At 57.5% G+C, this 57671-nt stretch carries 44 protein-coding genes and 8 pseudogenes (1 of these 52 running past the window's edge); 33 read left to right on the top strand and 19 right to left on the bottom strand.

From position 1 onward, the window contains the following. The 3 genes and pseudogenes from bhcR to FHT77_RS32260 form a co-directional block, all read right to left on the bottom strand. On the bottom strand, positions 1-791 hold the 5' portion of the coding sequence (gene bhcR, locus FHT77_RS16440) for an HTH-type transcriptional regulator BhcR (RefSeq protein ID WP_183756018.1). Its footprint begins 64 nt before the window's first position; the window shows 791 of its 855 coding nt (coding positions 1-791); the start codon lies at positions 789-791; its stop codon lies beyond the left edge, outside the window. 271 nt (positions 792-1062) lie between these two features. Then, positions 1063-1278, bottom strand: a complete 216-nt coding sequence (locus FHT77_RS16435) for a hypothetical protein (protein WP_183756017.1) — start codon at positions 1276-1278, stop codon at positions 1063-1065. Between the two features lie 194 nt (positions 1279-1472). Further along, positions 1473-2513: pseudogene (locus FHT77_RS32260) on the bottom strand (DUF4105 domain-containing protein). Between the two features lie 230 nt (positions 2514-2743). Between FHT77_RS32260 and FHT77_RS16425 the strand changes: the two are divergent. Then, a complete protein-coding gene (locus FHT77_RS16425; protein ID WP_183756016.1) occupies positions 2744-3406 on the top strand; it encodes a hypothetical protein in 663 nt (220 codons plus the stop codon). Between the two features lie 105 nt (positions 3407-3511). Here the strand turns inward: FHT77_RS16425 and FHT77_RS16420 are convergent, their stop codons facing one another. From FHT77_RS16420 to FHT77_RS16395, 6 genes are all read right to left on the bottom strand, one after another. Continuing rightward, a complete protein-coding gene (locus tag FHT77_RS16420; protein WP_183756015.1) occupies positions 3512-5269 on the bottom strand; it encodes an adenylate/guanylate cyclase domain-containing protein in 1758 nt (585 codons plus the stop codon). Between the two features lie 247 nt (positions 5270-5516). Further along, complete coding sequence (locus tag FHT77_RS16415; RefSeq protein ID WP_183756014.1) at positions 5517-5828, bottom strand: hypothetical protein; 312 nt, start codon at positions 5826-5828, stop codon at positions 5517-5519. 164 nt (positions 5829-5992) lie between these two features. Next, positions 5993-6238, bottom strand: a complete 246-nt coding sequence (locus tag FHT77_RS16410; RefSeq protein ID WP_183756202.1) for a hypothetical protein — start codon at positions 6236-6238, stop codon at positions 5993-5995. Then, positions 6163-6348 (bottom strand): hypothetical protein, encoded by a 186-nt coding sequence (locus FHT77_RS32255; protein ID WP_409527461.1) that lies wholly within the window; start codon positions 6346-6348, stop codon positions 6163-6165. The genes FHT77_RS16410 and FHT77_RS32255 overlap by 76 nt, the downstream gene beginning before the upstream one ends. Positions 6349-6653: 305 nt before the next feature. Continuing rightward, positions 6654-7880 carry an HlyD family secretion protein gene (locus tag FHT77_RS16400; RefSeq protein ID WP_183756012.1) on the bottom strand — a complete coding sequence of 409 codons (1227 nt, stop codon included), beginning with the start codon at positions 7878-7880 and terminating at the stop codon, positions 6654-6656. Further along, positions 7873-8346 carry a hypothetical protein gene (locus tag FHT77_RS16395; RefSeq protein WP_183756011.1) on the bottom strand — a complete coding sequence of 158 codons (474 nt, stop codon included), beginning with the start codon at positions 8344-8346 and terminating at the stop codon, positions 7873-7875. Before FHT77_RS16395 ends, FHT77_RS16400 begins: the two co-directional genes overlap by 8 nt. A 224-nt stretch (positions 8347-8570) precedes the next feature. On the opposite strand from FHT77_RS16395, the gene FHT77_RS16390 reads away from it, so the two are divergent. After that, positions 8571-8888, top strand: coding sequence for a hypothetical protein (locus FHT77_RS16390; RefSeq protein ID WP_183756010.1), 318 nt, complete (start codon positions 8571-8573; stop codon positions 8886-8888). Positions 8889-9568: 680 nt separating this feature from the next. After that, positions 9569-9823 carry a hypothetical protein gene (locus tag FHT77_RS16385; protein ID WP_183756009.1) on the top strand — a complete coding sequence of 85 codons (255 nt, stop codon included), beginning with the start codon at positions 9569-9571 and terminating at the stop codon, positions 9821-9823. A 342-nt stretch (positions 9824-10165) separates the two neighbouring features. Here the strand turns inward: FHT77_RS16385 and FHT77_RS16380 are convergent, their stop codons facing one another. Then, the gene (locus tag FHT77_RS16380; RefSeq protein WP_183756008.1) at positions 10166-10546 is read right to left on the bottom strand and encodes a hypothetical protein; all 381 of its coding nucleotides are present in this window, start codon (positions 10544-10546) and stop codon (positions 10166-10168) included. Between the two features lie 213 nt (positions 10547-10759). Between FHT77_RS16380 and FHT77_RS16375 the strand changes: the two genes are divergently transcribed. The 3 genes from FHT77_RS16375 (at position 10760) to FHT77_RS16365 (ending at position 14240) form a co-directional block, all read left to right on the top strand. Then, positions 10760-11254 carry a ferritin-like domain-containing protein gene (locus tag FHT77_RS16375; protein ID WP_183756007.1) on the top strand — a complete coding sequence of 165 codons (495 nt, stop codon included), beginning with the start codon at positions 10760-10762 and terminating at the stop codon, positions 11252-11254. Between the two features lie 734 nt (positions 11255-11988). Continuing rightward, on the top strand, positions 11989-12465 hold the full coding sequence (locus FHT77_RS16370; RefSeq protein WP_183756006.1) for a Crp/Fnr family transcriptional regulator: 477 nt from the start codon (positions 11989-11991) through the stop codon (positions 12463-12465). Between the two features lie 587 nt (positions 12466-13052). Continuing rightward, positions 13053-14240: an ATP-binding protein gene (locus tag FHT77_RS16365; protein WP_183756005.1), complete on the top strand. Its 1188-nt coding sequence runs from the start codon at positions 13053-13055 to the stop codon at positions 14238-14240. 617 nt (positions 14241-14857) lie between these two features. Here the strand turns inward: FHT77_RS16365 and FHT77_RS16360 are convergent. Next, the gene (locus tag FHT77_RS16360) at positions 14858-17179 is read right to left on the bottom strand and encodes a multicopper oxidase family protein (RefSeq protein ID WP_183756004.1); all 2322 of its coding nucleotides are present in this window, start codon (positions 17177-17179) and stop codon (positions 14858-14860) included. 613 nt (positions 17180-17792) lie between these two features. Here FHT77_RS16360 and FHT77_RS16355 point away from each other — a divergent pair. Continuing rightward, positions 17793-18434 (top strand): response regulator transcription factor, encoded by a 642-nt coding sequence (locus FHT77_RS16355; protein WP_183756003.1) that lies wholly within the window; start codon positions 17793-17795, stop codon positions 18432-18434. A 140-nt stretch (positions 18435-18574) separates the two neighbouring features. On the opposite strand, the gene FHT77_RS16350 is transcribed toward FHT77_RS16355, so the two are convergent. Beyond that, the gene (locus FHT77_RS16350) at positions 18575-19966 is read right to left on the bottom strand and encodes a sensor histidine kinase (protein WP_183756002.1); all 1392 of its coding nucleotides are present in this window, start codon (positions 19964-19966) and stop codon (positions 18575-18577) included. Between the two features lie 237 nt (positions 19967-20203). Between FHT77_RS16350 and FHT77_RS16345 the strand changes: the two genes are divergently transcribed. The 3 genes from FHT77_RS16345 to FHT77_RS16335 all read left to right on the top strand — a co-directional run bounded on the left by FHT77_RS16345 (position 20204) and on the right by FHT77_RS16335 (position 29412). Then, complete coding sequence (locus tag FHT77_RS16345; RefSeq protein WP_183756001.1) at positions 20204-26233, top strand: peroxidase family protein; 6030 nt, start codon at positions 20204-20206, stop codon at positions 26231-26233. 94 nt (positions 26234-26327) lie between these two features. After that, positions 26328-28103 carry a type I secretion system permease/ATPase gene (locus FHT77_RS16340; protein WP_183756000.1) on the top strand — a complete coding sequence of 592 codons (1776 nt, stop codon included), beginning with the start codon at positions 26328-26330 and terminating at the stop codon, positions 28101-28103. Beyond that, positions 28096-29412: an HlyD family type I secretion periplasmic adaptor subunit gene (locus FHT77_RS16335; protein ID WP_183755999.1), complete on the top strand. Its 1317-nt coding sequence runs from the start codon at positions 28096-28098 to the stop codon at positions 29410-29412. The genes FHT77_RS16340 and FHT77_RS16335 overlap by 8 nt, the downstream gene beginning before the upstream one ends. A gap of 100 nt (positions 29413-29512) precedes the next feature. Here the strand turns inward: FHT77_RS16335 and FHT77_RS16330 are convergent, their stop codons facing one another. The 3 genes from FHT77_RS16330 to FHT77_RS16320 form a co-directional block, all read right to left on the bottom strand. Beyond that, the gene (locus tag FHT77_RS16330; RefSeq protein WP_312859753.1) at positions 29513-30490 is read right to left on the bottom strand and encodes an alpha/beta hydrolase; all 978 of its coding nucleotides are present in this window, start codon (positions 30488-30490) and stop codon (positions 29513-29515) included. A 41-nt stretch (positions 30491-30531) separates the two neighbouring features. After that, positions 30532-31236 (bottom strand): alpha/beta fold hydrolase, encoded by a 705-nt coding sequence (locus FHT77_RS16325; protein WP_210296741.1) that lies wholly within the window; start codon positions 31234-31236, stop codon positions 30532-30534. 1164 nt (positions 31237-32400) lie between these two features. Then, positions 32401-32679 carry an HU family DNA-binding protein gene (locus tag FHT77_RS16320; protein ID WP_183755998.1) on the bottom strand — a complete coding sequence of 93 codons (279 nt, stop codon included), beginning with the start codon at positions 32677-32679 and terminating at the stop codon, positions 32401-32403. A 120-nt stretch (positions 32680-32799) separates the two neighbouring features. On the opposite strand from FHT77_RS16320, the pseudogene FHT77_RS16315 reads away from it, so the two are divergent. Continuing rightward, positions 32800-33322 (top strand): annotated as a pseudogene (locus FHT77_RS16315) (type II toxin-antitoxin system HipA family toxin); the annotation flags it as partial. Between the two features lie 81 nt (positions 33323-33403). Here FHT77_RS16315 and serA read toward each other — a convergent pair. The 3 genes from serA to FHT77_RS16300 all read right to left on the bottom strand — a co-directional run bounded on the left by serA (position 33404) and on the right by FHT77_RS16300 (position 35602). Further along, positions 33404-34642 (bottom strand): phosphoglycerate dehydrogenase, encoded by a 1239-nt coding sequence (gene serA / locus FHT77_RS16310; protein WP_183755997.1) that lies wholly within the window; start codon positions 34640-34642, stop codon positions 33404-33406. Positions 34643-34712: 70 nt separating this feature from the next. Next, the gene (locus tag FHT77_RS16305; RefSeq protein ID WP_183755996.1) at positions 34713-35057 is read right to left on the bottom strand and encodes a hypothetical protein; all 345 of its coding nucleotides are present in this window, start codon (positions 35055-35057) and stop codon (positions 34713-34715) included. Positions 35058-35125: 68 nt separating this feature from the next. Continuing rightward, on the bottom strand, positions 35126-35602 hold the full coding sequence (locus tag FHT77_RS16300; RefSeq protein ID WP_183755995.1) for a DUF995 domain-containing protein: 477 nt from the start codon (positions 35600-35602) through the stop codon (positions 35126-35128). 712 nt (positions 35603-36314) lie between these two features. Between FHT77_RS16300 and FHT77_RS31315 the strand changes: the two are divergent. Continuing rightward, positions 36315-36575 (top strand): annotated as a pseudogene (locus FHT77_RS31315) (hypothetical protein); the annotation flags it as partial. 399 nt (positions 36576-36974) lie between these two features. On the opposite strand, the gene FHT77_RS16295 reads toward FHT77_RS31315, so the two are convergent. Further along, entirely contained in the window at positions 36975-37874 is a 900-nt protein-coding gene (locus FHT77_RS16295) for a LysR family transcriptional regulator (protein ID WP_183755994.1), read from the bottom strand. Between the two features lie 109 nt (positions 37875-37983). Here FHT77_RS16295 and FHT77_RS16290 point away from each other — a divergent pair, with 109 nt between their 5' ends. The 21 genes and pseudogenes from FHT77_RS16290 (at position 37984) to FHT77_RS16200 (ending at position 57485) form a co-directional block, all read left to right on the top strand. Next, complete coding sequence (locus FHT77_RS16290) at positions 37984-38616, top strand: HD domain-containing protein (protein WP_183755993.1); 633 nt, start codon at positions 37984-37986, stop codon at positions 38614-38616. Between the two features lie 36 nt (positions 38617-38652). Continuing rightward, complete coding sequence (locus FHT77_RS16285; RefSeq protein ID WP_183755992.1) at positions 38653-39339, top strand: amino acid ABC transporter permease; 687 nt, start codon at positions 38653-38655, stop codon at positions 39337-39339. 1 nt (position 39340) lies between these two features. Continuing rightward, complete coding sequence (locus FHT77_RS16280; RefSeq protein ID WP_183755991.1) at positions 39341-39997, top strand: amino acid ABC transporter permease; 657 nt, start codon at positions 39341-39343, stop codon at positions 39995-39997. A gap of 64 nt (positions 39998-40061) precedes the next feature. Next, positions 40062-40847: a transporter substrate-binding domain-containing protein gene (locus tag FHT77_RS16275; RefSeq protein WP_183755990.1), complete on the top strand. Its 786-nt coding sequence runs from the start codon at positions 40062-40064 to the stop codon at positions 40845-40847. A 58-nt stretch (positions 40848-40905) separates the two neighbouring features. Continuing rightward, positions 40906-41637, top strand: a complete 732-nt coding sequence (locus FHT77_RS16270) for an amino acid ABC transporter ATP-binding protein (RefSeq protein WP_183755989.1) — start codon at positions 40906-40908, stop codon at positions 41635-41637. Positions 41638-41695: 58 nt separating this feature from the next. Then, positions 41696-42577, top strand: a complete 882-nt coding sequence (locus FHT77_RS16265) for an NAD(P)-dependent oxidoreductase (protein WP_183755988.1) — start codon at positions 41696-41698, stop codon at positions 42575-42577. Positions 42578-42589: 12 nt separating this feature from the next. Next, positions 42590-42928: a hypothetical protein gene (locus FHT77_RS16260; protein ID WP_183755987.1), complete on the top strand. Its 339-nt coding sequence runs from the start codon at positions 42590-42592 to the stop codon at positions 42926-42928. Positions 42929-42930: 2 nt separating this feature from the next. Continuing rightward, complete coding sequence (locus FHT77_RS16255; RefSeq protein ID WP_183755986.1) at positions 42931-43695, top strand: SDR family oxidoreductase; 765 nt, start codon at positions 42931-42933, stop codon at positions 43693-43695. Continuing rightward, on the top strand, positions 43664-44242 hold the full coding sequence (locus tag FHT77_RS16250) for a gluconokinase (RefSeq protein ID WP_183755985.1): 579 nt from the start codon (positions 43664-43666) through the stop codon (positions 44240-44242). The genes FHT77_RS16255 and FHT77_RS16250 overlap by 32 nt, the downstream gene beginning before the upstream one ends. Further along, positions 44239-45180 (top strand): 2-hydroxyacid dehydrogenase, encoded by a 942-nt coding sequence (locus FHT77_RS16245; RefSeq protein ID WP_183755984.1) that lies wholly within the window; start codon positions 44239-44241, stop codon positions 45178-45180. Before FHT77_RS16250 ends, FHT77_RS16245 begins: the two co-directional genes overlap by 4 nt. Positions 45181-45195: 15 nt before the next feature. After that, on the top strand, positions 45196-46227 hold the full coding sequence (locus tag FHT77_RS16240; protein WP_183755983.1) for an L-idonate 5-dehydrogenase: 1032 nt from the start codon (positions 45196-45198) through the stop codon (positions 46225-46227). Between the two features lie 84 nt (positions 46228-46311). Then, a complete protein-coding gene (gndA, locus tag FHT77_RS16235) occupies positions 46312-47742 on the top strand; it encodes an NADP-dependent phosphogluconate dehydrogenase (RefSeq protein ID WP_183755982.1) in 1431 nt (476 codons plus the stop codon). Between the two features lie 935 nt (positions 47743-48677). Beyond that, positions 48678-50420: a putative bifunctional diguanylate cyclase/phosphodiesterase gene (locus FHT77_RS16230; RefSeq protein WP_183755981.1), complete on the top strand. Its 1743-nt coding sequence runs from the start codon at positions 48678-48680 to the stop codon at positions 50418-50420. Positions 50421-50782: 362 nt separating this feature from the next. Then, positions 50783-51019, top strand: a complete 237-nt coding sequence (locus tag FHT77_RS32250) for a LacI family DNA-binding transcriptional regulator (RefSeq protein WP_409527459.1) — start codon at positions 50783-50785, stop codon at positions 51017-51019. Between the two features lie 588 nt (positions 51020-51607). After that, positions 51608-54169: an FAD-dependent oxidoreductase gene (locus FHT77_RS16220; protein WP_183755979.1), complete on the top strand. Its 2562-nt coding sequence runs from the start codon at positions 51608-51610 to the stop codon at positions 54167-54169. A 109-nt stretch (positions 54170-54278) separates the two neighbouring features. Beyond that, positions 54279-54401 (top strand): annotated as a pseudogene (locus FHT77_RS32055) (VapC toxin family PIN domain ribonuclease); the annotation flags it as partial. A gap of 3 nt (positions 54402-54404) precedes the next feature. After that, a pseudogene (locus FHT77_RS31310) lies at positions 54405-54554 on the top strand (IS5/IS1182 family transposase); the annotation flags it as partial. Between the two features lie 1199 nt (positions 54555-55753). Beyond that, positions 55754-55885 (top strand): annotated as a pseudogene (locus tag FHT77_RS16210) (cupin); the annotation flags it as partial. Positions 55886-55892: 7 nt separating this feature from the next. Then, positions 55893-56195, top strand: a pseudogene (locus tag FHT77_RS31305) (SDR family NAD(P)-dependent oxidoreductase); the annotation flags it as partial. A 232-nt stretch (positions 56196-56427) separates the two neighbouring features. Then, positions 56428-56957, top strand: a pseudogene (locus FHT77_RS16205) (hypothetical protein). Positions 56958-57302: 345 nt separating this feature from the next. Then, positions 57303-57485: a hypothetical protein gene (locus FHT77_RS16200; RefSeq protein ID WP_183755977.1), complete on the top strand. Its 183-nt coding sequence runs from the start codon at positions 57303-57305 to the stop codon at positions 57483-57485. Positions 57486-57671: the final 186 nt, after the last annotated feature.

The following is a 57671-nucleotide window of genomic DNA, read 5'->3' as shown; positions in this document are numbered from 1 at the left end:
AGGCCCTTGGCCGCCGCAAGAACGAGTGGGCCGACCGCCTCGAGCTTGTTGTCAGGCATACGGACGGCCGGCCCCGAAACGGAAATGCCTGCGACGGCTTCGCCGTATTCGTCGAAAATCGGCGCCGCTACACAGCGCATGCCAAGTGTGTGCTCTTCGTCATCGATCGACCAGCCACGCAATCGAATCCCGGAAATATCCTGCAGCAGCAAGGCCAAGCTGTCGCGGGTCTTGTCAGTGAACCGTTCGAGCGAGCGGCCGGAAAGCAGGGCTTCGATCTGCTTGTCCGGCCACGTCGATAGGATGGCCTTGCCAATCCCGGATGCGTGGATTGGCCCGCGTCGGCCGGGGCGAAAAAAGGCGCGCATTGGTGCGTGGCTTTCCACCTGCGAGATGAAGACGACGTCGCCATCCTCTTCGATGGCGATATTTGCCGTCTCGCCGCACGCGCCCATCAATTGCTTCAGAAACGGCCGGCTGATCGTGCCGAGCTTGCGAAAGCGCATGTAGGCCGTCCCGATCTCGAAGGCTTTTACGCCGACCGTCCACGCACCGGTCTCACCGTCATGGGCGACCATGCCATGCTGGGCGAGGGAATTGAGAAGTCGGTGCACAGTGGAGGTTGCCATCCCGGACTGCTCGGCGAGTTCGCTCAGAACAGCCCCATCACCCTCAGCCACGAGTTCCAGAAGTCTAAGGCTGCGGTCGAGCACCTGGACGGATGATGAGGCCGCGTCTTTCAAAGGCTTCCGGCCGGGCCTTCCTCTCGTCTTTTCTCTGTCGCCAACCATAACGCAATCCTCCTGCAGCCGCCGATGTCGGACGTTCAATAAATCATTCTCGATCTTTTGGAATAGGTGAGGACACCGACCTTCAACGAAGGCATCTATGGGAAATGGTGAAGTTTTCCAAGGCATAGATCATCTAGCCTCGGTGGCGCGTACGGCTCCAGATGAGTGATTGAACCATCATGCAATAGCTCATGACCCGCGCAATCTTGAGTTATAGAGATGGTGGCCACACACTTTTGGCACATGCTCGGTGACTTTGAGGCTCGGAGCATCACCAGTTGCCCGGGTCTGCAGTATGATCGAGACGGGCGAAATCATCTGCCGTTTGCCGATCAAGCACCAGATCGGTGGTGATGCTTGTCTCATCAGTGACCGAATAGCGCAAAGGCAAGGGCCCATTGGCCAGCCCTTGATACATGAGCAGGGCTGCTTCCTCAGCGGTGTCAGCCTCGATTTGATCCATGACGATAACAGTGAACTTGTGCATGTCCTACCTCTTGGTTTGTGCAGGTTACGACAATCAACCGGCGGCTTTTCACTCTTCAGCAAAGAGCTTGCGCTCGTACTTGTGCGATATGGTGGCAACGTCGGTGAGGTATAGCACGAGATTGTGACGTCGTATCCGCTATCGGCTTAGATCGGCGTTTTCCACGTGCGATGAAAACACGGGATTTTTGCCATTCATCGCTGACCCTCCGGCGCTGGCGAAGGTACGCCGCCGCGGATCGACTTTGAGAAGTTCGGCGACAATCCGTCGGCCCGAGCCCGCTCGCCGATATGAGCGACGGTCCTGAGTTCAGCAAGCGACACTGAGGTATCCACCGGGCCGCGATCATAGGCGAAGTCGGGAAGATAGCCGTTGACGATGAGACGCCAGTCGAAGGGAACCTTGTCTCCAACCAGGCGCATCATCTTGACGACCGTCGTCGTGCAGTTGCTCGTGATCGAGTTATAGAACGCCGGCGTCGCTGCGAGGGCATTGGCGTCTGCAACATAATCCCGCAGGAGTGCCCGCGCCTGTTGCGGAGATGCTTTCAGGCGGTAAATTTGGACATCTTCACCACGGAAGTTCGACCGGACGCCCACAACATCCCGCTCGTCTGCGGCGATGATCACCAGAGGATGCTCTTAATAGATCAGCAAGCGGCGAGAACGCGCCTCCAGCCCGGCGGCGGACTTCGATCGACCACGGAAGCTGCTCACCTCCTTCAAAACCGAAGCTGAAGATCACGTGCGCAATCTCTGGCCCCGCCCAATAAGACATGAACAGGTCGACCATCCGGAGCTTGCTCATGTCATAGGTACGCGTCGTCCATCGCTCAGTGAAGTCGGTGCTGCTACGCCACTCGAACTCGCGGACATTGGTGAGCGTCAGCAGATCGCCGTTGCCTGTAACCTGTCGCCCGACGTCGGCTGCCTGCGTCCGCGACGGGCTTGATCGTATTCCACCGGTGCCAACAAAGCTGCAAATGTCAGGATTGCCTTGTGCCGCCAGGAGCCCAACAGCGCGACGATCGTGAAAACTCCGAAAAGAGCGAACAGCACGGCGGCAAAACCTCTGGCGACGTCTGATGCCGGAAAGCGATACCATAATGCGAGCGAGGCCCATGCGGTGGCCAAGGCTACGAGGATTGCTACTAAAACAGCCAGAACAGCCCAAGCCAAGCGGCGGAATTCTCCATCTGTCGATCTCTGTTCGATTGAGCAGGAAGGATCTTGCATCACGCTGGCCGCTGACATCAAGCCGCGCCACAAGAGCTTATCCCAACAGCAGCTTCAGACAGAGACCTTTCTGAATGAAAGGGGGGCGTCGTCGCGTAGACTTTCCAAATTCACGATTGGCGACATATCATTCGAAGGCGCATTGGGCGCGATGGTGAGATTCGCTGAAGCCTTAGCGAGAAAACAGGAGCGGGCTATGACGAGCATACGAGTTTCGCAGGACGTCTGATATGGCCGCGACTTCACGCCCGAGAACAACCGGTGTGCGGCAGTTCCTTGATCCTGAGCAGCAGCGCGATTGGATAGCGGGCAAGATCGAGCTGCCGGACGTGGGCGAGCGCCCAGAGTCCCTTGAACAGCGCTTCAAATATGTCGCTCGATTTGAGAAGCTCCTCAACCGCCCGCAAGCGGGGGAACTGCTGGAGATTGTCGGGCTATACGGCCCAAACTGCATTCCGATGATCCGCAAGACCGAGCGCTACTACTGGTCGGTTTCCTGTCTGCCATCCACCTTGGACAAGCCGCTTGTCCGCGTCAATGCGAGCTGGATGGAGCTCTTTACGCTCTATGCCCACGGTGACGATATCCGCGCCAGGTTCATCGTGCATCTTTCGGATTTCACGATAGATGGTTCAGCAACGCCGAGCCAGGTGGATGAACACTTTCTCGAGCAAAGTGTGGCGATGCCAGAGCATGTCAGTTATTTCTTCCCGCGTGGTGCAAACATTTTCGGCATCAATGTGCAAAGCTCTTTGTCGATCCGCACATTCCTCACGAGCCGCCGTGTCCTGGCCGCTATTCGCACGTTCAACCTGACGCACATGAACAGGGGGCGCAACGCCTATCAGGCTAGCCACTGCTACAGCGTGGCGGATTACATGCAGGCAGAGTGAGGGCTTTCTTGGCGCCATCCTGGCGAACGACGCCTCTGCCCCCAGCCGGTGGGCGCCGGCTTGTCGATCTTCCCATTCCCCAAAAGCGGAAATTACTCCAACCTGTCAATTCAGGCCGGCACGGGCAAGTCCCTCGATCAGGCGCGCCCGATCCTCGGCGCGGACGAACGAGGATGTTGCTCCGATCGCGTCCCGTGAGATGTCAGGGACCAACCACTTGAGTTGTCCGAGCAGGTCCGTGGCAGCCTCCTGATTGTCCAGAAGTCCGGCACAGGCAGTACCGATGACCAGCGGAACCGCGTGGCCGGACCGCAAGCGATGAGCCTCCCGTGCGTACTTCAATCCAAGCTCGTAATTCGCTCCCTGGAAGTAAGCCATGGCGTAGTAAAACTGAAAGTCGCCGAGAAACGCCTCCCGCGGGCTCAGTCTGAGGGCATAGTCGATGCAAGGAATGGCATCCGCCGCACGGCCCCCATTGGCATGCGCAAGTCCCAACTGGCCATGTGCAAACGCGGAGTTGGGGTTGATCGCCACAGCCTGGCTGATCGCTGCCGTTGCCAGGTCATTGTCGCGCGTCGCAAAGGCTATCATCGCCTGCGCAAGGTAAACCCACGGTTCCTTATCGTCCGCGGCAATGGCTTGTTGGACGATATCCCTGGCAAGGGCCAGGGCGCATCCCATGTCCTCCCACCCTTGGAACGCACGCCATATCGTAATCCAACCTTTCATGGCGAGCGCCTGGGCATAAGCGGGAGCCAGTCCGATTGCCCGATCGAGCAGGGGGAGCATCTTCCGGCTGCTCTCGTCAGACAACTGGGAACACAGGAACACTGCCCGCACGACACATTCCCAGGCATCCAGGCCATGATTGGGCTTGGGGCTTTCGCGGGCATGCTCTGCGGCTAAGAGTTCGGGTCCGATGCGGCCGACGACGCTTGCGGTGATTTCGTCCTGAATGACGAAGATGTCGCCGAGGTCGCCGTCGTACCTCTCGGCCCACAGATGGGCTTCGGAGGCCGCATCGATAAGCTGCGCGGTCACCCTAACGCGGTTGCCGGACTTGCGGACACTCCCTTCGAGAACATAGCGGATCCCGAGCTCGCGTCCGATGGCGCGCACATCCACGGGCTTTCCCTTGTAGGTGAACATCGTGTTGCGGGCGATCACGAAGAAGCCCTTGAGCCTGGATAGCGCGGTGGTGATGTCCTCGGTGAGCCCATCGCTGAAGAAGTCCTGCTCCGGTTCGGCGCTCATGGCGTTAAAGGGCAGCACGGCAATGGATGGTCGGTCCGGAAGTGCGGGGCTGGGTGATGCCGTTCGTGCGGTCGTCCCTTCCAGAAGGGGACGGTACAGTCGCACCGGCCGCTCCATGTTCTTGAGCGCGCGTTCGCCGAGGTACTCGTATTCGCAGTCAAGCTTGCCCTGGAGGTGATCGTACGCCGTGCCGGAAATGCAAATGCCGCCTGGATCCGCCAAGGTCTGGAGACGGGCGGCGATGTTGACGCCATCGCCGTAGAGATCCCCATCAACCTCGTGGATCACATCACCGAGATTGACGCCGATCCGGAAGATGATGCGTCGCTCCGTGGGGATATTGGCCTGGTTCTCGGCAACGTCCTTCTGGATGGCAACCGCGCACCCGACTGCATCGACGACTGAGCCGAACTCCACGAGCGCACCGTCGCCCATCAGCTTGACAATACGGCCGTGATGCTCGGCCAGCAGCGGATCGATCACCTCCCGGCGCAGAACCTTGAGGGCCGACAAAGTGCTGGCCTCGTCATGTTCGACGAGGCGGGAATAGCCGACGACGTCAGCGGCCACGATCGCGGCCAGCCGCCGCTCTGCTCTTGCAGTTGCCATGGCTGTCTCCCCTCAGGAGATCGGCCGGATGAAGCCCAGGCGATTGAAGACATGCACCATCCGGCTGCCCGACACCGCGACCGTGCTGGCTCATGATACCACTGAGACGGTCATGTGGCGACGATTCACGAGAGGGTCGTCTTCAACAGGAACAGGATCCGCGAAGCGAAATATCTGCTGCGGACCAATGGAAGGATGTTTTTCTTCCGCCGTTGGCGGCCGATGACCGTTGATTGGCTGATCTCACTCAAGGCCGCAGTCGTGCCACCTGCTCGCCAGTCTGGGCATCAAAAAGGGCGAGATCGACCACGAAGTCACCCGACCTGGCAGCGAGATCGAGGATGGTCGCTGCAAGTCGCACAGCACAGAGAGGGTTGACCGACAGATCGATCGTCTCGCTGCTGGAGAGGGCAAGGCGGGTGACCAGATCGCCCTTTTCCGTTGGGGCGAACATTCGGAAGCTATCAACTTCCAAAAATGCGTCTGCGTCACCTTCACTCGATGGAAGTTTTTCGTCAAAGAGGCGGGCAAACTCTTCCTTCAGCTTAACCGACAACATTTGCTTTCTCCAATGAATGAACAAAAGGGCAAACACCTCTGCCCGACGAGAAAGGCGGCGACGCCTCGGCTGGCGTTGCTAAGCCAGCAATAACATTGCTGCTAACCGCATTGGATTGAAACGCTTCTCACAAAGCGGACATCATCTAAGGTGCCGGGAAGCGCTCAAGTCTCTGGTTTGTCGTGGTCCTCTCCCAGCGCCACAAGCGACGCCTTGATCCAACCAGCAAAAGCGCGCACCGCAACCGAGGACAGTGTTGTCTTCGGCAGAAGCAGGTGAAACGCGTGGCGGACGATGGGCCGCAATTCACCCAGTCGCGGTGCCAGCCAGTAGGTCATGAAGCCCTGCGCCGTTCCAACATTGACGATATCGCTTTCCGACCGCTTGCTGATTTTGGTGGTAGCACGCAAGGCCCGCCCGAGATTGCGAGATGGTGGTGCTCGCCAACTCGCGTCACCTTCACCGACCGCTGCAGGCGCTCAAACAGGATCGTGCCCAGGAACTTCTCAAGCGCCTGCATATGCTGGCCGACGGCGACGCGCGAGACGTTGATGTCGGTTGCTGCCTGGTAACGCTGAGGTGGTGCACAAATCATCCGATTCGAGAACCTGAATCAAAAAACGGGCGACGCGCTTTAGTTTAGTTTAGTTCGGCGCGACGGGTAGGATTTGCGTGTCGTCCCGACCTCCATGTTCGCTTCCGGCGGCCCATCGCCAGCATCCCTGCGCGGGGGCCGACCCCGCTGCGATTGCAATTTCACCAGCAGGCCAGCCGTGCCGCCAAGGACGTAGCTGTCGCCGCCATTGTCAAACCCCCGGCGCGCGATCAATGCCCCGAAAACACCAGGGTCTGTACAGGGAGGAGCAAGGCTTGGATGCGCAGGATCATCGCGTGCACGAGACCGACGGTGTCCACCACATGCAGGAAGATCCATTGCATGGTGCCGATATTCTTGTCGGCGAGTGCGTCGTGGTTATTCGTATAGGCGTTGGCAATGCAGCTGCTGCCGGGTGGAATGTCATCCAGCCCGCCTTCGAACAGCGGCTGCAGGAAGACGGTAAGCGTTCCCGGCTGCGCCAGTTGCTGAACATCGAGAAGCTGATCCGTCATTCGCAGTTGCCCTGCCGCGATGACATCCTGCACCTCGGTCACAACGAGCGGAATGATAGTGAACGGCTTTCCGATGCAGGTGGCCTCGGCGATCATCCCTTGTTTCATGACCTGTGCTTCGATCTGTCCAAAGCCTGCGATCAGCGTGCCTTTGCCCGCTGTTGCCGGCACGAGAATGCCAGCGGGTCTGATCATGGTGTTGACGACATCACCCGGCCGCAGAGTGAATTGTTGAACCGTGCCAGCGACCCCTGCACGCACCAGTGTCTTGTCCAACTCCACCTGTGCCTGCGCAAGCGCCGCTTCCGCGCTCGCTTTCTGTGACGGCAGAAGGTCTGCGATCTTGGCCTGGAGGGTATCCTTTTTGGCGATTGCAGAACTGAGCGCACCCTTGCGGCTTTCGACCGTGTTGGCGAGGCGATCGACCTCGCGACGGGCAACAGCATCCCTGGTCAGGAGCTGGGCCTTCAGTTCATATTCGTCGATCGCAACCTGAAGCGCACCTTGGGCTTCCTGGATCTGACCGTCTGCTGTCACCAAGTCCGTTTGCGCGACCTTGGCTTCGGCATCCAGTTCCGCGATTTTCCGCCGCGCCGTCTCAAGCGCTGCCCTTTGCTGTGAATCATCCAGCCGGAAAAGCGGCGCGCCAGCTTCAACTTTCTGATTGAGGCCGACAAAGACCTCATCGACGCGTCCGACCGTTTCCGGCAGGATCGTCACCGTGCGGAAAACCGCCGTTACGTTTTTCGTCGAGGGATGGAAATAGAAGATCAGCGTGATCAGCGATATGGTGAGCATGAGGCATGCTGAAATGCCCCAGCGCAACTCGTACCACATGGTATAGAGGTTGATCTCATAGCCAATTCGCTTTCCTTGGACATAGCGCCGGTAGAGGTAGTCCGGGAAGATTGTGAGAAGCGAGCAAAGCATCAATTCAAACATGTGCCGATACCTTCGCCTCGCCTTGGGGCTCGCTCTTGGCAGGCTCTTCAGGCTTCGCATGCGCTTCTTCGGATTTTGGCGGCTGGTCACGAACCAAGGCGGGGTCGTCGGTCGTTTCAACCGTGCGGCCGGAAAGCTTGCCGAGCGATTGAGCGATCGAGTAGAGTGGCGTCGAAAAGTCGGGGATGTGTATGAAGGCGAGCAGCAAACCCGCGATCCAGAACAGGTGGTTGTGCGTGAAGAGCGAAATCAGCGCCAGGACCGCGACCACTTCCATCTGTACCTTGCTGGTGCGATGCGCCATGCGCTCGGGAACAGCGTGAAGCTGGAAGTAGAGATTACCGACGATCAGGATCATCAGGATCAGGAAGACAACGACGCCGACGAACAGGTAGTCGGTCTGACCGGAGGGCGTGATGAAGATTGGCAAGTGCTCGGTAGCTGCCGGATGGAGATCTTGCGCCATCGGGACTTCCTTTATGGCGGTTAGAACAGGCTGAAACACTCAGATCGCGCTACTCACACCTTACAGTGAACCCATGCGTCTTTCTCGTAGTATCGCGTAAACTACGGAGTGCGACGGCCGGCCAGAATGGCGATTTGCGTGGAAATCCTTCATTTCGTCCGAAGCCGCGCTGCAAGTATGGTTGCATTGGGTCGCTCTTTCACTTGACTGCAAAGGGTATATTTTTGAAGGACTGGTTGAGGAGGTCCACGCAAGAGGAAATCGCGCCGGTCGTCGTAGCCGGTTTTCAGGGGATCTTCAGTAATGTTTATACGTCTCGCCTCACCTGCGCGGCTTGGGCTTTGCTGCGCATTTTTCCCTTTTCCATTGCCGCCATTACCTTTGGCAGGTCTGCAGCCGAGGACAGCGGGGATAACACACGGATATCGGACCTGGAGCGGCGGGTCGATGGCATGCAAAAGCGCCGCCTGATTCGTATCCTGGTATCCTTCAGCAAGACAATCTGCTTCATCGACCGCGGCGAACAATCGGGCAGCGCATAACCGAACAATTGCTCAACGGCTGGATTGGCGCTCTGGATGATACGTCGCTCGTTGATGGTAATGATGCCATATACTACGGTTTAACAGCTTGAGCGCGTGACCGGCTCTCATCCGTTCGGCTTCCGCTTCCTTTCGGCGCAGATGTCACGCATGATACCCGCAAAAACGGAGCGTCCCTTGTCCTTCATACCGCTGGTCTTTATCACGGGATATGACCCGGACGTGATCCCTGATGAGTTTGCGAATATTATTCGTCTACAAAAACCGATTGCGCTGCGTGAGGTCGTGGAGGCGGTATGTGGGCTCTAACGTCGGAGGCCGGGTGACCGCTGTTGGCGCTTCTCTGCATGACGGTAATCGGCCCTATTGCGAACATTGCTAAACACCGTTGCTGCTCCGATTGCTGTCCAATTTAAGGTCGGCTAACGGGCCGGCCGGAAGCGGCCCTCCAGTGCCAATGATATCCGCAATCTTGACACCCTGTTGTAAGAGACGACGGAAAGAGACCTTAAAGGTAGGACCTTGGTCTGAGGTTGCACCCGACCAAGGCCCGTACGGGGAACGAATAACCAACCTCCGAATTAATATGTCGGCGACCACGGCGGTCGCGGTGCAATGGTTTTCGTTGAAAATTCAATTCGCTTTACGATTTTGCGCAGATACTACGGAGGAATTCCCACATGGCTGATCGTGGACCAACAGTTATCAATACAGGCGGAAGTGGCAATGGTGGATGGGCAGTTGCCATCATTGTTATTGCCGTGGTTGTCATTGGCGGCTTGCTGATGTTTACCGGCGTTATCGATATCGGCGGCGGCAAAGGTGGTGGCGCTGACGTCAATGTCAACGTTCCGGCAGTCGAAACCCCATCTGCAGACAAGCCCGCAACATCGGCAGACAAGCCTGCAACCGCGCCTGCAACGACGCCCCAGTAAGGGGCTGCGCCTAAAGATCCGGCGGATCGCACCGCCGGATCCTGACTGAAATTGCCTGGCTTACATGTATGGGCCAAACGGGGCTATTGCCTGTTTCCGTCCCGTGGACACTCCCCAATTCACGTCGAAGCTACGATAGAGAGGCGAGGGACCGTCCCGTCCGTCATGACGGGATAGTGTTCCCTCAGAGGCGAGGCATAGGTTTGCCAATCTAATATGGGCGGCCGCTATAGGTGTCACAACATCATAGATCGAAATGCGGGTTCCCCTGACCGGAGTACCGCGTGAGATGCGTCCGGCCATGGTCCCGCTACGAGAACAATTGCAAATTGGCCCAAGGAATCAGGTCAGATCAGCGGTCTTGTGGTCTTTGGTCGAAAGCTTTGTTTTCGTCTCCTGTTGAAGGATGAAAACCGCTTCACCATAGATCTCTCGCCGTCTCTGCTCCCGGTCACTTGAGAGGCGCTTTTTGTCTGTCGCCGTCAGGCGGGCAACGCTTTGTTGTCGCGGATCTTCATTCTCCACCAGATCGATCAGCAGGTTTCGCATAGCACCGTTGAATTCCCTTAGATCTCTCAGTTCCACCATAAGCGGTGATTTGAGCAGGCTGCGAGCGACGGCATCGTCAATTTTCTTTTCAACAAGGCGAGTTCTGGCCGCAAAATAGCGTCCAATGAAGACAGCGCATGCAATGACGCAACAAGCCAGGGTGACGTAGAACATTGGGCCTCCAATCTCACTGTAGATTGGGCACAGGCGCCAAACATTCAATATGCCGTCAGAGAACTGTGGCGGGTGTGGCCAGCGGTAACGGCGGCCCGTCTGTGGTCGCCGTGCGGTTGTTGTCCCGCAAGTCCGCGTGTCAGGCATGGCGCTGGAACGAATAGGCTGCTGGAGACTTTCTCCCCTACGTTTCATATGGCACGGAGAGCATTGATGAAATCACTCGCTGAAATTTTCGAGCACACGCTGCAGGATCTCTATTTCGCTGAGAGCGCCATCACAAAGGCGCTTCCAAAGGTCGCCAAAGCAGCGAAAAGCGCTGAATTGAAAAAGGCGGCCGAGGAACACCTGTCGGAGACGAAAGATCAGATAAAAAAGCTGGAGCAGGTCTTTAAGTCTATTGGCAAGACGGCATCTGGCGAAAAATGCGACGCGATTGAAGGCCTTATCAAAGAGGCGGACGGTTTGATGAAGGAAGCTGAAGGTACCGCTTTGGACGCCGGTCTTCTGGCCGCCTGCCAAGCCGTCGAGCACTACGAGATCGCACGCTACGGCTCGCTGCGCGAATGGGCCAAGGACCTCGGTTACGATGAGGCACACAAACTTCTGAGCGAGATCCTCGACCAGGAGAAGGCGACGAACAACAAGCTTACCAACTTGGCGGTAACGTCGATCAACAAAACCTCGACGCATTCAAAGGCGGCCTGACAAGATAAGCGCTGCCCTTAGGACTGCAACACCCCTTGTAACGTTGGTTATCGGGGGTATTGCCGAGGAGGCGATCTCTTCGGAAGACCTAAGCTGGTTCGATTGCCACTCTCCTTCCCAGGAGCCGCCCGGCTGCCGCCATCAGCGCATAAAAGGAAGTCCCAACCTGGCCGGTCTGGCATATCTTGAACAGGGGCTTTCATGAAAGCGGGTCTTTTCCCAATCTCGGCCAGTATATCCAAAGGGCCTGTCCAACGTTCTGCTGCAATCGAGATAACGCAAGACCTCGCGGCGGCCGCACGGCCGCATCCGTCAAGTTATCGGCAACGGGATGCCGGTGGAGTTTCCGAGCGTCTTGGACGCGGTTGTGTTCGGCTGAGATCCAGCGGGCGATGGTGTTGAAGGATGCGAGCTGCCGAGATCTGAGGTCGACTTTAGCTGGAAGTCGTATCTAGCCAGATCGTTACAGGCGTTGGACAGTTCCACCCGCATGTCTGCGCCGCAGATGCCACTAGCAACCGAAACGATCGCGTCAGCTTGATCGATATTCTCGTCGATCTCGGCCGGAAATCCAGTCGCCGTGTCGATAACGGAACAAGATCCGTGGTCGCCTGTGCGAACGTGATATGGAAACCGGTGCTCGCCCATGGGACTGAAGTCCGATGCGGGGCACCCAACTTGCATTGGCTCCCGATATTCCTATGCTGAAGAGCAGGAGGACTAGAGGAGGCCCCATGTTTTTGCGTGATGAAGTAGAAATGTTACGACGGGTACCGATCTTCTCGACGATCGATCCCGCAAAGCTGAAGCTTCTAGCTTTCACATCAGATCGTAAGCAGTTTCCATCTGGAACAGCGCTTTGCCGTCAAGGCGATCAGGGCGACGCAGCTTTCGTAATACTCACCGGAAAGGCGGAAGTCTTTGTGCATTCTCCAGCGGGTGACGTAAGGGTTGCCGACGTGGAACCGAACTCGATTGTCGGCGAAATTTCGATCCTATGCGACACCCCAAGAACGGCCACCGTCAAGGCCTCAAGCGATGTCGAGGCGCTCCGCATCAGCAAGGAAAACTTTCTGAAGCTGCTCAGCGACTTCCCACATCTGGGCGTTGGCGTGATGCGCGTTCTCGCCGATAGGCTTGTTCAGACGACCAGTGAGTTGACTGCAACACGCTCCAAGCAACAAGACGAGACGGAACTGGAAATCGGGTAGGCCACCCCGTTCTGCTGGACAAGGCTGGCCGGACGCTGGTCTCGCAGTTACACGCGTTCAGGCCACCATCTGGCAAGCGCTTACGCATTTTCGCTTCCCCGCGTGGTTATGGCTTTCATGGAAGCCCCTAAACCGGATGAAACGCCGCCAACGCCCGATTGCCTTCGACAGGCATTGGCAGCGTTTCCGCCCATTTGGGCATGCGCAGGCTATGAGAGAATGTTAAAAAAGGAATACGTCAGGTACCGCTTTCCTTCCGTAACGAAAGCTGTTCGTGGGCCGGTGTGGCACTAATGCGACGATCTTCCCCGCACGGGCGACGATCCTGTAATAGATGCGAGGTAGAGTACCTGAAGTGGCTCGGGCCTCTGTTCTCCGTTGTCCGAGGACCCAGACAACGCGAATTCGGCGCCACAGCTGACTTATGGCGAGACCCTGTGATCGTTCGTGGATAAAGCCCGCGCCGTTTGGGGGCGATCTGTCGAGCAAAATATGAGCTCCCATCGCGACAGGAACCGCAGACTTGCATTATAGCGATCTTACGTTAATTTATGTAAATTCGATAAACCAGGCTAAGATGACTCAATATGGATCCCAGGCTCAATCCCTATGCACCTGGTGCAGGTACGCCCCCGCCAGAATTGGCGGGGCGAGATGACCTGATCGAAAGAGCGGCGATAGCGCTTGACCGCATCCGCGCAGGTCGTTCCGCCCGCAGCGTGATTCTCTATGGTCTACGAGGTGTGGGCAAAACAGTGCTGCTGAACCGCATTCGGCTCGACGCGGAAGCACGTGGAATCGCTAGCGTGAAGATTGAAGCACCGGAGGAGCGGTCTCTTCCGGGCTTACTCGCGCCCGCTTTACGAGCGACCTTGCTTCGTTTGAACCGAGGAGAAGCCGCGAGGGCGAGCGCCCAGAGAGCTTTACGTGCACTGGCGGGATTCGCAAAGGCTCTCAAAGTAAAATATCAGGACATCGAGTTGGGACTTGAGCTCGATCCTGAAGAGGGAGTTGCCGACAGCGGTGATCTGGACAACGATCTAGTGGAATTGCTCTCCGCGGTTGGCGCGGCGGCTGCCGACAGAGATACAGCGGTGGTGTTATTTATTGATGAACTACAATATGTGCCGGAGGACCAACTGGCTTCCCTGATCACAGCTTTGCATAATGCTAACCAAGATCAATTGCCCGTCACGATGGTAGCTGCCGGGCTGCCGCAACTTCTTGGCCACACAGGGCGCGCCAAATCATATGCAGAGCGGCTCTTTGAGTTCTCGCCCGTGGACAGACTAGACGATGCCGCTGCCCGCGCTGCACTTATCGTTCCAGCCGCAAAGGAAGGAGTGGAGTATGAGCCGACGGCTGTTGACGAGATTCTCGACCAAACGCGCGGCTATCCTTATTTCCTCCAGGAGTGGGGGAAGCATAGCTGGAACGTCGCTGATATGTCGCCAATCGAGAGGTCAGATACGCAGCGAGCTACCGTCGACGCCTTGGCGGAGCTTGATGCTAGCTTCTTCCGAGTGCGGTTCGATCGACTGACGCCCGCAGAAAAACGCTATATGCGAGCGATGGCAGAACTCGGCGCGGGACCGCACCGATCCGGCGATATTGCCGACGTCCTCGGACGACGAGTCACAACTGTCGCCCCAGTCCGCAACGCGTTAATTGCCAAAGGCATGATTTTCAGTCCTGCCCACGGTGATACCGCGTTCACTGTGCCGTTGTTCGATGGCTTCATGAAAAGGATCATGCCAGACATTGATCATCTGTGAACACAGCATCGCCACTTACTCTTTCTTCGTTCTTTGATCAGACTTGGATACTGCGATTCCATCGCCAACAAGCGCAGCTCGCTCCATGAGGGTTGGGACGGCTCTTTCTGACTATGCGGTATCGCAACTCGGTTTGGCGCCAGCGACAAGCCGCTGACCTCGAACATGCCGACGCCCAGAAGCTGAAGCGGGTCACGCCTTGTTCAGGCGCGATGTACGGAGGACTGGTTGGCCGAAGCCGGCGAGATCCGGCGCATCGCGCGACAACCTTTTCGGTCGGACGGAATTCTAAGTGGAGGCAAGTGGTCAGGGAAGCGTGACGGAATGCGATGCTAAATTCATGGTGTATATGCGCCATACGAAGCGGCGCTCCCCTGAACTGCAACAGCGGCGGGGGCAATACCAGAACCGTAGGCACTCTACCCCCGCAAGGCAAGTTTGGTTGTTCGAAAGGCTTTCAACCGAGACGTACGGCTAACCCCTTGAAAGGAAAGGAAGCCTGACCGTCCATCACGCGATGGCATCGTTGATATCGCGACGTCGATGGCAATGGCGAGAGCAGTCTCCCGCAAGCGCAGAGCCAACGATCTAGCTGGTCGCGCGATCGCTCCGCCCCATCACGGTTTGGGTGCCGTCTCCAGCTGGGCTTCAACCTGTGTCTGGGTATTCTTCCATCCTCTTGGTGCGCCTTCTGGCAGGATTTCCGGCGTGGTGAAGAAGACGCCATCGGGGGTCGGATTTGGCGTCGGCGTCACTGCAGACTGCGGGGATCCCGGAACCCCAGTCAGCAACTGAATGCGTGCCAGCATGGCGAAATCTTCGTGCACCGTGTTGTGGCAATGGTTCACGTAGGACCCACCAAACTCGCCGAACTGGATCTGAAACGTCACGCTGCCGCTTTCTCCAAGCCGCCAGACGTCCTTCCGCTGCAGGTTCTCGGTCGGTGGCGGCGTTTGACCGTTACGGAGCATCGTCACACCCTCTTCGAAATGCAGGTGGATGGGGTGATCCCAGCCGCCGCCACCATTCTTGTAGGTCCAGTGCTCTACCTCCCCAGCCTTCGGCACGAGCAGCGAAATCCGGTTGGCGTTCATGGAGTGGGACGACTCGCCATTGATGCGGATCGTCCAGGGAAAACTCACATACTCTCCACAATCCGGCGTGCAGCCATTCGGCCCACGCGAGTCTCCGGTCCCCGATTTGCCGAATTCGACCATGCGCGTGCGCACCGGCGTCACGATCGGAATTTGTTCCGTGAGCGTTGCTGGAACCTGGCTCTTGTCGGGATCGGTGGCGCGAAGAATGACGCCCGGGACATCGACGCTTTCAACAGCCCCGACGATGCGGAACTCCAGCATCGGCCCAACCACCGGATCCTCCGACGTGCCCTTTAGAGCCTTCGACAGACTGAGCTCTTCCTTGAGCCGTCGTCCGTCCTCGTGACGAACATGATTGACGACCCTGATGCGATCGCCGATCTTGAAGCCAGAGAAATCGACAACGAAGTCAAAGCGCTCGCCCATGCCTTGCACTGGCAGACCCGGCATCCTTATTGGATTGACAACAAGGTTGCCATCATTGGCGATGAAGGTGATGGGAACCGGATTACCCCTGGCATCGGCCAGTCCGAGCTTTAGGAAGCGTGACATGCACGCGTTCAGGACGCGGAATCTGTACTTGCGTGGCAGCACCTCGAAGAAGGGTGCGAACCCGAAGTTGACGAGCGGGACGTCGCCCAGCATGCCGTCGGTGTCGAAGATGTCGAAGTAGAGCTGACCGCCGGCGTCGCAGGCGCAGTCCGAGAAGATCAGATTGACGTCGAAGTCGGTATTACCCCATCCGAGAAGCTTGCCGCTTGGCAGGCGCAGATTGACGCCGTCATTCAGCTCTTCATTGCCCCGGTCCGGGCCGCTGTAGTAATTGATGGCGCCAAGGTTGCCCTTGTAGACGTTTTCCGCCGTGAAGAAGAAGCGGTGGTCGTGCGCCCACATCGTTCCCTGCAGCTCGCGGAAATCACCAGCCACATTGACGAGGCCGAAATTGTCGTCGGGACCGGAAGCACGCGGGTCGCCGGCCTGGGTATTGATCTTGTCGCGCCGCGCCAGCGCCGTACTCCAGCGGTAGTCGTAGAACGTACCGGGGAAGTGATGCACATTCGCGGCTCCGTCGCTTTCCGCACCGTTATGAGCGTTATGGAAATGCAACTGGGTTTCATTGCGCCCGAAGCCGTTGTTTGCCTTCCGGTCGGTCGGCAGATCATTGTAGATGCGCGTGATGATCGGCTCGCCGTAGCGCCCCTTGATCAGGAATGGCGGCAGAGTGCAGTTGCCGCTCCGTCCTCCGCCATAGGTCCAGCAGCTATCCGGATGTTGAAGCGGGAAATTGTCGTGGAAATAGCCGCCCGATCCCTGCGCAACTTGACCAAGCCGCATGATGTAGCCGACCTTGGGGAAGAACTCGTCCCATCGCTGGTGGGCGAAGACCTCGCCTGGCGGCCGTCCCTCGATCGGTCCACGATAGGTAACGGGATTGATGAATTCCCTGTTGGACGGATCGGCGGAAAAATCCGTGTGATAGGAAAGCCGCTTGGCCGGCCGCTCACCAAGGCCGGGCGGAAAGGCCGCATGGCCCTCAGCCGTCCGTGTGATCGGCAGTGGTTTGAGATGGTTCAGCCGATGCATCGGCTGAGAAAACTTCTGGATGCCGAACAGTGGCGTCCTTGGCGTGCCGGTCGGAACCGCCGCATAGGCGCTCTTTGCAAACGGGCTTAGCCCATTCTTGCAGGCGAGATAGCCGCTTGCTGTGAAGATGCCCCATTTGAGCAACTCTCGCCGGGTGACTTCTCCCTGGTTGAGAGCCCTGACGATCTCCGCGCGATTTTCTCGTGCAAGTTGTGCTTCTCGCTGCCTGATCCTAGATGCGTTGCTCAAAATATACATTCGACCAGCCCCCAATCAAATGTAATCAACCCTTCAACGTAGAAAGAGTTGAGAAACACTACACTTTAAAACTCAAAATAACAAATTTTTACTACTCGATCACAAATATGTTACAGTAATTATCGGGAAAGATATTCCGGAGATATGTCTATCCGCAAGAAAATAATGAGCTATTAATCAATAACGGCCTGCCATGGCACGCCGCGAAATAAGTCATTCACATGAAGACGGTAAAAGCGTCTGAGCTTCAGGCTCCGAGCATGCCCGATTGTGGCAACTGCTAACGACTGTCTAAGGGCCATGCTCAAATGGACATCGCCGCCGATTGAAAGCTGCAACGTACCTTCTTCTATGACGGAACGCGGGCTGGCAGAAGCGATGCCCCCGATGGTTGCATCCCTCCAACTATCCAGATCGCACCAGGATTACTATCGATGGATACTTGATAAATATTCATTGATGTAAATAAACCGGGAAAACACACAATAACAACAACGATATAGTTAAATATTACAGCCGAACCTAACTTTAGATACCACCATCGTCTCGCCTATGCAGAGATGACATTTGAGTGTAGGCTGGATCCATTTACGGTTACTGTAGTGGAGGGGTCATGCTCAACTCTGTTAGAGTGGCGTTCGTTGATGATCATCCCATGTTACTTGAAGGTATCGGCGCGGTCTTCGCGCGGCACGGTCGATACGATGTTGTTGCGAAAGGCAGCGATGCAGATGCGGCGCGTGCCATTGCTGCTCGATATGAACCACATCTGATCTTCGTCGACTTAAGTATGCCTGGGGACGTCTATGGGGCAATCAGCGACATTGCAGCGACTGGAAGAACACAAGTCATTGTCTATACGGCGTGCAATAGCGTCGATCTGGCGGTCAAGTCCCTGGACAGCGGTGCCAGCGCCTTCATCCTTAAGGAGAGCATTTCAAACGAGCTTTTTGGGGCGGTCGACGCCGTCATCAAAGGCGAGGTTTTTATTTCTCCCAGTTTGGCGGGTAAGGTGATTTCCGCACTGAAGGGCCGTCGCAAGGAAGGAGCGGCAGGCACCAAACTAAGCCACCGTGAGGAGCAGGTCGTTGCCCTTCTTTTGAAAGCGCGGTCAAACAAGGAGATCGCTCTTTCCCTGTCGATCAGCGAAAAGACAGTCAAGCATTACATGGCCAACCTGATGACGAAACTCAACGCCCGCAACCGCGTCGAAGTGGCACTTGCGGCGCAACAACACGTTTCGCTCACGAGCTAGTCTAGCGCCGCTCCTACCGGGTTTTTTTTGGGGGGTCGCGAGATGTGGCCTATAGAACCTGATTGCCCTGTATTGACCGGCATTTCTGCCGTGGCTAGCTGAGGCTCTGGGTCAAACGGATTGGTAGGATATCTGCGTGCTCACAGCTGAGATGATCCAAGCGCTCTGTTTTCCAGATCGAGAGGAAGCATGACGACGAGTTCGGTACCACCGGACGCCGGCGATATGATCGAAAGCTCTCCAGACAACGCCGCAAGCCGGTTCTTTAGGCCGACCAGTCCGAGCTTGGCGTTAGCAGTTGGCTCAGGCATTTGCGTAGTGACGCCTGGCCCGCGATCACTCACGGTGATTAAAAGGCGGCCATTTTCTTCCTTGACAGCGACCGACTGACCGGCTGCCGCAGCGTGTCGATAAGCGTTGTTCAAGCCTTCCTGAATGACCCTGTAGCAACATATCTTCACTGCGGTCGGTACCTCCGTTGGAAGCGTCCCGATGTTTCGCTCCACGGAGGTGCCCGTCAATTGCTCATGGCGGTAAATGGCAGCCTCGACAACTTGCGCCAGTCCTTCTGCCTGGATACCCGGCAACACGAGCCCGCTCGAAATGTTGCGGAGCTCCGAATAGAGATATCTCGCAAGCTGGATGGTATTTGGCGGACTGCCTCCCGGCTTGGCGGTGTCACCGGGCTCGAGGCTCTCCTCGCCATCCCGTCCATATTTAAGCGAGAGCATCAGAATGCTGAGTGTCTGGATTGGCCCGTCATGCAGCTCTGATCCGAGGCGCGCCAGGAAGTTCTCGTTGTCTTGGCTTGCGCGCACGCGAGCTCGCTCGGCGGCCTTGCGCAGTTCATCATTTTGCTTGGCGAGATGGGCAGCTTCGGCGTAGCGCCGATTGAGATCATCCCTCTGCCGATCAATTGTCTTGCTTCCCCGAGAAACGATGAGGTTGAGGACCGCGATCATTCCGATCGAGGTCAGTCCAACAAGAAGCCAGGTCCAGTTCCGCATGCTGGTGCGCTCGGCGATCAATGCTGCGGCGCTCTGATAGAATTCGCCTACGGCGATGATGCGATTTGTTCCTGTCTGATAGAGGGGCGCATAAACCTCGATCAATCTGATGTTCTGGTCCTCAGTCACGCCGTCGAGCAATTCATCGAGATCTTCGAACGCGGTTGCCAAACCGCCGCTGGCTGCGATTTTGACCTCATTTTCCGCTTGCTCTCCGACCTTGATGTTATCATTCGAGGAATAGGCGAGTGTCCCGTCCAGGCGCCAGATTTTGAGGAGAATGAAGCGGTTGCTTACATCGTGACCTGCAAAAAGCGTGTGGGCAAAAAGCGTATCGAGGCGTTCTTCGATGTGTTCTGCCAAGGGATCGGCTGATCCGAGCTCCTGGATGTAGGGCTGGAGAAATGCTTGGAGGAAGATTGCGCCGGCCTCGGCCGCGCTTCGTGTGGCACTCGCCTGGTATCGCGAACTCATCCAGTTTCCGAGCATTAGCATCGAGACCCCGACGATCAGCGTTGCAGTCATCAGGAACTGTCGAGACAAATTGCTGGCTGAGTGCTTCCGGCGACCGGAGGCTAGCGACCAAAGTCGCAAGCCAATACGGCCTAATTGCCCTATCCGCCCGTTGGACTTCAGTTCAACCATCGCATGGGTCTTTCTGAGCTAATATTCGAACTGAATATGGATCACACTCCTCCTAATGGAATTTGTCGGGTGCACGCAAAATCATTTGCGCGATCGCGCCAGCAAGGGGAGATGAACATGCCCTCCGTTAAACCGTTTGAAATAACATTAGGCGATATCAACTATCTGCTCGACCAGATGCGCGATGCGATTTTTATTGTCAGATTCGATGCACAAGGCCGACCGATTTATGGGTATCACGACTCTGCTGGCGTCGTCCACGAGCTGGGATTGTTTGGAACTTTTGACCCGCTGGGCATCGTCGATCCGGTCACCGGCCTGTCAATTTACGATGGTGCGCGCGAAGCGAGCGGCTTCCGTATCCCAAGCGGGTTGTTCAACAACCTTGTGGATCTGACCCGCTGGACGTGGGGCGCCACCGACAACCCCTTCCCGCGCCTTACGGTGGCAGACTACAGCCATTATGTGCACCAGGTATTGACCAATCGGGCGCTGGCCGGAGATGCGACACATGATGGCTATCTCACAACACATCCAACAATCAGCGATCCAAATGCGGCTACGACGCTGGCAACGCCGGCAGCATACGCCGATCCAAACAAGAGCGTGGTCGACTATACACCGCGCATGATCGCGCAGACGATCAGCTCGTCCAATGAGGGTGGCGCCCTTGAAAGGGTCGAGGCAAATGCGCCAGGCACCGTGACCGACGTCATCACCTCCACCTATGCGGACGGTTCAGTTCATACCGAGAACATCGTGCGCAACCTCAATACCCTGCCGGGTGACCCGTCGACGAGCGGCATATTCACCCTGTTCGGACAATTTTTCGATCATGGCCTTGATTTCATCGACAAGGGCGGGCAGGGCGCAAAGATCATTATCCCGCTGGATCCGGGCGACCCCCTTTACAGGGCACCGGGGACAAACAATCCTACGGACCCCGGCAACACGACAATTACCATCTCGCGCGCGACGCCGGATGACTACACGTTGCGGGATATACACGGCCGCCAGGTGTCTATAGCGGGCGCCGACAACATCTGGGGGACCGCTGATGACGTCCAATCACTGGGTGCCGATGGCGTTCTGGGAGGGACGGGACAGGATGCCGATGTTTTTGGGCCGGTTGCCAAGCCTGCCCTGCCGACCTACACCAATCACACATCACCATATATCGACCAAAGCCAGAGCTATGGATCGGATACGCAAATCACACTGTTGCTGCGGGCATGGGTGTTGGACCCCAACAGTGGGCAATACCGCCCGGGCGCGGAGCTTTTCGACGGTCATCAGACGCAGGCATACAACAGTAATGTCTTCAACGATGCCAGTCCCGATGGACTGGGGGTTGGGACGACAACGAGGACCGTACCTACGCTTGCTGAGCTGCGTGCTCATTTGCTAGCAACCGGCCGCGATGATCTGACATGGGATGATATCAATAACTACCGCGCTCGCGATACCAGCGGCCATGTGATCGATACGAATGGCGCCACCCTGGGAGGCTACGTCTTCACGGGCCAGGCCTTGCTACTGGACATGAACCCGAACCTCGCGGCCATCAACTACGGCAATGCGACGATCGTTGCCGGCGGCATAACTGCCGCCAATCTCATGTCCTTCATCGACTTTTCGAACTTTTCGATCCGCAATTCAGTGGGTGGCGTAGCTGTCACCGCCGCGCAGTATGCGGCAGTCAGCGAAGCGTTGATGCAGTCGGTCGGAAACCACTACATCGCAGGCGACGGTCGGGCCAACGAGAATTTCGGCCTCACGGCCCTGCATCATGTCTTCCACGAGAACCACAATGTCCAGCTCGTCAACCTGGAGCACGCAATCCTCGGCCAGACGGATGCAGCCTCGCGCCACAATTTCCAGATCGCCGTCAATGGACCGAATGGTCCTTACACAGACGCAAATGGCAACTATCTTGTTTCACCCGGCGGTCCCATCTCATGGGATCCGGACAAGATGTTCGAAGCCACGAAACTGATCAACGAAATGGAATATCAGCATGTGGCAATCGACCAATATGCACGCCTCGTTACCCCGGACCTGCCCGAGTTCGTGACTTACGACAACGATATCAAGGCCGATATCTCCCTTGAATACGCGCAGGCAGCCTTCCGGTTCGGCCACTCGCAACTGCGCGAGACGATCGACGCCATCGATCCCAATGGTCTGGTCAGCAAGTTTGCCCTGTCGGGCGCCTTCCTGAACCCTGGGCAGTTCGCTGCCGTTGGCGCAACCGACATCGTCCGGGGCATGTCGCAGCAGCTATCGAACGAGGTGGACGAGTTTCTGACGCCTGCGATGCAGCAGTCATTGCTCGGACAACCGCTCGACCTTGCTGCAATCAACATCGCCCGCGGCCGGGACCTCGGAATCCCAACCCTTAACGAGGTGCGCCGGCAGCTTCACGACGCATTGGTCGCGGAACGCGCAGCTGATCCGGCGACGCCGCACCATACCAATCTCATTGTCGATGCGCTAAACCCGTACACAAGCTGGGCTGAATTTGGGTCGCAGATGCAGCACCCGCAGTCGCTGGTGAATTTCATCGCGGCTTACGCGTTTGACGGAGATCTGGCAAAGGCCGAAGCAATCGTCGGCCTGGAGAACGGCACGATCGCCGAAGGTTCGGCTGAAGCACAGGGCTTTTCCGTCAACTATGCGATAGCGTTTCTCAACAATACCGGGGTCAACCCGGGTGACCAACCGCCGATCGGGGCTGACGGCTTCAACAGCATAGACCTCTGGATTGGCGGTCTGGCTGAACTGCACGTCTTTACCGGCCAGCTCGGGACGACGTTCAATGCGATTTTCGAAGATCAGATGGAAAGGCTGATGGATGGCGATCGCTTCTACTACATCTACCGCCTCCAGACAGCCTTGAACATTGATACCGATCTCGGGCACGCCATCGTCACCGAACAATTCAAGGACATTATCGAACGCACGACTGGCGCAATTCACCTGAACGGCGACGTCATGGGATACGCAGACAGCAATATCGAACTCGCCCGTACGATCGTGCCTGGCACGGCACTGCGGGCTGTCAGAGGCGAGCTCATCCTTGACATCAATGGCAATTCGGTCGCCGCTAACATGGGCGACCTGAAATATGATGCGAACCACCAGCTGATTACGCAGGACCACCAAAACGCCCACGCCTATGGCGCGTTGTTGTCAAGTTACGCGGCGACGCCAAACGGGATCGATGTTGTCGGCGGCGCAGCCAATCTGGGCTACGGTATATACTCGGGCTTCGGTAACGGCATCGTCGGCAATGGTGGTCTTATCACCAAATCCAATTCCGACCTCGGCACCACACGTACTTTCATCCGCGATTTCCGTCCGGACATGGGCGAAAACCCCGATGGTACACCAGCCTCGGGATACAATTCTCACGAAGTGATTGCCGGCACCGACAATGACGACTGGATCGACGCAGGCAATGGCGACGATACGGTCTATGGCGACCGGGGGGATGATGTGTTGGACGGAAAAGCCGGCGCAGACCATCTCTACGGCGGCGATGGTCAGGACGTAATCTATGGCGGCGACATCGAGGACTTCCTCGATGGAGGCACTGGCGACGATATTGTTTACGCCGGCACCAGTGCCGGTGCGCTCGATGTCGTCATCGGTGGCGGCGGCAACGACAAGCTCTATGGCGAAGCCGGCATCGACGAGATCTACGGCGGCAGCGGCGACGACTACATCGACGCCGGCGGTGACACCGACCTCGCATTCGGAGATGGCGGCAATGACGAGATGTATGGTGGTGACGGCCCCGACGAACTACGCGGCGGCCTTGGGGATGACATCCTTTCGGGCGGCTCGGGCGCCGACATGTTGCTTGGCGAAGGTGGCGACGACATTATCATGGGTGGCATTGGACAGGCCGCGCAGGTTGGCGATGCCGATGAGGCCCTTGGCGGCGACGGCTTTGACATGGCATCCTACAGCGATGTGAGCATCGTGCTCGATGTCCCGGCAGACCTGCGCAACCAGGGTCTGACCGCAGCCAACGGAGGAACCGCATTCAATCCCTTCAACCAGTTGCTCAGTCAAATCGAAGGCATCGTGGGATCGAGGTTCAACGACAGACTGATCGGGGATGCCGGAGATAACTGGTTGATCGGTGGTGGAGGTGCCGATCGTTTCAATACGACTGTTGCTGACGCGACAGGCAACATCGGCAGCGGCGGCAACGATGTCATCATTGGCGACAGCATCCGTCTCGATACTCTTATCGGCGCCTACAGCGGCTATTCGACCAGTCTGGACGCGCTTGGCAATGCCGTGCATTCCGTTGGAAACGTCCTCACCGCCGGTCTCCTCGGGAACGTTGCGCTTGGGACTCAGATGTTTGCCACGCACTACACGGACTTGCTGAAGACCGAGAAGTTCAAGAACATGGTGCTCGGCTCCGACCCCGCCGCCGCAGGATCGGATACCGTGATCTTTTCAGGCAACAGAGCCGATTACACGGTAACTACAGTTACCTTTACGTCGGCAAACCAGGGTACTGTTCTGGCTTACAAGATACAGGATAACAGGCCCGGATCGCCGGATGGCACGGACCTTCTGGTCGGGATCGACATTGTGCAATTTGCAGATCGGACAATCACCGTCGATCAATTGGCGAACCACATTCCCACGGGAACGCTGTCGTTCAACGCCGGAGACCAAGGGAGCCTGGCCCGCCTTACACCAACGAGTGCGCTTTTTGACGCAGACAACATCACTCTGGCAAATCCGCAAGGCAGCGTCACTATTCCAAATAGCGGCTACAACTGGCAAACAAGCGCTGACGGTGTCGCCTGGACTACGGTGCAGAGCGGCACCGCTAGCGGGCAGCAATCCAGCCAGCATGTTCTCAGTCAGAGCCAGACATCTGGAAAGCTGATCCGGCTCGTGGCATCCTTCGTGGACGCACTCGGAAATCCGGAGTCGGTGCAGTCAAATACATGGAACCTCGTCGTTGGCACCACGTCCAGTAACACCGGGGCTAGCGCGCTGAGCGGCACCGGCAGTCTGCTGATCGGAGATGCCATCTTCGGTCTTGGCGGGAACGATGTGTTGAACGGGCTAGCCGGTGACGATCGTTTGTTTGGCGGCGATGGCAACGACGCTCTTAACGGTGGCGATGGCAACGACTATCTCGATGGCGGAGCAGGCAGCGATACACTGACTGGCGGCATCGGTGATGACACCTACGTGATCGCAAGCAATGGAGGATTTTTCGGGGGCACTGACACCATCGTCGAGCAGGCGAACGGCGGAACGGACCTTGTGCTTAGTTCGACGAGCTATACGCTCGGAAACAACCTCGAAAACCTGACCCTGGCCGGCGGCAGCAATATCAACGGTACCGGCAACGGCGGTGCGAACAGTCTCGTCGGCAACTCCGGAAATAACACGCTGGACGGTGGAGCAGGTGCCGATTCACTGACCGGTGGAGCTGGCAATGATACTTACATTGTCGACAACGCAGGTGACACGATCCATGAAAATGCAAACCAGGGGACAGATACGGTGCGCACGTCGTTGCCCACGTTCACCCTGTCCGACAACGTCGAGAATCTCGTTTACACCGGCAATGTATCGTTTACCGGTAACGGCAACGCCCTCAACAACGCCATTACCGGGGGCAACGCCGGCGATACGCTGAATGGCGGTGACGGAAACGATACGCTTACGGGCGGGGGCGGCGGCGATACGCTGAACGGCGGAAATGGCAACGACACTCTTGTCGGCGGTTCCGGCAACGATGTCCTCGCGGGCGATGCGGGTGCAGACCAGTTTGTCTTCAACACCAACCTGAACAGCGCGGGCGTCGATACGATCACTAATTTTGTCAGCACCGCCGCCAATTCGGCGGACCACGATCGCATCGTCCTGGATAACGCAAACGGCATATTCAGCCAGGTTGGAAACAACGGAAATCTGCTCGCAGCAGCCTTCTGGAGTTCGGCCACGGGTACCGCCCACGATAGTTCCGACAGAATTATTTACAACACCACGAACGGTTGGCTGACATACGACAGCGACGGCACCGCCAACGGAGGAACGGTGCATTTTGCCACCCTCGAAGCAAACCTCACGCTCCAGGCAGCCGACTTCTTGGTCGTCTGAGGCAGGGGGCCGGCCAGCCCTTGGACCCCCTCCGGAATTGGCCGGCCCCACTGAGACAAACGTGCGCTTCGCCGAGCGAGAGATGGAGCTTCACATGCATCAGCCGCTGCGCGCTGCAAATGCAAATCATGCCCTATTCGACCCTAGACTATCCAGCACGCTACCTGCGAGTATTGCGCTCAAGCGCCGCCTGTCAGATCTAAGAGCAGTCGGGCTCTTTTCTGCTGTGATCAGCGTTTTGACGCTGACCGGCTCCTTCTACATGCTTCAGGTCTATGATCGGGTCTTGGTGAGCCGCAGCGTCGAGACGCTGCTGGTTCTGTCTGCAATTGCGCTTGTGGCATTTTTGCTTCAGGGATTGCTGGACTCGTTTCGACTGCGAATGCTGAGCCGGATTGGCGCGCAATTCGATGAAGATCTTTCAAGCTTGGCCTTTCGTGCCACCAGCCTCTTGCCGTTGAAGGGCGCAAAGCCGGACGAAGCAATGCAGCCTCTTCGTGATGTCGATCAGGTTCGCGCGTTTCTTGGCAGTCCGGGCCCGACCGCACTTTTCGACCTTCCTTTCATGCCGCTTTTCGTGATCGGCTGTTTTCTATTGCATCCGTGGCTCGGTTGGCTCGCCGTCGGTGGCGGGAGCGTCATTGTCTTCCTCGCGGTTGCAACGGATGTGCAAGTTCGCGCCCCCACGCATGAAGCCACGTTACAGGGAAATCGGAAACATCTCTTTGCGGAATCGGCGCGACGTCACTCGGAGGCAGTCGATGCAATGGGCATGCATGAAGCGATGGCCAGCAGGTGGAGAAAGCTGAGCCGCGATTTCCGCGATACAAGTTTGCAGGCAAGTGACGTCCAGGCCAGTCTGGGTGCATTTGCGAAGATATTCCGCACGATCCTTCAATCGTCAATATTGGCACTGGGAGCCTATCTGGCTGTCCACCAGGAGGTATCCGGCGGCGCCATGATCGCCGCATCGATAATGACCTCTCGTGCGCTGGCACCGATCGAAACGGCAATAGCCCATTGGAAGGGGTTCGTTTCGGCGAGGGCAGCCTATACAAGGCTCAAGAACTCGCTGTCGATTGCAGTCGAAGGTGAGCAGGTTGAGTTGAGGCCACCTCGCCTGAAGCTGACCGTGGATGGGCTTGCCGTTGCCGCGCCTGGTGCCGCAGATCCGGTCTTGCTGAACGCTTCGTTTGAGCTGTGGGCAGGCGATGGCCTCGGTATTATCGGCCCAAGCGGCTCCGGCAAGTCGTCGCTTGCACGCACCCTTGTCGGCGTCTGGTCGCCAATGAAGGGCAATGTGAAGCTTGACGGTGCACTCCTTAACCAATGGAACCGCGACAGCCTTGGTCGCCATGTCGGCTATCTGCCCCAGGATCTCGCCCTTGTTGACAGCACGATCGCGGAAGCGATTTCCCGTTTCCAGGCTGATGGCAACTCGGAAAGGATCATCAAGGCGGCGATGGCTGCGGGTGCCCATGAGCTCATTGTCGGCATGCCGGACGGTTATGAAACGAGGATCGGCGACGGCGGCATGTTTCTGTCCGGTGGTCAGCGTCAAAGGATTGGTTTGGCCCGCGCGCTTTATGGCGATCCGTTCCTTGTCGTTCTCGATGAGCCGAACTCGAATCTTGACGCCTCCGGCGACGCGGCGCTAAGCAATGCGATCAGCGACGTGCGCAGCCGCGGCGGAATCGCGATCGTGATTACTCATCGACCGCTCGGGCTGGCATCCGTCGACAAAGTCGCGTTTGTTCACGAAAAAAGCATCAAGCTCTTCGGACCGAAGGATGATGTGATGGCGGTCCTTTCGAGGCCTTCCGATGCGGCGATCCCCCTGAAAGCCAGTGGGAACTCCACCCATGTATAGCTCGACCTCCTGGTATTCTGACCATTCTCATTCGCTTCGCCGCTACAGGCGGGCAGGCACAATGTTGATTGCCGCCTTCGCGTCCACCTTTGGTATTTGGGCAGCCATTGCACCGCTCTCCAGCGCGGTTGTTGCGTCAGGACATTTCGAGGTCGAAGGCAACATCAAGAAAATCCAACACAAGGCGGGTGGAGTGGTTTCACAGATTCTTGTCCACGAGGGACAGCGAGTAGCGGGAGGACAGGCACTTCTCCGTCTGGATGATACCAATGCGCGGTCCGAACTCCAAATCGTCGAGCATCAGCTCGCGGAGCTTCAGATGAGCGCAGCCAGACTCGGAGCCGAACGCGACGGCGCACTCAATTTCGAGCTTCCGAGCTATTTCGTCAAATATTCTGACCCCATGTCGGCGCGTATCCTCTTCAATCGAGAGCAGGAACTTCTCGATGCGCGCCTGAAGGCACGGCAGGGTCAGAAGCAGCAGCTAACCGAGCGGGTGACGCAGCTGATGAATCAGATCGATGGTCTTGCCCTCCAGGAGAGTGCGAAACGGCACGAACATCAATTGCTCGATACGGAACTTCGCAGCCTTCGCAGTCTCCTAGACAGGCAACTTGTTCTGGTTAGCCAGGTAAAGATCCTTGAGAGGAACATGGCGCAACTCGATGGTGAGATCGGCCAACTTCAAGCGTCCACCGCAGAGATCCGGGCGAAGATTGCCGAAACAAAACTCCAGATGCTGAATCTGGACCAGATTGCTGTTGCCGAGGCGGGCAAGGACCTTGCGGAGACCGAGAGCAAGATCAATGAGCTCAGCGAAAAGCAAATTGAAGCGAAGGATGCCTTGACGCGCGTTAGCGTCCGGTCGCCTTTGGCCGGCGTCGTGCACGAGCTTTCCGTCCACACCGTCGGCGGCGTTGTTGGTGCTGGCGAAGTGCTCATGATGATCGTGCCCGAAATGGCCGAGCTAAACGTCGAACTGAGAATCTCGCCTCAGGAAGTCGATTCGATCCATGTTGGCGACAAGACATATGTCAGGATCAGCGGCCTTAATCGTTCCACTACACCGGATCTCGAGGGAAAGGTGGAAATGATCGGGGCAGATCTGGTCGAGGACACGCCAACGCGGATCTCGTACTACCCCGTCCGTGTTCATTTGCCCCCCGGTGAACTCGATCGACTAACTGGTACACAAGTTGTTCCGGGGATGCCGGTCGAAGCTTTCATCACGACGTCCAAACGGACTTTCCTCGACTATCTATGGGAGCCACTTTCCGATCGGCTGCGGCGTGCTATTCGTGAGCACTAAGGCTGACGAAGACGGTTCCCTGACGTTCGCGCAAACCTTCAAAGTCGAGACCCGCGGGAAATCCTCGTTGAGGGCTGCTGCGATGGCGGGTATGGTCGTGTTATCGCCCGAGGCTGATCCCGCCTCTTGCTGCTGCGGCCGAAGGGGATTGAGCGTCACGCGCGAAATGAGAAAGCTCGCTGTTGAATCTGGCCGGGTTTTCCATAAAGGGCGCGTGGCCCGTCATCGGATACCACGATGCAATGGCTGCAGGGCACATGCTCAGAAGGTGCCGCCCCATCGCCGGGAGGATCACCGTGTCCTGTTCACCTTGGGTCACAAGGACCGGCACATCGATCCTGGCCAGCACGTCGTCAGAATCGATCTGACGGGACAGAAGGGCAGCGCGGACCTTCGCGGGGACGACCATATTCCAGGAAATTGCCATCTCAAATACCTCGGCTGGCAGCTGCGAATAAGTGCACCCGCGAACAAAATTGCGAATTGCTTCTATGTTGGTCGGAAGATCGTCGTCAGTCGCGCCGATGACATGGTCCAGGAAACCGGGACCGATCAAAGTGCCGAAGGCTGATTTGTTCAGCGTGACTGCTGCGCCCACAAAGTTGATGCCCGCAACATGAGCGGTGCCATGAAGGCGGAGATAGTCGCAGATGATGAAGCCGGCGTAGGACCAGCCGACAAGGATCGGACATCCCAGATCAACTTGCTTGATGACAGCGGCGACATCGTCGGCCCAAAGCTGAGGGTCGGTATAATTTCCGTCTCCCAGCGGGGCGTCCGACATGCCGTGGCCGCGCAGGTCCAGAGCGACGAGGCGACAATCGTTGGCAAGCACGCTTTCATATTGTTTTTTCCAACACAGATGGTTTTGCGACCACCCATGGATGAAAAAGATGGATGGCGCATCTTGGTTTCCCCACTCGCGAACCTGCAGACGTACGCCTCCACCGCCGGTGACATTGTGAATTTTCATTGTCCTACCTCCCCATGAATGTCGAATCAGGGTGAGGCGTGCGCGTGAGAAAGGGCGTTGAAGAAACCGTTGAAACTGTCGGCCTGGTCGTTGAAACCGCACCACAGGTCCGCTCTCAATGCTTCGGGAAGACATTGGCAAAGGCACTATGCTGTTTCGCAGACGAACTGTCTGAGTTCGCGGACAAACTGCTCAAAGGCGAGTTCGTGGGGAAGGAGAATATGGTTGGCGCTGTCGAGGTCGACAAACCGTGCGCGAGGAATGCCGGTTGCGAACTCCCTTCCGGACCCAAAGGGAACGACAGCGTCATTTCGTGCGTGCAGAACGAGCGTCGGAACTTTTATCTGTGAGAGGAGGTCCGAGACGTCAATTTCGCCGAATGCTTCATGAAGGCGGCCGGCATTGCAAGGCGAGACCGAAATGCGTTGCAGTTCATCAAACCAGTCCATCTGAACCTGGTTCGCCCGCGGAATGAACATGGTTGTGAACAGATGGCGAAAAACCGGGTTGTTCTGGCCCCATCCTTCCCGGATAAGTGCGGTCATTGCCTCATGGGTAGCGATTTCATGGCTGTCGCCTCGCTGCCGCCAGCCTTTGACAAAACCTCCGTAGAGAATGAGGCCCGTCACTCGTTCGGGGTGTCGCAGGACATAGGCAACGGAGACGGCGCAGCTTTGCGACACCCCCAGAAGTGTAAAACGTTCGAGACCCGCCGCGTCGACAACGGCCTCCAGGTCAGCGATCATCGCCGTGAACGAGATATCCTCGGCAACCCAGTCCGATAGCCCAGTTCCACGTTCGTCATAGCGGATAAGCATCGTTTCTTCCGAAAGAGCGTCAATCCAATGCATCCACACCGGACTTTCCCACTCATACTGGAGATGTGACATCCAATGAGCGGCTCGCACGATCGGTGAGCCATGCCCGCACACCGCGTAAGCGATCGTCGTCTGGTCGGCCGTCTTGCAGAAGCGAATCTCCTGCGATCTCCTGCTAAACGACAACGCAATTGGTCGTGCATCCCGAGGCTCCGACCGCTGGTCGGGCAAATCGACGTCGACAATCTCTGTGGCGAGACGCTTCAAAGCCATGGAATGAACGTGCACGCGCTCGGGGTTATCCCTGAGCCGTCCGATGAGGGTGCGCAGAACGGCCGCGTGCAACCGGAGCGCCTTGTCTCGATGATATTGCCGCCAAGCTTCAAAGCTCGGGCAGTGCGGCAGGGAGAGGCCTTCGAGAAATTCACCCCGAAAAATCGCCACAAGAGATTCCAGGGTTTCGGTATCCATGACGCTAAGGTCGATGCGTCGAAGGGATGCTGTGCCCCTGATGTCCAGGTCAACCCTCTCGAGGCTGAGGGAAACAGAATCGTGGTCTGCATGTAGACGCTCATGACCGTCGGTGTTCACGATGGGTCTGAGTTTGTGAAGGCTCCACCTCAGCGAAGCCCGGGGGTCGTCTGGGACATGCCAGAACATCTTGCATAGATGATCGCGACGCTGGGGCCTTCCGATGACGGCCAAATAGGCGAGAAGCGCGCGTGTCTTCTTCGACTGCGGTAGGGGCAGAGCCTCTCCGTTTTGGCTGACGTTGAGTTCGCCCAGTACCGCAATTGCTAGATCGCCAATCATGATACACCGACGTGACGGTAGCGTTCGGACGTTAGCTTAGAACAATGTCATTGGAGGCGAAATCGGCTTTGATGCTCGATTGAGTTTTCGGTGCGGAATTTTTGCGGGCTTCGCTAATCTTGTAGTTAGCTTGGGGGATTAAGGCCTCCAATGATTGAACCGTGCGTTCATGGTACGACCGACGCGTCATGTGCACAGTGCGGTTGTACATCTCCCATCAATGGTCTTTACGAAGATACGATGAAGGCTGGAGCTCCCCAGCCACACCCGCTTTTCCTGCACGACTTGCGCCCGAATGTCTCTGTGGGACGCCGAAGCCACACTTTACGTCGTCCCACTGACTCCTAAAAATGACCCCGCAACCAGGGCGGGGTCGTTCTCACTTTACTTGTTTAGCGCATCCTTCAGCGCCTTCGCAGGCTGAAAGGTCAGCTTCTTGGCCGCTGCAACCTTGATGGTCGCACCCGTGGCTGGATTGCGAGCCTCGCGCTCGGGCGTTGCCTTTACCTTGAACTTGCCAAAACCCGGCAGCGACGTTTCATTCCCGGCGACAGCCGCGCTAGCGATCGAGGCGATCACCGCTTCAACGATTGCCTTACCCTGGACCTTCGTCAGGCCATGCGCCGCAGCGATCTTGTCAGCGATTTCGTTGGTCGTTGTCATTGTTGCTTCCCCATTAATTCGTACGAGCATCCCTGCCATTGGTCGCGGGCGCTGTCACTGATGCGCCGTAGCAAAAGCAAGGTTGAGCGCCAGATTTCCACAGCTTCTGATTAAAATTCCTCGCTGTCGGACGGAAAAGTCCTGCTCGTTAAATGCTTTGGTCGTGGCCTTGGCGGTGAGCGCATACATATCGAGGATTTTGCACAGGTCTTCGGCGTCTATCCGTCTGGAAAATATGAAGGGGCCGCCTATCACGACATCACAGCCGCCCTAAGCGTTGCCGTCTCGCTTGCCTCTGCATTCGAATTCGTCCGCCAGCTGGCTCTGGCTGCCATAACCGGTAACGGCGACATGCACCTGAAGAATTGGTCATTGATCTATCGCGAGGCTGGCGACAAACCGCAACTTGCGCCTGTTTACGATGCGCACTCGACGGTCCCCTACATCCCTGCGGATGCCATGGCTCTGTCACTGGCCGGCCGGTGGTCCTTCAAGGGGATGAACGTGCAGCGATGGAAGGCCTTCGCCAATCGCGCGCCTGCCGGGCTGCCAGAGCGAGAGGCCGTTCCGGCGAAGGTTTTTTGAACGGATCGATGCACATGTGCAACTGATGGCGCCAATTCTTGGCACGTGTGCGGACTGAACCCCGGTCCATCGAGGATGACGCCCTGTCCTAGCCATCGCGCCAGTTTTCCTGGCGCGTCTTTACGCCTTCCAATCGGCGTCAGTAAACCAGTCGAGCTCGTATCGTTCCCGGGATCTGGCGGAGCGACTCGAGTATATCATTCGCTGTCTGGCCAGCACCTTCGACTTCAATAACCACGTAACCCGTGTCGCCGTGCGTCTGCAGGAATTCACCGACGATGTTAAGTCCGCGAGACGAAAAAATAGTATTCAGGCTGTTCAGAATACCCGGACGATTTTGATGAACGTGGATGAAACGCGTACCGTTCGGGCGGGGTGGAAGTTGAACCTGGGGGAAATTGACGGCGCCCAGTGTTGAGCCAATGTCCGAATATTCCACAAGCTTCCTTGCAACTTCCGTCCCAATGCGCTCCTGCGCTTCCTCCGTCGATCCACCAATATGGGGAGTTAGGATTACATTATCCAAACCCTGCAGCGGCGTTTCGAAGCGATCCCTGTTTGAAGCCGGCTCCTTGGGGAACACGTCGACGGCCGCGCCCGCGAGATGTTCTTCTCTCAAAACCTTCGCAAGCGCTTCGAGATCCACAACGGTGCCGCGGGAGTTGTTGATGAAGAAGGCTCCCTTTTTCATTCTCCGGAGTTCGGTCTCAGTTATCATATTTTGCGTGGACTTCGTTTCTGGAACATGCATCGTCACAAAATCGGAGATTTCGAGAAGCTCGCCGAGCGAAGCCATCGATTCTGAATTGCCATGCCGAAGCCTGTCCGAAGGATCAAAATAGCGGACGTTCATGCCCATGCTTTCCGCGAGAACACTGAGCTGCGAACCGATGTTGCCATAGCCCACTATCCCCAGCGTTTTCCCGCGTACCTCACGGCTCCCCAAGGCGGATTTGTCCCATCCGCCTTCATGGGCCGACGCCGACCGCGGGAAAATCCGCCTGGTCAGCATTATGATTTCACCGATCACAAGCTCAGCGACCGACCGCGTATTTGAGTAGGGAGCATTGAACACGGGAATCCCACGGCGACGCGCCGCCTCGAGGTCGACTTGATTGGTTCCCACAGAGAAACAGCCCACTGCAATCAGCTTTTTTGCGGAGCTGAAGATTTCATCTGTCAGATGCGTTCGTGAACGAATTCCGACTATATGCGCTTCGGCTATATGGCTCTTGAGATCTTTGTCATCCAGAGCCTTCGGCAGATGTGCCAGATTGACGTAGCCAGCTGACGAAAAGTAGTCAACGGCGCTCTCACTGATGCCTTCCAACAAGAGCACGGAAATCCGATTGCGGGGAAGAGAAAGTTGTCCGGTCATTGAGTTGCTTTCGATTCTCAAATTCAAAAAAGCCTAGGTCGCTCGTCGGTAGCAAGTGACGGTATATGAGTTAGCGACCGGTCAGCAGGCTGCGCAATAGAAAACTCAATTCCGTCCGCCGACACGCGCCGTCGCGGCAGCAAATAAGCATCTGTAGCTGCCTCGCGGGGCCGATCAAGGGACGAATGTTGTCACACTGTAATACGAGGATGTCGGCAGTGTAGTTGGTAGCCGCGCATGCCTGGGCGTTCAGATCGCGTTCGGCGAAGTCGGCTTTGGGAACGCTATCAGTTGCATTTTGATCCGGGTGAGTTGGCGAAATTGTCTTCACCCTTTGATGACCATATCGCCCATTTTCCGGAGTGAAGCCGCCAATCACCGCGAATACGGTTGGCACAAGCATGAGGACGGTCATTGCGGACATGCGGCCGCTGATCGGCCGCGCGGCGCATCGGATTTCCGTGAGGGCGACTGTGCCGCGAACTACTGCTTATTCAGCTTCACCTTCAAAGCTTCTATCTTAGGGGTGATTGTGTCCCCGCCCGACAACTTCGGTGTGAACTTCGTCCAAGTTCCGCCCTTGCTCGGTTCGGCGCGATAGAGAACCTTCGGCTTTGCAGTGTCGCGCGCCCATAACTGACATTCGTCGGAGTGGTTCGTGCCCCATGCCCCGGTCCACTGATCAGACACACAGAGCTTGCCATCAGATGTCGACCAAGTGCCCGCCGCATGAGATGGACCGTTTCCGGTATAGCCGAGCATCTTTCCGTCGGCGCCCAGGTACCAGGAAATCGGTTCCCTTTCGCCTTTGTGACCTTTTTCGGTGAAATTATACGTTTTCCCCGAGAAAATTTCCTTGATTTCGGCCGCTGGTATTGGCGAGGCGCCTTTTGGCGCGGCCTGGGCGAACGCTAAGCTAGGAGCGGCAGCGAGAAATGCCAGAGCGATTATCGGTCGCATGAGAACCTCCAGTTCGTTAGCGGTTATAGGGTGCGAGCGTTGCGTTCGGGAAGGACCCGGCGGCAAACCGCAAGATTGGAAAACTGCCCCTGTCGTTCGTTCCGCAAGATGAACCCCGCAGTCGCGGATACGGGGCTCGAAGTTGTTATATACGCGCCTGTGGAGTATATCGCCGCATTTAGTCAGTGGGTAGTGACACAATATGAGTAAGTTCATGGCGCGAAACGCCCCGACTAGCACTCGGATCTAGTGACGTCATCGCGGCGCTTGGCTTGATCGCTCAAGGCGTTACTCTTCTTGCGAGGAAACAGAATCGGGCCAGGATGAAGCCGGCATGTTCTGCGCGAAATCTCCGCAAGGCAGTTTGCCTGGAGAAAGTAAGATAAAGCCGCGCCAGTAGGTTCCTGAGCTTTTTCTCAGCCTTCTTTTCTGGCGCTGGACATTTCCCAGGCGGATGAGCCGGAGATGCGGCAGTCAGAATTACAGGTTCAAGCAAAGTGTGCGGACGGCATTGAGATGGGCTCCTATACGTGACCTAACTGAAGGGATTTGGTAAAGCCGAGGGCCCACATCAAATTCGGGAAACTGCTCAACCCTTTCGCTTGAAAATGATCTTGATGCTCGAGGTCGTTTGGGCTGAAGCGCCAATTCCCATGATGCCCACCTTTCCGTCGGCGCCCACCTCGGCGGAAACTTCCACGGAGTCCACGAGGATTATTCCTTCGCGCAACCCGCCGACGGCCAGCCTTCTTCGTCATCTTGCTTTGCATGTATTCCGACCGTCCTTGTTGTCCGTTTGGCTGGAAGTCGCGCATCAGCAGATCTTCGTCACCGGGCCATTTCTCATCGCTACCTGCATCCCGGCTACGGGTGGCTGATCGCAAGCCAGTACTTCTACAAAGCCGAGGAAGGCAGGCTTTCCGGCAAGGGCGGCACTGCTTCGAGCTACGGAAATTGCCAGGAAACCCATTGAGCACCGGACGACCCACACGTTTGACGAATCCCTGGAAGCCATCAGGACGGCAATCCTGAAGGCCTCTTCGCGGAGCAGCTCTGTCGCGAGGACTGGCTCCGCGCTGGTCTTGGTCGCCGCAGCAGAAGTCGCATACGGTACGGCCCACGGGACGCGCGCAATGCTATCAGCTCAGGCAGTTTGTCGGCGGTGAAGTCGGCTGCAGAGCCGGTCTGAACGGCCATTCGCGTGCCGCACGACCCTCAGCGGCTTTAATAGTGCCCTTCTTGACCGGAGGACCATGGCAACGGTACCCTGGAGAGAGGTAACGAAGTCGACGGCTTCAATCGGTCTTCCCGGTGCGTTTCAAGGGCGTCTACCACGCAGTCGACGGCCCAAAACCATATCAACGAGGATGTGTCAGCCGCAGAATGCGACGTCAACGCTGACTTTTCGGATCATTTGCTTGACTTGGGGCAGAGCCCGAACCACTGCGCCTTTGTTGGTGCCAATGAATACGTCCTGCATCGGCAATTTGGATCTGGTTTCGAGAACGTAAACGGATCCCTTTCGGATCTGATCTCGCACAAGGCGCACTGGAAGAATGCTGATGCCAGTGCCCGCCTCAACGAGATTCAGGATCGCGCCAAGGCTGTTGCAAACGTTAAGTCGGAGACCGAGCGTGGAATTACCGCTGAGTGCGTTCGTCGTGAGTTCGTGGAGATTGGACGGTGCCGGCGTTGAAAAGACGCGTTTGGTCAGTAGATCGTCGTCGGAAACGAATTCCTTCTTCATATTGAGCTTGGAACTGGCGATCCACTCCACCGTCTGACGGCCGAGAAGCTCAAGGGCGACATTTTCATACTCCGGCGGCGTCGACAGGAGTGCGATATCAAGAAGTCCCTCGGATAGCTGCCTTGCAAGATTGTGGCTCGTATCGACGGTCGCCGCAATCCGAGTGCCGGCAAATCTGTGGTCAAGTTCATCCAACAGCGCTGGCAATCCGACCGCCGCGAAACTGTCCATAACCCCCACTCTCAGCGTCGGCAGCTTGGTGTTTCTCGTCTTGATGTTGGATTCGATGTCCCGCGCGATCCCGATCATCGCCTCGGCGTAACGCTTCAACGCTTCGCCTTCGCTCGTCATGAGAAGCTGGCGCCTCTGTCTGATGAAGAGCGAGACACCGAGCTGCTCCTCCAGCTCCTTGATCCGATAAGACACGGTTGGCTGGGTGATGTTGAGCTTCTCTGCAGCGGCGTTGAAGCTGCGGAGTTGGGAGACCCAGTAGAATGATTCGACTGCAGAAAAGTTCAGAGCCATGAGCGCAAGATAGAAAAATTCAATCGATAACCCCGAATATCCCAATTGGATTTGAAGTTCAATCAATCATAAGGTCGAGAAATAAGCAGATAGTAACGGTGTTGAAAAAATGTACAAAACCATCTCTCGCGGACATATTGTCGAGGATCTTCCGGAAATCGCGGAGATCCAGTCCCTCGAACTTCGTGAGAAGGTCATCGACGCGTGGGTGTTTGCCTTGGAACGTTCTTCGTTCAGTCGTGTCACGGATATTCAAGGTGAGGGTAGCCCGAACGTATTTTCGCTAAAGCGCGGAACCCAGGACGCTCACCTCCGTGGGGTCACCCGGCTTGCCCTGGCGATCTATGAAGAGTTCAAGACCACCTATCCCGAGGCGAAAGTCGATCGAGACATCATCCTTGCCGGCGGCCTGTGCCACGACATCGGTAAGACGTGGGAATTCGACCCCGTAAATCTCAAGCGTTCAGCCGAACGCGGCGACCGCTACGGCGACCCGACTTATCGCCATTCTACCTACGGCGCACATGTTTGCCTCTCTGTGGGACTTCCCGACGAAATCGGCCACATCTGCATGGGGCACGCATTCGAGTTTGGCGGTATTGGTCACAGCACCGAATGCTTCATCATTCGCCAGGCTGATCACGCATGGTGGCATGTCGCGGCGGCCCTGGACCTTTGCCACCCCGACACGATTTCGTTTGCGGGCAAGAGCATTCGGGTCCGGCCTTTGGGCCTCGAATAGTTTCGAAACCGGACAGGAACATGCGCCGAGGCAACAATGCAATATACCTTCCAATTCGGTCCGTTGATCGCATATCTGCCACAGTTCCTCAGCGGTCTGTGGTTGACGATGCAGCTTTCGATCGTCGGTATCTTCGGTGGTTTCGCCCTCGGGGTCGGCTTAGCAATTGTCTCGACGCTATCGTGGTTCTTGCCGCGCTTCCTGGTTCGCTGCTACGTGGAGATCGTGCGAAATACGCCATTGCTTGTCCAAATCTTCGTGATCTTCTTCGGCTTGCCTAACATCGGTATACGGATGTCTCCACTAACATCCGTGACGATCGCCCTGGTCTTCAACAATGCAGGCTATATCGCCGAAATTGTCAGGGGCGGTATCCAGTCGACCCATCGCAGTCAATTCGAGGCGGCCGAGAGCCTGGGCATGACGTACTTACAGACATTGCGCTTTGTGATCCTTCCACCTGCCTTGGAAAGGGTCTTCACGCCGGTTGTCTCGCAGTGTGTACTGTTGATGTTGTCAACCAGTTTGGTATCCGCGGTCGGCGTAGAGGACATGACCGGCGCCGCAATGATCGCCAGTTCCGAGACGTTCCGGACGATGGAAGTATATCTGGTCATTGCTGCTGTCTACGTGACCCTCAACTTCATCTTCTGGGCGCTTTTGAATCTCCTGGGGCTGATCGTATTTCGACGCTCGCGCCGCAAGCTGCTGGGGAGAATATAATATGCGAACATTCGGAACTCCGGAATTCCTTTTCGTATTGTACGCCCTGCGGTGGACGCTGACGCTGACCGTCATTGCCTTCGTCGGGGGCGGCCTTGCCGGGATTGTCCTCGCGCTCTTGAGGATCTCGTCCAGCAAGTTCTTAAGAAATGCGACATTAGCTTACATGCAGTTCATTCAGGGGCTTCCACTCCTTGTTCTGATGTTCATCTGCTATTATGCGCCGTCGCTTTTTGGCTATGAGGTGAGCGCGATCGTCGCCGCAGCGGTCGCCTTGACTATCAACTCCAGTGCCTTCCTTGGCGCCATCTGGGAAAGCGCTCTTCGCGCAATCCCGAAGGCTCAGTGGGAAAGCGCCGATGCTCTCGCGATGACGACGCTGAAGAGTCTTCGATTCGTCATCGCTCCACAGGCGATCAGGCTGGCATTGCCGTCTACCGTTGGTTTTCTTGTCCAGATCATCAAGCAGACCTCGATAGCGTCGATCATCGGCTTTATCGAAATCACTAGGGCGGGACAGCTGGTCAGCAATGCAACGTTCGAACCCCTTAAATCCTTCCTCGCGGTGGCAGCACTGTACTTTGCCGTCTGCTTTCCACTCACACAAATCAGCCTTTGGCTGGAACGAAAGGGGGCGCGACGCGGATCGCGCGCTTGAGATCCAACGACACAAAGAAGGTCGTTTCACTGAAACCGGAACTCGAAAACTGAGAGGACGCAAAATGCGCTTCAAATCCCTACTGCTACCGTTCGTCGGCCTTGCCCTCGTCTTTGGTGCGACCGTCGCATCGGCCTCATCCTTGGACGATATCATCGCCCGCAAGAAGGTCATGATCGGGGTCGACCTTTCCGTCCCGCCATTCGGCATCACGAACGATCAGATGCAGGCCGACGGCCTCGACGTGGACGTGGCCAAGCTGCTCGCCAAGGATCTTGGCGTCGAATTGGAGCTTGTACCCGTGACCGGCCAGAGCCGCATCCCTTCGCTACAGACCGGAAAGGTCGATTTCGTTGTGGCTAGTTTTGGCATCTACACCGAGCGGGCACTGTCAGTGGCATTCTCCAATCCCTACGGAGGCCACAAGTCGGTGATCGTGGCCCCGAAGGAAACGGCGATCAAAAGCCTCGACGACCTTAAGGGCAAGCGGGTCGGCGTTCCCCGAGGAACGGCGCACGAGAAGATCCTGTCCAGTGCGAACATCCCAGGAATGGAGCTGGTGCGATTCGACGATGACAGCACGACGCTGAACGCGCTGGTGGCCGGTCAGGTCGACGCGATCGGCACCGTGAACTACATCGCCGCCCAGCTTCAGGGTCGCTATCCTGACAAGTTCGAGGAGAAGACCACCTACCTCCAGAGCTTCTACGGCGTCGGTTTGCGTCGCGGCGACCCCGACCTGCTGCACTGGCTCAACACAGTGCTGTTCGTCCACACCCAAAGCGGCGAGCTCGGCAAAATCTACGAGAAGTGGATGAAGGCGCCAATGCCAGCGCTGCCGTCCTTCTAAGTCAGACCGACTGCGGGGCGGCCTGCCGCCCCCGCCAGCCCACCGAGAGGTAAAAGAGATGTCCGTCGTAATTGCAAACAATATCCGTAAGAGCTTTGGTCCGTTAGCAGTCCTCAAGGGTGTATCCCTGACGGTTCAAGGTGGCGAGGTTGTTGCTTTGATCGGCAGGAGTGGTTCGGGAAAGAGCACTTTTCTTCGGTGCCTGAACGGGCTTGAGACGATTGACGGTGGCGACATAGAAATCGCGGGTCACGCCATGTCAAGGAAGCCGGCCTTGCTTCGCGAACTACGCCGCGACGTCGGAATTGTTTTTCAAAGCTACAATCTTTTCCCTCACCTGACCGCGGGCGAGAACATCATGCTCGCCCCAGTGCAGGTCAAGGGTGAAGCGAAGTCGGCGGCGAAAGAGGAGGCCAGACGCTGCCTTGCGCTCGTTGGTCTCGCCGACCGTTTTGATTCCTATCCCGATATGCTTTCCGGAGGTCAGCAGCAACGCGTGGCGATCGCTCGTTCGCTAGCGATGCGGCCAAAGGTTCTTCTCTTCGACGAAGTGACGTCGGCGTTGGATCCTGAACTCACCGGCGAAGTCCTCGCGGTCATCGAAAGCTTGGCGCGCCAGGGAATGACGATGCTTCTCGTCACTCACGAGATGGGCTTTGCGCGACGCGTGGCCAACCGCACGATCTATATGAAAGACGGCGTCATTCACGAGGAGGGCCCGTCCGCAGAGTTCTTCACAAATCCAAAGACGCCGGAGCTACAGGCCTTCCTCCGATCCGAAGTCGGCTAACCAAACTAATTCCTTTAACTGAAATTCATTTGACCGCCCTCGGCGGAAAGGAGCTGCTGTGCCTACCAAACAGAAGATCGCTCTAGTCGGATGCGGCGTAATGGGAACAGCCATCGGGACCCGCCTCCTTCAGACCGGTCATACGGTGATTGCGTTTGATCTTGATCGCGGCAAGGTTTCGCAACTCGAAATACTGGGTGCGCAACCGGCAAGCTCCGCCGCCGATGCAGCGGCGAAGGCGAACTCTGTCGTGCTGAGCCTGAATTCGTCACGGATCGTGCGTGAGGCGGTGTTCGGTGGAGGAGGCGTCGTCCATGGCGCGAAGATCGGCACGGTGGTCGTCGACATGTCGTCTATCGAGCCCGTGGCGACGCGGCAACTGTCGGCCGATGCTGCGGAGGCGGGGTTGAAGTGGCTGGATTGTCCGCTGTCCGGAGGTGCCCCGAAGGCGTTGGAGGGAAAGCTGACCGTGATGGTCGGGGGCGATCCCACTGATTTCGCCCAAGCGAAGCTTATCCTTGACGACCTCTGCCAGAATTTGACGCTCATGGGGCCGAGCGGCTCCGGCCAGACCACAAAGCTCATCAACCAGGTTCTCTGCGCCTTGAACTTCGTCGCGGTCGCCGAAGCCACTAGACTCGCTGTCGACGCCGGTGTCGACGCCCAAAGAATTCCCGCGGCTCTAAGCGGGGGTCGCGCCGATAGCGCGATCCTGCAGGAGTACATGGGTAAGATGGCCAGAAACGACTATTCGCCCACTGGTCGCATCGACAACATGGTCAAAGACCTCATGGCAGTGCAATCACTCGCAGGACACACAGGCACTGCCATGCCGATGACCTCGCTTTGCATGGAAATTCACCGGTTGATGATGGCGGCTGGCCTCGGTGCGGCCGACAGCGCCGCGCTTGTTCGATTTTACGATGGCCCGAGAGGCTAAAGGAGTAGTGCAATGATCATTCGATATGCCGAGTTCGTGGGTGCAATCCGCGAAGGCAAGGAGTTCGAGTTCTTCCGTTTCGTCCAAGAGGTTTTGACCCCGCTCTGGACAAAGTTCGATGGCGCGGAAAGTGTGACGGTTTCCCGTGAGGTGGAACGCGATGAGGGAGCGCCTTCGATGCCGCTTCTTCTTGCCATTGCATACTCAGACAAGGGCGCGCTCGAACGAGCGATGGCCTGCGACGCAAGGTTCGAATCCCGAGAGCAGACCAAAACGCTACTCGAGATGTTTGATGGCGTGGTCTACCACCGGGTCACTGACCGCATAGTCCACCGGGCACTGGGCAACTGACGATGGCGGCTGATCTCTTCGATCTCTCTGGATCGCGGGCGCTTGTGACCGGCTCGTCCCAAGGTATCGGCTTCGCCTTGGCAACTGGCCTCGCCCGGTATGGTGCGCAGGTCGTCCTAAATGGTCGCGACGGCGTCAAACTGCGGGATGCCGCCGCCCGGCTCTGTGAAACCGGCGCGTCGGTCTCAATCTGCGAATTCGACGTCACTGACGCCGCAGCCGTAAAACGGGGAGTCGCGGAGATCGAGAGCAGCGGCCCCATCGACATCTTGATCAACAACGCTGGAATGCAATTTCGTTCGCCGCTCGAGGAGTTTCCTGCAGACCGCTGGGAGCAATTGTTGAAAACGAACGTGTCCAGCATCTTTTATGTCGGTCAGGCCGTCGCGCGGCATATGATCACCCGTCGTCGAGGCAAGATTTTGAATGTCGCCTCGGTGCAAAGCGAACTCGCCCGTCCAGGGATCGCTCCCTACACTGCGACGAAGGGCGCAGTAAAAAATCTGACGCGAGGCATGTGCACTGACTGGGCTAAGCATGGCCTGCAGATCAACGCGCTTGCGCCGGGGTATTTCAAGACCCCGCTCAATCAAGCGCTGGTCGACAGCCAGGAGTTTTCTAGCTGGCTGGAGAAGCGAACGCCAGCAGGCCGCTGGGGCGATGTCGATGAACTTGTGGGCGCGGCTGTGTTTCTGTCGTCCAAGGCTTCCTCTTTCGTGAATGGACACACGCTTTATGTCGACGGCGGTATCACCACCTCTCTTTAATGCGCCCCCAGGGATTGGCCCGCTGGTGGTAATGGGCGTCTCGGGGTGCGGTAAGACTTCAGTCGGAAAGCTGTTGGCTTATGATCTCGGATACCTGTTCATCGAAGGCGACAGCAAACACTCCGATGCCAGCATAGAGAAAATGTCCAACGGCATCCCTTTGACCGATGAGGACCGACTGCCGTGGCTGATGTCCCTTGGCCGAGAAATGGCGGCGAATCGACAAGTCGTCGTCTCGTGCTCGGCGTTGAAGCGATCTTATCGTGACGTTCTGCGCAACGGCGCCGGTACGCCGCTCAGCTTCGTTTTTCTTCATGGTGGCACGAAGACTCTGGCTGCGAGAATAGCCGCCCGAAACGAACACTTTATGCCGCTCTCGTTACTCGAAAGTCAGCTTGAGACGCTAGAGCCCCCGACCGATGAGCACGATGTCATCACAATCGAAATCGACCAGCCGTTCGAACACATCGTGTCGACAGTAATCACGTATGCGGGAAAGCTCGCACAACAACGCTATAAGGCGGAAATCTCACAGAGGAAACCATGACAAAGCCCGAAATTCTGCTCGTCGGGCCATATCCCGATTGGGACATGGTTGAGCTTGAAGACCGCTATATCGTCCACAAGCTCTACGAAGCCGCCGATCGTGATGCATTCCTGATGGACGTCGGCTCGGGTATCAGGGCCATCGCCACGCGTGGCGAACTTGGTGCGTCAGCAGAGTTGATGGAGTGCGTGCCGTGGGTCGAGCTCGTTTCCGTATACGGGGTTGGAACGGACGCCGTCGACCTTGGCTATGCCAAAGCTCGTGGCATAGCCGTTACCAACACGCCTGACATCCTGACGGACGACGTCGCGGATATTGCGCTGGGACTGTTGCTGGCAACAGCGCGTCTCATGCCGCAGGCAGATGTCTTCGTCCGGTCCGGTCAATGGGGAAAGGCCGTAATGCCGCTCGTCACGCGCGTCACCGGGAAGCGTCTCGGCGTTGTCGGCATGGGCCGGATCGGTCAGGCGATCGCAAGTCGGGCTGCCGCATTCAACTGCGATATACGCTATTTCTCACGCAACCCGCAGCCACAGGTCTCCTATGACCACGAACGCGATCTTGTCGCGCTTGCAGAGTGGAGCGAGTTTCTCGTTGTCATCGTACCGGGCGGCGAAGCGACCAGAAACATAATCGATGCTGATGTGCTTGAAGCACTCGGGCCTGATGGCATCCTTGTCAACGTATCGCGCGGATCGACTGTGGATGAAGAGGCGTTGATCGCCGCCCTTCAGAAACGATCTATCAAGGCAGCTGGTCTCGACGTGTTTTACAACGAACCAAAGATCGATCCGCGGTTCCTGGAGCTCGACAATGTCGTGCTGCAGCCGCATCACGGATCCGGTACAGTCGAAACCCGCAAGGCGATGGGCCAGCTGGTGCGCGACAATCTCGCCGCCCATTTCTCCGGCGACACCCTGCCGACGCCCGTTGTGTGAGGAGGACCATCCATCATGAAAGCCGTCGTCATCCATGCCGCCAAGGACCTGCGTATCGAAGAGCGCGAGTTGGAGACCTTGAGCGAGAACGAGGTCGAAGTCGCCATTGAAGCGGGCGGGATCTGTGGTTCCGATCTGCACTACTACAACCATGGTGGATTCGGCACCGTTCGGGTGCGCGAGCCGATGATCCTCGGACACGAGGTCGCAGGCACGATCAAGGCGGTCGGGGAGGGCGTGTCGCACCTGGTTATCGGCGATCGCGTCGCCGTGTCGCCAAGTCGGCCGTGCAACGCCTGTGCGTATTGCCTCATTGGGCAGCAGAACCACTGCCTCAACATGCGCTTCTATGGCAGTGCCATGCCGATGCCGCACATCCAGGGCGCCTTCCGCCAGCGGTTGATTGCAGAGCAATGGCAATGCCACAAGGTTGGCAACGAGATCTCCATCAACGAGGCGGCATTCGCCGAGCCGCTGGCGGTGACCCTGCATGCGGTCGTGCGCGCCGGTTCGCTGGCCGGCAAGCGCGTACTGGTCACCGGTTGTGGTCCGATCGGTGCACTGTCGATCATCTCTGCACGTGCGCATGGCGCCCGCGAGATCGTTGCCACCGACGTCATGGACGCTGTCCTCACGAAAGCTGCCGAGGTCGGCGCCGATCGCACCATCAACGTTGCCAATGCGGCTGCCGAGCTTGCGAGCTACGCTGGCAGCAAGGGTTACTTCGATGTCCACTTCGAGGCATCGGGCAATGCAAGCGCGGTCCGTTCCGGCATTGAAGTGCTAAAGCCCCGCTCGGTTCTTGTACAACTTGGCCTCGGGGGTGACGTCTCGATTCCGCAGAACATGGTCGTCGCCAAGGAGATCGAGATGAAGGGCACGTTCCGGTTCCATGAGGAGTTCGGCGTTGCGGTCGATCTCATCAATAGCCGGCGGGTCGATCTTAAGCCCCTGTTGAGCGGCATTTATCCGCTGACGGAAGCCGTTCAGGCTTTCGAGGCTGCCGGGGATCGGAGCAAATCGATGAAGGTACAGCTGGCCTTCTAGCCAGTCGATAGTGGACAGCTTTGGGCCGCCGCGTCCGTGGCGGTGCATCCCGTCATTGCGAGAAACGAAGAAAGCGGATGTATCGTGGAGAAGGCAGAAATCGGGCTGATCGGCCTTGCCGTCATGGGTTCCAACCTGGCGCTCAACATTGCGGAAAAAGGCAACAAGATTGCTGTTTTCAACCGTACTCCTGAGAAGACCGACGAATTCTACGAAAGCGCCGGCGATCTGAAGAAGCAGATCATTGCCTGCAAGACGATCGAAGAGTTCGTCGAGGCGATCAGCCCGCCACGCCCGATCATCATCATGATCAAGGCCGGCGAGGCCGTCGACCAGCAGATGGAGGCGCTGCGGCCGCACCTTACCAAAGGCGACATCATGATCGATGCCGGCAACGCCAATTTCCGCGACACGATCGCCCGTTTCGATCGCCTGAAGAACACCGACCTGACCTTCATTGGCATGGGCGTCTCGGGTGGCGAGGAAGGTGCGCGTCATGGTCCTTCAATCATGGTCGGCGGCACCGAAGACTCCTGGAAGCGCGTCGAGAAGGTGCTGACCTCGATTGCCGCCAAGTACAATGATGATCCGTGCGTCGCCTGGCTCGGCAATGACGGTGCCGGCCACTTCGTCAAGACGATCCACAACGGCATCGAATATGCCGATATGCAGATGATCGCTGAAATCTACGGCATCCTGCGCGACGGGCTTGGCAAGAGCGCCAAGGAGATCAGTGGTATCTTCGGCGAATGGAACAAGGGCCGCCTGAACTCCTATCTGATCGAAATCTCCGAGAAGGTGCTGGCCGCCAGCGATCCGGTCTCCGGCGGCCCGATGGTCGACATGATCCTCGACAAGGCGGGTCAGAAGGGCACCGGCAAATGGTCGGCCATCGAAGCCCAGAATATGGGCATCCCGGCCACCGCAATCGAAGCGGCTGTCGCCGCTCGCAGCCTGTCATCGATGAAGACCGAGCGCGAGGCGGCCGAGAAGATCTTCGGCAAGCCGGAATACAAGTTCCCGATGGCCTACGGTTCGGACCTCGACAAGGATCTCGAATTGGCGCTTTTCGCCGCCAAGATCGGTGCCTACGCGCAGGGCTTTGCGGTAATGGCGGAAGCCTCGCGCGAGTTCAACTGGTCGCTGCCGATGCCTGTCATCGCCAAGATCTGGCGTGCCGGCTGCATCATCCGCTCGCAGTTCCTCGACGAGATCACCTCGGCCTTCACCAAGGCTCCGGATGCGGCCAACCTGATCGTGACGCCGGCCTTCTCCGAGATGGTGAAGGAATCGCTGCCGGCCCTGCGGCGTGTGGTTGGTGCCGCTCTGCAGGCTGGCCTGCCGGTTCCGGCCCTGACCTCGGCTTTGACCTATTTCGATGCCTATCGCCAGGGCCGCGGCACCGCTAACCTGATCCAGGCACAGCGCGACTTCTTCGGCGCCCATGGCTTCGACCGCCTCGACGGCAAGGACTTCCACCACGGCCCATGGGGCAGTGGTGCGGCCACATTCTGAATCCATTGTTCGACCCGCGCTATATTTATTTCGAGCTCAGCTGATTGAAGGACAACGATTCAAATTCGTTCAAGAGCTCCAGCGTCTTTCCCTCAATATACTACCGCGATGACTCATATCAGGTCGTCATACCGCCGTGCAGTAAATGCTGGCTCTGGCCGGACAAATTTTGCGACGTCACTCTCACCGCTTGACCTACGCGTGTTTTGATGTTCGTCCGAATGCAAGCATAACAACGGTCCCTGGTACACCGGATCCGAGTGAGCCCATTGCAGACCGAGGAATTGGCTTTTAGGGATGACGGGCGACTCGTCGGCCGTTCGGCGCTGATGCAGCGTGATTGTCGAGGCTTGCTCGCAATCATTTGGCCTTGCAGAATATTTGGGACCGTCATCCGGTGGATCCTAGTGGGCTCCATCGAGAATATGTGGGCGATACGGACGACCGGATCTTCGGAGAGACTCAAATCGGCGGAGCGTAAATATACATTTTGGGGAGGCAATGCTGAAGGAAGCCAGAGGCGAGGTCGCATAAAAGCGCCGGGCGATCCACGAAGACAAAAGCTCATCGGTATGGAGCCAGCCTTACCGGCAATCGCTGTTCGCATAAGCTCGTTCTCATGCGAACGCTGCGTCGGCGTGCTCCCATCTCTCAATGGCTTCATCGGTAATTCATTCCCTTCCACTTTCCATTATTGATAGCGAAGGTGGGCTCCGCCCGTTACAACACCATCTAGTGACAGCGACGACAACGTTCTTCGCATTATCAGGACGAGTGGAGCGCGCAGCAGCATCCTGGGGACGGTAGCCTATTGGTATCTACCCTCTTTCCGCGCGCACGGAATGTCGCGGGCTCATTTTTGTTCAGAGCTTGCTAACTTGCGGTTGATATATTGGCCCCAAACGAAAGATCTTCTAGAAAGGAGGCGATAGCAGATGGGCGGCCGTACGGCTTATTCACCGAGCAACATCGATGACGAGATTGATCGACAAATGGAATTTTCGGTTCAGTCAAACGTCATGAATTTTGCCGAGGCTACAACCCTTTCGCTCGTCACCGTCGACGAAACCGGCAAAATCGAGTTCGTCAACCGCGCGATGACCGATCTGTTCGGCTTCGACCGAGAGGAGATGGTTGGGCAACCAATCGAAATCATTGTCCCCGAGCGCATGCGCGGTGCACATCGCGCCGGCCTGGCGCGTGTTGTTGCAGGTGGCGGGACGGCACTTTCGGGAAAAACGATCGAGGTGACGGCGCGCAGGAAGGACGGATCAGAGTTTCCGATCGACATCGCGCTGTCTGTTTGGCGCGGCGAACAAGGGATTGCCGTCGGCGCAATCATTCGCGATATTTCGCAGGCTCGGGAGCGTGACGCGCGCCTGATGCGGTTGGCGCATCATGACCTCCTAACCGGCCTTTGCAACCGTTTCCGCTTCGAGGCACAGCTGTCGGAGCTGTTCGAGAAAACAACGCTAGCCGCTGTGCTTTTGATCGATCTCGATGGCTTCAAAGAGGTGAATGACAGCGCCGGCCACGCCGCCGGCGACGCGTTGCTGCAGGCGGTGGGGATCCGTCTCGCGACCGTCACGCCAGCGCAAGCGACTCTCGCACGCTTTGGAGGGGACGAATTTGCTATGCTTGTGCCAGGAATGACCGATCCCCTTGTCACCCAGTCCCTGGCGTCGCAAGTGATCTGCGCGCTTGAACCACCTTTCGAAGTGAACCACGAATTGTTCCATATAGGCGCGAGTGTCGGCTATGCTTTCGGTCCAAGTGACGGAAACGACGCGGAGGAGCTCATTGCAAGTGCAGACGTCGCCCTCTATCGCGCCAAGCAAGATGGCGGACGGTGCATTCGAGTGTTCTCACCTGACATGCGCCTCGAAGCAGTTTCCCGGCGCGCTGTCATTGATGACTTGCGTAGAGCCTTCCGGCTCAATGAACTTGAGTTGCACTATCAGCCGCAGGTATCGCTCACAGACGGTAAGATCTTCGGCGTCGAGGCGCTGCTGCGTTGGCGCCATCCGCAAAAGGGCTTGTTATTTCCAGGAACATTCCTAGCCGCGCTCGAAACCAGTTCCCTGGCGTTGCCCATCGGCTGGTGGATACTCGACGAGGCGTGTCGTCAACTGGCCGAATGGCAGCGACAGGGCGTCGACGACCTCAAGGTTGGCGTGAACCTCTTTGCAGCGCAGTTTCGTTCTCCGTCGTTGGTACAGCAAGTGCGCCGTGCCCTCGAAAAACATGGGTTAAAGCCTTCGATGCTGGAGCTGGAGGTTACTGAGACAATTGCTCTCCTTGATGACGGCAATTCCTTTTCAGCAATGCGCGATCTGCGAGCGCTCGGCATCGACATCGCCTTCGATGATTTCGGGACCGGATTTGCTTCGCTGAGTTCGCTTCAACGTTTCCCGCTTACAACTCTGAAGATCGATCGGTCGTTCGTAGGTGAACTACTGACAAAACCTCAAGACGCCGCGATTGTACGCGCTATTGTTTCGATGGGAAATGAACTGGGGCTTCATACCATCGCAGAAGGGGTTGAGACAGCGGAGCAAGAAGCCTTTCTCAAGAGGCTCGGATGTAAAGGTGTCCAGGGCTACAGATATGGCAAGCCACAGCCCGCAGCCGCGATTGCTGCTATGGCAGGACGAGCCAGGATTTTGCCCTCCAATTAGGGCTCTTTTCGAAAGCGCGCATACCTGTGATTTGCTCGTCCATTCGCTTTTGGTCCTCGGCTATTGGCAGGAGACTACCGGTCAGCGGCGGACGAACCTTCGGAACAGCCGAAGACCTGTGTCCGCAACGTCAGTGCGGTCCCGCGCGCCCCTTTGATAGCGTCAGGCGCGTTCACCCTGCATGGCGCATTTTGTTGCGGGAGTGAGGCCGATAGCTGAAACGCTACGGCGCTGGAGACGTGGGGCCAATGCGGGTCAAGAAGTCTTCGTCCCGCGCGCGACGCCAGTATCGAGGTTATTCTCGCAATCCTCTGCCGAGTTGACAACTGTTTTGCTCAACATCCGGTGATTGCTGAGGTTGGATGGAGAGAATGGCAACAGTTCGCGATGTTGCGAACGAGGCAGGCGTTTCCGTCGCGACGGTAAGTCACTTAACCAATCAATCGTGGTTTGTGACACCCGAGACTAAGCTTCGTGTCCCTGGAGGGCAATCACCGATCTCCGTTACAGTCGCGATGAGTTGCACATTCGCTTCGCCGATCAAAAACCGGAACCATCGGGGTCATCATCTCCGCCATAACCAACCCCTTCTTTGCTGAGCTGGTAAAAGGCATCGGTGAAGTCGTAAGCAGTTGCTCGGGCGAAGCTGGCCCTTGTGTTCTGGCGCTCTGGCAAGCCCGCTCTGAGTGGCCTTTTTCGCCAGACGCTGGCATTGAGCCCATTGCGAGATTACACCGCTCTGCCTCGCAAAGCCTTCTGCTTTCATCTCTGGGCCAGGGCATCCGTGCTCCATCTTCCGAGCGACTATTGAGCCAGGGCAGCCAGCTATCCAAAGAACTCGGCCGGGTAGTGTGCGGACGACTTTAGGGGCGCGCGGTAACCTCAAGATGGGGGCCGTCCAAATATGGGGACCTCGCTCAGGCCTATCCAGAGCAATCCCCGAATTCAGCTTAGCGAGGGGACGGGCCACCTTCACCCAGGAACATAAGGACTAAGGCGATCAGCGATGTCGAGTTGATCAAGCCTCAACCTAGGCCGGCGCGATTGCGCCGATGTCGCGGGGGGCGGAGCCAATGACGATTATGAGCTGCCCAACATCGTGGTTTTTATGCGAAGAGGTCTGACCGAGAATTGAAAATTGGATGTGCCGTGGCACATTCGTCGAAGAACCAAGAAGGAACCGGCACGTGGCGGAATTTCCAAGCAAGGCAAAAGTCGTCATCATCGGTCTCGGCGGCATCGTTGGCGCTTCGATCGCGCATCACCTGATCGAACGCGGATGGGACGACATCGTCGGCATCGACAAATCGGGTATCCCGACTGACATCGGCTCGACCGCCCACGCCTCCGACTTCTGTTACACCACCAGCCACGACTATCTCTCGGTCTGGACAACCCAGTATTCCATCGATTTCTACGAGAGAATGGGCCACTACTCCCGCATTGGCGGCCTTGAAGTCGCTCGCACCGGCGATGACTCCTGGATGGACGAAATCAAGCGCAAGCTCACCTCCGCCAAGGCCTTCGGCACCAACGCCCGCTATGTCTCGCCCGCAGAGATCAAGGACATGTTCCCGCTGATCGAGGAAGATCAGGTTCAGGGCGGCATGTTCGATCCCGACGCCGGCCTCGTCATCCCACGCTCGCAGACGGTTGCCGGCAAGCTCGTCGACGCAGCCGAGAAGTCCGGCAAGCTCAGGATGTTTGGCAACACGCCGGCCCAGTCGCTGATCGTCGAAGGCGGCCGCATCAAGGGCGTCGTCACCCACCGCGGCACCATCATGGCCGACCACGTCATCGTCTGCGCGGGCCTCTGGGGCCGCCTGATTGCCGAGATGGTCGGTGAGGACCTGCCGGTCATGCCGGTCGATCATCCGTTGACCTTCTTCGGCCCCTACAACGAGTTCGAAGGCACGGGCAAGGAAATCGGCTTCCCGTTGCTGCGCGACCAGGGCAATTCGGCCTATATGCGCGACACCGGCGACCCGAAGACGACAGAAGGCGGCCAGATCGAGTGGGGCTACTACGAAACCACCAATCCGCGCATGTGTCATCCGCGCGAACTGCTCGAGAAGCACGAAGCGCGCCTCTCGCCCTCGCAGCGCGACCTCGAAATGGAGCAGATCCTCGAGCCGCTCGAAAAAGCCATGGAGCTGACGCCGATCCTCGGCGAACTCGGCTATAACGAAGGACACTCCTTCAACGGCCTGTTGCAGGTTTCCGCCGCCGGCGGCCCCTCCTGCGGCGAGAGCCAGAAGGTGCGCGGTCTCTGGTACTGCATCGCCATCTGGGTCAAGGACGGTCCGGGCTACGGCAAGCTCATCGCCGACTGGATCACCGACGGCCGCACCGAGATCGACCACAACTCGATCGACTACGCCCGCTTCTATCCGCACCAGCTGACCGAGGAATTCATCGCCGGCCGTTGCTACGAGGCCGCGCAGAAGATCTACTTCCCCGCCGTTCACCCCCGCGAACCCTACCTCTCCGGCCGCAACGCCAAGCGCTCGCCCTTCTACGAGCGCGAGAAGGAGCTTGGCGGCTACTTCATGGAATTGGGCGGCTGGGAACGCGCCCATGGCTATGCCGCCAACGAGCATCTTCTGGAGAAATACGCAGACCGCGTTCCGCTCCGCGAAAACGAATGGGACAACCGCCACTTCTGGCGCGTATCCAATGCCGAGCATCTGGCGATGAGCGAGGATTGCGGCATCGTCAACCTCAGCCATTTCCATATCGTTGACCTCGAAGGCCCCGACCATGTCGAGCTCTTGGAATGGCTCTGCGCCGCCAAGATCGGCGGTGACGGGAACATCGGCAAGGGCATCTATACCCACTTCCTCGACGATGAGGGTATGGTGCGCGCCGACTTCACCGTTATCCGCATGACCGATCGTTGCCGCCTCATCAACGGCGCCGACGCCGGCCCGCGCGATTTCCATTACATGAAGCGCGTGGCCGAGGATCGCGGCCTCGACGTCACCATCACCGATGTCTCGGAAAAGTTTATCACCATCGGCATCTGGGGTCCGAACGCCCGCGAGACGCTGAAGAAGGTCGTGGCCGATCCGGCTGCGCTCGACCCCGAAAACTTCGCCTTCGCGGCCATCAAGCCGGTCGAGATTGCGGGCAAGACGGTCACTGCCTTCCGCATTTCCTATGTCGGCGAGCAGGGCTGGGAACTGCACATGAAGTACGAGGACGGCCTCGCCGTCTGGGACACACTGCGCGCCACTGGCGTCATGCCATTCGGCGTCGAAACCTACGCCAACTCGCGCCGCATGGAAAAGTCGCTGCGTCTGCAGAACGGCGACCTGCTCACCCAGTATAACCTGCTGGAAGCTGACCTCGCTCGTCCGAAGGTCAAGGAAGCCGATTTCCGTGGCAAGGCCAAGCACCTGGAATACAAGGCGCGCGACCATCAGCCGGCGATGCTTTGCACGCTCGTCATGACCGAGAACACCGACAGCAAGGGGGTCAAACGCTACCCCGTCGGCTCCATGCCGGTCATGGACCCGGAAACCGGCAAGACGCTAGTCGATAGCGTTGGCCGCATCTCCTACACCACCTCCGTCGCCTACGGTCCGACGGTCGGCAAGAACATCGCGCTCGCCTATCTCCCGTGGGAGTACTGCGAGGTCGGCCGCAAGCTGAATGTCGAATATTTCGCCGAAACCTACCCGGTTGAAGTCATCAGTGTCGGCTACAAGCCGATCTACGACCCGGAGAACCTGAAGCCGCGCACGTGATTGCGAGCCGCCCTCGCGTGAGGAAATGAGAGACAGTAATCCGTTCGCTCCAATGATTTGAGGGAAGCTGCAGCGGTTGGCGCCTATATCTCGAGTGCCACCGCTGATGCTTGAGAGCGAAGTGCTACCCCATTTTTCAAAGCGCATACTGTCCTTCAATCTAGCGGCTTCACAGTTTTACTCGCTCGGCACGGCTGATGGCTACATTGCCGCCACAGCAGTAGGGAATGGCCCTGACCGCGCCGCTTACAAGCAGCGTAACGTCGTCGAGCGTATGTTCTGCCGTCTCAAGGACTGGCGTCGCCTCGCCACCCGCTTTGATCGCAACATCAAAAACGTCATGGGCGCCGTCGCTCTCGCCGCAGCCGTCATCTGGTGGCTGTAGTGAGGCCGGACCCTGGTCCGATCAGTAACCGGGATATTTCCACGGAGGATAATTCGCGGTTCAACGAGCTTAAGGGCAAGACAGGGAGCCGTCGATGCTAAGATTCCCAGAATTCCCATCGTGGACTGGGCGGCGGCAAAGCGCGGGCTCGTGACGGAAACCACCATATTGGCGAGACGGTCGTGGGGGTCTTTGAAGGTCCACCGAAATCCCGGATCGAAGACCGATTCACGGTCCTTCGTGACTGCGATAGGGCCGCAACCCGCCGCTCTTCAGGCACGATGGCTGAGTTGCCCGCCCGCCCACCGGAGTCGGATTTGATCCTTTGGAGAGATCGACCAACGTCCCGACCATCACGCGACCAAAGACCGATGCTAGATTGCTGAGGATTGCATATTGTTCAAGGGCCACAACTAGCCGTGGCCGGTATCGCGGGTTGGGGCGCCGCGATACCGAGGGCCTCGCGCTTAATGCGTTGAGGCCCTGTTGATCTTGCGCTCCTTGAATGCGGTTCGTTGGCGCTTAGAGGGTTGCCATGCCGAGATCCATGACGACAGGACTCAGGATTTTGATCCTCAATCTCGGACCCCGATCCTGGCGCTCAATCCCAAGGGACGTAGGGGTGAAGACAGTACGGCATGCCCGCGAACTGGATCTCATCGAATTCCTCGACAGTAACCCCGACAACAAAAGATGCCGCCTCACCGAAAAGGGTTTGGTTTTGAAACGGCGTTTGTTGGCGAGCGAACGGATTCGCATACATCGCGCGGTGGAGGTTTCTCGAATTCCGCAACGTGTCGACGAAGAGCATCGAGGTTAAACAGAGCTCTGCAAATCCGTTCCAGCGGGGCAACATTTGGACCGATTTTTTTGCGAACCTCGAGCTGCGTCGCCGCAGCCGGGAGCTCTGCGATCGTCGCAACGGCGTCGTTGTGTCGTTCCCGCCAAATGAAACGATGGCTACGTCGATGACACTATCCTGATCCATTTGTGCCGGCACGCCTGTGAGCGCTGGCTGTCCTGCAGTCGGATCCAGACCACCTGCTTTGGTTCTTGCCGCCCGACCAAATGAAGATGCTGCCGATTAACCGTGACGTTCCGGTCGGCCTCGGCCGAGCAGCCGGTACATTCTACCTGCTGAGCGCCCCGGCGCATGTCCGCCATCCCGGCAAACATATCGGCATCGCCGATGCCAACCGGGGTGTACCGAAACCCTTGACGAGGGCGGAGGCCAGCGTTTCCGGCCCAACCTTGTCCACGGCGTCAAGGCGCTGGAAAAGGGCCGGTTGATCGATTCCTTCACGCCGCATCGCGCCGAATTCCTGAAGTGAGCCTGAGATGACCCTGTTCGACCTTTCAGGACAGGTGGCTGTTAGTTACCGGTGCCAATCCCGGCCTTGGCCAGGCGATCGCCGTCGCCTTGGCTGCGGCCGGTGACTCCATCGTAGCGGTCGGCCGCACGGCGATGGACGAAACCGAGGCTGCAGTGGCCAGACCGGCGCAGGTTTTCACGCCATCAAGGCCGATCCTAGTTCGATAGAGCCGGTCAACGCAATCGTCGACGAGACGGTCAGGACCTGTGGAAAGCTCGACATCCTGATCAAAAATGCGGGCATCATACGCTGTGCGGACGCCATCGACTTGGCCGCTTAGGCCGACCCAATTAGTCTATTGATACCGCGTTGCGAAAATGCCGAACGCCCTGACCGCCTTGACGAACGGAGTGCGATTAGATGGGATATTCGGCTTTCCGTCTCAGCGTGACCATTGTGGATTGCGGTGCTGCGCTTCTGGCTGATGGTCAAACGAGGTCATGTCTCTCAACAGCCTCAAACATCAAAGGGAGAAGCGCAGCATGAAACACTAATGCGCACTGGATGTGTCGGTGAAAGGGACCGCGGTCTGCATTGTTGATGACACAGGCAAAATTTGCCGAGAGGTGAAAGTTGCCAGTCACCCTGAGGATTTGATCTCAGTGATCAAGGATCCGAAGTGGCAGATTGAGCAGATCGGTCTTGCAGCCGGACCACTGTCGCAATGGCTTTATGAAGGAATTGCCACGGCAGGATTGCCGGTGATCTGCATCGAGACGAGGCATGCAAAGGTGGTCGGTTCTGTGCTCGGGCTGACGCCGAAACTGAATGAGCCTGGTGAAAGCAAGCGGGTCGGGGGCGTATCCTGTTGCGGTGACGCGTCGATGCTTTACAAGCAGCACAAGTCCTGCTTGTAAACGTCAAGAAATGGTCGTGGCTAAAAGCGTGGGCGACGAATATCGCCAGACGCCGCGGCAGGCAAAAGGTGGTTGTCGGGTTGGCTCGACGGCTTGCGGTGATCATGCATCGCATGTGGAGTGACGGAACCGAATTCTGCTGGACACGGGAGAGCTTGCCTGTTGCTGCGTAGTTAGCAACCAACCACTGCAGTGGGCACGATCCGAATTTCGACTTTGGTCTTAGACTAAGGACTCGGGAGTTGTTCGACCTCGTTCCCTCGCGCACTGGTCCTGGGAACTGCATAATGATCGAAGGGTGGTTCTTGGGGACCTACCAACTGTCTCGGCCATAGCTCCGGCGACTGTTCAGCCGGCAGCGCACTTCGTTTGTGCGAAGGGCGAAGCTTTGTCCAAGGCAATGGGCAACTTAGGGGAGGGTGTCATCGTACAATCTATTCGTTCAGATCTAGATTTCATCCTGCGGAATGCTCAGGGCGAAAGCCTGACTGACATCTTTGGACGGTGTGCAACACTTCATGCGAGCCTCGGGTGGCTCGCTGACGGCGGCAGGCCAGGTGGTGGTGACGCACGAGGTGCTTAACGGCGACGAGTTCACGGTGATCCACGGCAATGTCGACAGTAACACCGATGCCGACTTCGTGCTGATGCTGAAGGGCAACTACAACCTGACGGCCAGCGACTTCAACGGCGTCTCTTAGAGGGGACGAGCGCGTCTCCTCGACCGGGGCAATCCCGGTCGGGGACTTTCTGTTCAATGCGCCGGTCCGGGCGACGGGTTGATGCCCTGATGTCCGCGGCGCTGATGTGGGGGGCATGCGATGACGAAGAAGAAGAGCGAGCCGCAATACAGGATCCCCGGATTGCGCGGCATCCTTGCCTATCTG

The organism is Rhizobium sp. BK181, from assembly GCF_014193305.1.
Taxonomy (GTDB): domain Bacteria; phylum Pseudomonadota; class Alphaproteobacteria; order Rhizobiales; family Rhizobiaceae; genus Rhizobium.
This window is presented reverse-complemented; position numbering and strand designations above follow the sequence as displayed.

Coding starts and splice junctions, on each gene's coding strand:
- FHT77_RS16375 (WP_183756007.1), top strand. CDS start 10,760: ATGAAATCACTCGCTGAAATTTTCGAGCACACGCTGCAGGATCTCTAT.
- FHT77_RS16285 (WP_183755992.1), top strand. CDS start 38,653: ATGCAATATACCTTCCAATTCGGTCCGTTGATCGCATATCTGCCACAG.
- FHT77_RS16245 (WP_183755984.1), top strand. CDS start 44,239: ATGACAAAGCCCGAAATTCTGCTCGTCGGGCCATATCCCGATTGGGAC.
- FHT77_RS16425 (WP_183756016.1), top strand. CDS start 2,744: ATGGCCGCGACTTCACGCCCGAGAACAACCGGTGTGCGGCAGTTCCTT.
- FHT77_RS16305 (WP_183755996.1), bottom strand. CDS start 35,057: ATGACCGTCCTCATGCTTGTGCCAACCGTATTCGCGGTGATTGGCGGC.
- FHT77_RS16320 (WP_183755998.1), bottom strand. CDS start 32,679: ATGACAACGACCAACGAAATCGCTGACAAGATCGCTGCGGCGCATGGC.
- FHT77_RS16350 (WP_183756002.1), bottom strand. CDS start 19,966: ATGACTGCAACGCTGATCGTCGGGGTCTCGATGCTAATGCTCGGAAAC.
- FHT77_RS16250 (WP_183755985.1), top strand. CDS start 43,664: ATGTCGACGGCGGTATCACCACCTCTCTTTAATGCGCCCCCAGGGATT.
- FHT77_RS16280 (WP_183755991.1), top strand. CDS start 39,341: ATGCGAACATTCGGAACTCCGGAATTCCTTTTCGTATTGTACGCCCTG.
- FHT77_RS16340 (WP_183756000.1), top strand. CDS start 26,328: ATGCATCAGCCGCTGCGCGCTGCAAATGCAAATCATGCCCTATTCGAC.
- FHT77_RS16385 (WP_183756009.1), top strand. CDS start 9,569: ATGGCTGATCGTGGACCAACAGTTATCAATACAGGCGGAAGTGGCAAT.
- FHT77_RS16435 (WP_183756017.1), bottom strand. CDS start 1,278: ATGCACAAGTTCACTGTTATCGTCATGGATCAAATCGAGGCTGACACC.
- FHT77_RS16270 (WP_183755989.1), top strand. CDS start 40,906: ATGTCCGTCGTAATTGCAAACAATATCCGTAAGAGCTTTGGTCCGTTA.
- FHT77_RS16295 (WP_183755994.1), bottom strand. CDS start 37,874: ATGGCTCTGAACTTTTCTGCAGTCGAATCATTCTACTGGGTCTCCCAA.
- FHT77_RS32255 (WP_409527461.1), bottom strand. CDS start 6,348: ATGCAGGCGCTTGAGAAGTTCCTGGGCACGATCCTGTTTGAGCGCCTG.
- FHT77_RS16415 (WP_183756014.1), bottom strand. CDS start 5,828: ATGTTGTCGGTTAAGCTGAAGGAAGAGTTTGCCCGCCTCTTTGACGAA.
- FHT77_RS16355 (WP_183756003.1), top strand. CDS start 17,793: ATGCTCAACTCTGTTAGAGTGGCGTTCGTTGATGATCATCCCATGTTA.
- FHT77_RS16380 (WP_183756008.1), bottom strand. CDS start 10,546: ATGTTCTACGTCACCCTGGCTTGTTGCGTCATTGCATGCGCTGTCTTC.
- FHT77_RS16260 (WP_183755987.1), top strand. CDS start 42,590: ATGATCATTCGATATGCCGAGTTCGTGGGTGCAATCCGCGAAGGCAAG.
- FHT77_RS16345 (WP_183756001.1), top strand. CDS start 20,204: ATGCCCTCCGTTAAACCGTTTGAAATAACATTAGGCGATATCAACTAT.
- FHT77_RS16420 (WP_183756015.1), bottom strand. CDS start 5,269: ATGGCAACTGCAAGAGCAGAGCGGCGGCTGGCCGCGATCGTGGCCGCT.
- FHT77_RS16335 (WP_183755999.1), top strand. CDS start 28,096: ATGTATAGCTCGACCTCCTGGTATTCTGACCATTCTCATTCGCTTCGC.
- FHT77_RS16325 (WP_210296741.1), bottom strand. CDS start 31,236: ATGCATTGGATTGACGCTCTTTCGGAAGAAACGATGCTTATCCGCTAT.
- FHT77_RS32250 (WP_409527459.1), top strand. CDS start 50,783: ATGGAGAGAATGGCAACAGTTCGCGATGTTGCGAACGAGGCAGGCGTT.
- serA (WP_183755997.1), bottom strand. CDS start 34,642: ATGACCGGACAACTTTCTCTTCCCCGCAATCGGATTTCCGTGCTCTTG.
- FHT77_RS16240 (WP_183755983.1), top strand. CDS start 45,196: ATGAAAGCCGTCGTCATCCATGCCGCCAAGGACCTGCGTATCGAAGAG.
- FHT77_RS16255 (WP_183755986.1), top strand. CDS start 42,931: ATGGCGGCTGATCTCTTCGATCTCTCTGGATCGCGGGCGCTTGTGACC.
- FHT77_RS16230 (WP_183755981.1), top strand. CDS start 48,678: ATGGGCGGCCGTACGGCTTATTCACCGAGCAACATCGATGACGAGATT.
- FHT77_RS16290 (WP_183755993.1), top strand. CDS start 37,984: ATGTACAAAACCATCTCTCGCGGACATATTGTCGAGGATCTTCCGGAA.
- FHT77_RS16400 (WP_183756012.1), bottom strand. CDS start 7,880: ATGTTTGAATTGATGCTTTGCTCGCTTCTCACAATCTTCCCGGACTAC.
- FHT77_RS16370 (WP_183756006.1), top strand. CDS start 11,989: ATGTTTTTGCGTGATGAAGTAGAAATGTTACGACGGGTACCGATCTTC.
- FHT77_RS16360 (WP_183756004.1), bottom strand. CDS start 17,179: ATGTATATTTTGAGCAACGCATCTAGGATCAGGCAGCGAGAAGCACAA.
- FHT77_RS16275 (WP_183755990.1), top strand. CDS start 40,062: ATGCGCTTCAAATCCCTACTGCTACCGTTCGTCGGCCTTGCCCTCGTC.
- FHT77_RS16300 (WP_183755995.1), bottom strand. CDS start 35,602: ATGCGACCGATAATCGCTCTGGCATTTCTCGCTGCCGCTCCTAGCTTA.
- FHT77_RS16395 (WP_183756011.1), bottom strand. CDS start 8,346: ATGGCGCAAGATCTCCATCCGGCAGCTACCGAGCACTTGCCAATCTTC.
- FHT77_RS16200 (WP_183755977.1), top strand. CDS start 57,303: ATGCGAGCCTCGGGTGGCTCGCTGACGGCGGCAGGCCAGGTGGTGGTG.
- FHT77_RS16365 (WP_183756005.1), top strand. CDS start 13,053: ATGGATCCCAGGCTCAATCCCTATGCACCTGGTGCAGGTACGCCCCCG.